The organism is Isoptericola sp. NPDC056618, from assembly GCF_042792715.1.
Taxonomy (GTDB): Bacteria; Actinomycetota; Actinomycetes; order Actinomycetales; family Cellulomonadaceae; genus Isoptericola; species Isoptericola nanjingensis.
Window position 1 is genome coordinate 1 of record NZ_JBHTVZ010000022.1, and the last position, 57,671, is coordinate 57,671.

The window sequence follows — 57,671 nt, forward strand, 5'->3', positions numbered from 1 at the left end:
GGATCAGTTCGGCACGTGACGTTGCCGAACTGATCCACCCGCTGCCGAACAGACCGTGGTCAGCTGGGTGAGCTGCCGGCGGTGCGGTCCTTGAGGGCGCTGCCCTGCTCCTTGGCGAACTCGGTCACGCTGCTCGTGACGTCCGAGACCTTGGCCTGGACGCGCGGGTCGTTCCAGGTCTCCGTCGCCCAGTCCTTGGCCTTGTCGAGCTGCTGCCGGCCCTTCTCGGTGCCGAGCAGGTAGCCGAGCGCCGCGCCGACGACGAATGCCGGTCCTGCCTTCATGTCGCGCCTCCTCATGGTCGTGCGGATGGTGGCCGCTGACGGCCGGGTCGTGGTCGTGCGCACGACCGTAGGCGCGACCGCGGTCGTACGCACCCCGCGACATGCCGCCGCCGGGACCCTGCCGGACCTGCGGGGACGCGCCGTCCCACGACGCCGGGGACCGCCGCGACCCGAAGGAAGGGTTACCTTCCTACACAGCGCCGCCAGAACGTGACTAGAGTGCTCGCAAGAGTTGTGATGGGGTTCACAAATCGACTCCGGCACCGTCGCCGGGGCGCTCGAGGGAGCGAGGTGAGCACGTGCGGTCAGGTCGCGTCGACGACGCCGACGTCATCGTCGTGGGCGCCGGCCCGGCCGGTTCGTCCACAGCCCACTGGTGCGCCGCCGCCGGCCTCGACGTGCTCCTGCTCGACAAGGCCTCCTTCCCCCGCGACAAGGTGTGCGGCGACGGGCTGACGCCTCGCGCCGTCGGCGAGCTGGCCCGCATGGGGCTCGGCACCCGCGAGGACGACGGGTGGATCCGCAACGAGGGCCTGCGCGTCGTGGCCGGCGCCCGGTCGTGGGAGCTGCCCTGGCCGGACCTCGACTCGTTCCCCGGCTACGGCATGGCACGCTCGCGCATGTCGCTCGACCACCGGCTGGCGCAGCACGCGCAGGCGGGCGGCGGCAAGCTGCTCGAGCGGACCAAGGTGACCGGACCGGTCCTCGACGAGCGCGACGGCCGCGTCGTGGGCGTGCGGACGCAGGCCCTCGACGTCCGCGGTCGCGCCGACGGCGCCGAGACCACCTACCGGGCGCCCGTCGTCGTCGCGGCCGACGGCGTCTCCTCGCGCTTCGCGACGGGGCTGGGGGTCGCCCGCCGTGACGACCGCCCGCTCGGCACGGCGGTGCGCACGTACTTCCGCACCGAGGGCACCTCACGGCACGAGGACGCGTGGATGGAGTCGCACCTCGAGCTGTGGGACGGCGCGCCCGGCGCCTCGAACCTCCTGCCGGGCTACGGCTGGATCTTCGCGCTCGGCGACGGCACGGCGAACGTCGGCCTGGGCTCCGTGAGCTCCACGCCCGCGCGGCAGTCCGCGAACGGTCACGACTACAAGGGCATGATGCGGGCCTGGATGCGCAACGCCCCCGCCGAGTGGGGGTTCACCCCCGAGAACCAGGTGGGGCCGGTCCGCGGGGCCGCGCTGCCGATGGGCTTCAACCGCAGCCCGCTCTACCGCGACGGCGCGGTGCTGGTGGGCGACGCGGCCGGGATGGTCAGCCCGTTCAACGGCGAGGGCATCGCCTACGCCCTGCAGGCGGGCCGGGTCGCCGCCGACGCGATCGCCCAGGCGCGCACCCGAGCCACGGACGACGCGCGCGAGCGGACGCTCGCGTCGTACGCCGACCGGATGCGGGCCGACCTGGGCGGCTACTACACGCTGGGCCGCTGGTTCGTGCGGCTCATCGAGCACCCGCAGATCATGCGGATCTGCGTGAAGCACGGGCTGCCGCGGCCGGTGGTCATGCGGTTCGTGCTCAAGCTGCTGTCCGACTGCTACGAGCCGCGCGGCGGTGACTGGGTGGACCGGGTCATCGCGGGGCTCACGAGGGTGGTCCCTGCGGCATGAGCGCACACGAGCACAAGGGAGTGGTCGAGATGCACGAGGTCGAGAAGCGTGCGGCCGTGCGGACGGGGGACCTGCGATGACGAACCCGTACGTGCCGGTCCTCATGCTCATGGGCGTGGCCCTGGTGCTCGCCGTGGGCGGCGTGGCGGCGAGCGCCGTCATCGGGCCCAAGCGCTACAACCGGGCGAAGCTCGACGCCTACGAGTGCGGCATCGAGCCGACGCCGCACGCGGTCGGCGGCGGCCGGCTCCCGGTCAAGTACTACCTGGTGGCGATGACGTTCATCGTCTTCGACATCGAGGTCGTCTTCCTCTACCCGTGGGCGGTGGACTTCGCCGTGCTGGCCGGCTTCGGCCTCGTCGCGATGCTCACGTTCCTCGCCCTCATCACCGTGCCGTTCGTCTACGAGTGGCGGCGCGGCGGCCTCACCTGGGTCTAGGCCCGGGCGCGCGACCAGCACGACCAGCACCACCGCACGACCTGCACCACCCAGCACGACACGGCACTACGGACGGCATCGGCGCCGAGGATCCTCACGCCGATGTTCACGAAGGGGAGGGGTCATGGGCCTGGAAGAGGCTCCGTCGGGCTTCCTGCTGACGACGATCGAGGACCTGGCGGGCTACCTGCGCAAGGCGTCCGTGTGGCCGGTGACGTTCGGACTGGCGTGCTGCGCCATCGAGATGATGGCGGCCGGCGCGTCGCGGTTCGACCTGTCGCGGTTCGGCATGGAGGTCTTCCGGGCGTCGCCGCGGCAGGCGGACCTCATGATCGTCGCGGGCCGGGTGAGCCAGAAGATGGCGCCCGTCGTGCGGCAGGTCTACGACCAGATGAGCGAGCCCAAGTGGGTGCTGTCGATGGGTGTGTGCGCGTCCAGCGGCGGCATGTTCAACAACTACGCGATCGTCCAGGGCGTCGACCACATCGTGCCGGTCGACGTGTACCTGCCCGGCTGCCCCCCGCGCCCGGAGATGCTCATCAACGCGATCCTCGCGCTGCACCAGCACATCCAGGACTCGCCGCTGGGCGTGAACCGCAAGGAGGCGGCCGCGGCCGCCGAGGCGGCGGCGCTCGAGGCCACCCCGACGTTCGAGCTCAAGGGGCTGCTGCGATGAGCGACGGCACGACGGCGGGCGGGTCCGCTGCGGACAGGCCCGTCCCGCAGCCCGAGGAGGTCCTGGGGCCCCGCTCCGGGGAGCTGGTGCCGGGCAGCGAGCAGGCCGGCCGGGGCGGGCGCGGACCGGAGGTCGTCGAGGTGCGGCGCGGCATGTTCGGCGTCCACGGCTCCGGCGACACGTCCGGGTACGGCGGCCTGGTGCAGCCGGTCGCGATGCCCGGCGCCGCGACGCGGCCGTACGGCGGCTGGTTCGACGAGGCCGTGGACGTGCTCGCCGAGGTGCTCGGCGAGCAGGGCGTCGCGTTCGACGTCGCCGTGGAGCGCGTCGTCGTCGACCCGCACACCGACTCGCCGAGCCCGCACGCCGAGCTCACGCTGCACGTGGCGCGCGAGCACCTGCTCGCCGTCTGCCGCGCGCTGCGCGACGACCAGGACCTGCGGTTCGAGCTCAGCCTCGGCGTCTCGGGCGTGCACTACCCCGACGACACGGGCCGCGAGCTGCACGCCGTCTACCACCTCACCTCCGTGACGCACGGCCGCCGCGTGCGGCTCGAGGTGTCGGTGCCCGACGCCGACCCGCACGTCCCCTCCACCACGTCGCTGTACCCGACCAACGACTGGCACGAGCGCGAGACCTGGGACTTCTTCGGGATCGTCTTCGACGACCACCCGGGCCTGGCACGGATCGAGATGCCCGACGACTGGCCGGGCCACCCGCAGCGCAAGGACTACCCGCTCGGCGGCATCCCCGTGGAGTACAAGGGCGCCACCGTGCCGCCGCCGGACACCAGGAGGTCCTACTCATGACCACCGGAACCTTCAGCGCCACCCGGCCGCCGACCGCGGACGAGTTCGACCCGGGCATCCCCGGCTTCGAGGCGTCCGGCGGCGACTGGGACGAGATCGCCCGCGAGGCCGTGGGCGAGGAGCGCATCGTCGTCAACATGGGCCCGCAGCACCCGTCCACGCACGGCGTGCTGCGCCTCATGCTCGAGATCGACGGCGAGACGGTCACCGAGGCCCGCTGCGGCATCGGCTACCTGCACACCGGCATCGAGAAGAACATGGAGTTCCGCACCTGGACGCAGGGCACCACGTTCTGCACCCGGATGGACTACCTGGCGCCGCTCTTCCAGGAGACGGCGTACTGCCTCGCCACCGAGAAGCTGCTCGGCGTCACCGACGACGTGCCGGAGCGGGCGTCGATCATCCGCGTGCTGATGATGGAGCTCAACCGGGTGGCGTCCCACCTCGTCTGCCTGGGCACGGGCGGCAACGAGATGGGCGCGACGACGGTCATGACGATCGGCTTCACCGCCCGCGAGGAGATCCTCCGGCTGTTCGAGGCCGTCACCGGGCTGCGCATGAACCACGCGTACGTGCGGCCGGGCGGCGTCGCGCAGGACGTGCCCGAGGGGTTCGAGGACCAGGTGCGGGCGGCGCTGCCGAAGATCCGCCAGTACCTCGGCCAGCTCGGCGACCTCATGCTGGCGAACCCCATCTTCAAGGCGCGCCTCACCGACGTCGGCGTGCTCAACCTCGCCGGCTGCATGGCGCTGGGCGTCACCGGGCCGGTGCTGCGCTCCACGGGGCTGCCGTACGACGTGCGCAAGGCGTTCCCGTACTCCGGGTACGAGACGTACGACTTCGACGTGCCGACGTCGACCGACGCGGACTGCTACTCCCGCGTGGTGCTGCGCCTGGAGGAGTGCTACCAGTCGCTGCGTATCGTGGAGCAGGCGCTCACCCGGCTCGAGGCGACGTCAGGGGCGCCGGTCATGGTGGCGGACAAGAAGATCGCGTGGCCGGCGCAGCTCGCGATCGGTGCCGACGGGCAGGGCAACTCGCTCGACCACATCCGCCAGATCATGGGCACCTCGATGGAGGCCCTGATCCACCACTTCAAGCTCGTCACCGAGGGGTTCCGGGTGCCGGCCGGGCAGGCGTGGCAGACCGTCGAGCACCCGCGCGGCGAGCTGGGCGTGCACGCGGTGTCCGACGGCGGCACCAAGCCGTACCGGGCGCACTTCCGCGACCCGTCGTTCAACAACCTCCAGGCCGTGTCGGTGATGTGCGAGGGCGGCCAGGTGGCCGACGTCGTCGTCGCCGTCGCGTCCCTGGACCCCGTGCTGGGAGGGGTCGACCGATGACGGCAGAACCCACGAGCGCCCGCTCGGCCACGCGGTACGACGCCGACACGCTCGCGTCGCTGGCCGCCGACGCCGCGGCCGTCAAGGCGCGCTACCCGGACCCGCGCTCCGGCCTGCTGCCGATGCTGCACCTCGTGCAGTCGGTGGACGGCTACGTGAGCCGCGACGGCATCCTGTTCTGCGCCGAGCAGCTCGAGATGACGCCCGCCGAGGTGAGCGCCGTCGCCACCTTCTACACGCAGTACAAGCGGCACCCCAACGGCACCTACACCGTGGGCGTGTGCACCAACACGCTGTGCGCGGTGATGGGCGGCGACGCCATCTTCGACGAGCTGAGCGAGCACCTCGGCGTCGGGCACGACGAGACCACCGAGGACGGCGCGATCACGCTCGAGCGCGTCGAGTGCAACGCCGCCTGCGACTACGCGCCGGTCGTGATGGTCAACTGGGAGTTCTTCGACAACCAGACGCCGGAGTCGGCCACGGACCTCGCCGACCGCCTGCGGGCGGGCGAGCAGGTGGCGCCCACGCGCGGCGCGTCGTCGGTGTGCGGCTTCAAGCAGATGAGCCGCGTGCTCGCAGGGTTCACCGACGGCCGGGCCGACGAGGGCGTGGGCGCGGGGGAGCCGACGCTCGCCGGCCTGCGCCTGGCGCGCGCCGCGGCCGCCGTCGATGGCGGGGAGCCCTCGTCGGCCGAGCCCGCCGAGACCACCGACGGGGGCTCGGCCGGCTCGGCCGCCGAGGTGCCCCCGGAGACCGGGACGGCGCAGTCGAGCGCGGAGCGCGAGCCCACCGCGCCGGGGGACGAGAGCCCCGGCCGCTCGCCGTCGGGCGGCGACGTGAACCCCGAGCCGGAGAAGGGTGGCAGCGATGACTGACCTCATGCCGGTGCTCACGGACACGTGGGACGCCGAGCGGTCGTGGAAGCTGGCGTCGTACGAGGCCGCCGGCGGGTACGCCGGGCTGCGCAAGGCCCTGACGATGGAGCCCGCGGACCTCGTGCAGACGGTCAAGGACTCCGGGCTGCGCGGCCGCGGCGGCGCCGGCTTCCCGACCGGCATGAAGTGGGGCTTCCTGCCCCCGCCGGACGGTGGCCCGCGCTACCTCGTGGTCAACGCGGACGAGTCCGAGCCCGGCACGTGCAAGGACATCCCGCTCATGCTGGCGAGCCCGCAGCACCTGGTGGAGGGCATCGCGATCACCAGCTACGCGATCGGCTGCCACCACGCGTTCGTGTACGTGCGCGGGGAGGTGCTGCACGTGTACCGGCGGCTGATGGCCGCGGTGCAGGAGGCGTACGACGCCGGGTTCCTCGGCAAGGACGTGCTCGGCACCGGCTTCGACCTGGACGTCACCGTGCACGCCGGCGCCGGCGCCTACATCTGCGGCGAGGAGACGGCGCTGCTCGACTCGCTCGAGGGCAAGCGCGGCCAGCCGCGGCTCAAGCCGCCGTTCCCCGCCGTCGCGGGCCTGTACGCGAGGCCCACGGTGGTGAACAACGTCGAGTCCATCGCGTCGGTCCCGGGCATCGTCGCGCGCGGTGCCGACTGGTTCGCCGGCATGGGCACCGCGAAGTCGCAGGGGCACGGCCTGTTCTCCCTGTCCGGGCACGTCACCCGGCCGGGCCAGTACGAGGCGCCGCTCGGGATCACGCTGCGCGAGCTGCTCGACCTGGCCGGCGGGATGCGGGCCGGGCACGAGCTGAAGTTCTGGACGCCGGGCGGGTCGTCGACGCCGCTGTTCACGGCCGACCACCTCGACACCCCGCTCGACTACGAGTCGGTAGGGGCGGCGGGGTCGATGCTCGGCACCCGCGCGCTGCAGCTCTTCGACGACACGACGTGCGTCGTCCGCGCGGTGAGCCGGTGGACCGACTTCTACGCGCACGAGTCGTGCGGCAAGTGCACGCCGTGCCGCGAGGGCACCTACTGGCTCAAGCAGGTGCTGCACCGCATCGAGGCCGGCCAGGGCGAGGAGCGCGACGTCGACCTCCTGCTCGACCTGTGCGACAACATCCTCGGCCGCGCGTTCTGCGCGCTCGGCGACGGCGCGACGTCGCCCGTGACGTCGAGCATCCAGCTCTTCCGCGACGAGTACCAGGCGCACATCGACGGCCACGGGTGCCCCTTCGACCCGAGCGCGAGCGCCCTGTTCCCGTACACCCCCAAGCAGTCGCCGGCGCTCGCCGGGGCGGGAGGTCACTGATGACGGCGACCACGGACAAGTCCACCGCGGCCGCGCCCCCGGTGGAGACGGTCACGCTCACCATCGACGAGGTCGAGGTGACGGTGCCGAAGGGCACGCTGATCATCCGCGCGGCCGAGCAGGTGGGCATCCAGATCCCGCGGTTCTGCGACCACCCGCTGCTCGAGCCCGCGGGCGCGTGCCGGCAGTGCCTGGTCGAGGTCGCGATGCCCGACCGCGAGGGCAACGTGCGGCCCATGCCGAAGCCGCAGGCGTCGTGCACGATGACGGTCACGCCCGGCATGGTCGTCAAGACGCAGCGCACGTCGCCGGTCGCCGACAAGGCGCAGCACGGGGTCATGGAGCTGCTGCTCATGAACCACCCGCTCGACTGCCCGGTGTGCGACAAGGGCGGCGAGTGCCCCCTGCAGAACCAGGCGATGAGCAACGGTCGCGCGGAGACCCGGTTCGAGGACGTCAAGCGCACCTTCCCCAAGCCGATCGCCGTGTCCACGGAGATCCTGCTGGACCGCGAGCGCTGCGTGCTGTGCCAGCGCTGCACCCGGTTCAGCGACGAGATCGCGGGCGACGCGTTCATCGCGCTGCAGGAGCGCGGCGCGCACCAGCAGATCGGCCGGTTCGACGAGACGGTGCTGGACTTCACGCCGCCGCCCGGCGAGCCCGCCGAGGCGACGTTCGGGTCGGCCGCGGCCACGGCCGGCGGTCAGCCGTTCGCGTCGTACTTCTCCGGCAACACCGTGCAGATCTGCCCGGTGGGCGCGCTCACCGGTGCGGCCTACCGGTTCCGCTCCCGGCCCTTCGACCTGGTGTCGACGCCGGGGATCTCCGAGCACGACTCGTGCGGCTCCGCGATCCGCGTCGACCACCGGCGCGGCGTGGTGCTGCGCCGGCTGTCGGGGGAGGACCCGGCGGTCAACGAGGAGTGGATCACCGACAAGGACCGCTTCGCGTTCACGTGGCAGGCGGCGCCCGACCGGCTCACCGTCCCGCTGGTGCGGGACCGGGTGCTCGACGAGCGCGGCGCCGTCGTGTCGCGCGGCGAGCTGCGGCCCGCGTCGTGGGTGGAGGCGCTCGAGCTCGCCGCCGAGGGCCTGGCCGCCGCCCGCGCGGCCGGCGGCGTCGGGGTGCTGCCCGGCGGCCGGCTGACCGTCGAGGACGCGTTCGCCTGGTCGCGCTACGCGCGCACGGTGCTCGGCACCGACGACGTCGACCTGCGGGCCCGCGTGGGCTCGGCGGAGGAGACGGCGTTCCTGGGCCACGCGGTGGCGGGCACCGGCGTCGGCGTGACCTTCGGCGACGTCGAGGCCGCGCCCGCCGTGCTGCTCGCCGGCCTCGAGGCCGAGGAGGAGGCCGGCGTCACCTTCCTGCGGCTGCGCAAGGGGGTGCGCAAGCACGGCACGAAGGTGTGGGCCGTCGCCCCGTTCGCGAGCCGCGGTCTCGCCCGGCTCGACGGCGAGCTGCTGCCCGCCGCGCCCGGCACCGAGGCGGAGTGGCTGGGCATCCTCGCCACCCGCGCCGGCGGCGGGCTCGTGCCCGCCGACTCCGACACCGCCACGCTGGGCGCCGTCGCCGACGGGCTCGCGACGCCCGGCGCGCTGATCCTGGTGGGCGAGCGGCTCGCGTCGGCGCCCGGCGCCTACGGGGCGGTCCTGCGGCTCGCGGAGGCCACCGGCGCACGTGTCGCCTGGATCCCGCGCCGCGCGGGGGAGCGCGGCGGCCTCGAGGCGGGCCTCCTGCCCGGGCTGCTGCCCGGCGGCCGCCCGCTGACCGACCCCGCGGCCCGCGCCGAGGTGGCCGCGGCCTGGGGCGTCGACGCGGACGCGCTGCCGGCCGCGCCGGGGCGCGACGTCGCGGAGATCCTCGACGGGCTCTCCGTCGGGCAGCTCGGCGGCGTCCTCGTCGGCGGGGTGGAGCTCGCCGACCTGCCCGACCCCGCCCACGCCCGGCGCGCGCTCGCGGCCGCAGGCTTTGTGGTCTCGCTCGAGGTCCGTCGCTCGGAGGTCACCGAGCTGGCCGACGTCGTGCTCCCCGTCGCCCCGCCCGTGGAGCGGGCCGGGTCGTACTGGAACTGGGAGGGGCGCGTCCGCGCGTTCGGCCAGGCGCTGGAGTCGTCGGCGCTGCCCGACCACCGCGTGCTCGACGCGCTGGCCGACCAGGCCGGCGTCGCGCTCGGCGCGGCGACCGCGCTCGACGCGCACCGCGCGATCGCGGCGCTGCCGGCCTGGGGCGGGGCGCGCGTGCCGGCACCGGAGGGGGAGCCGGTCGAGCCGCCCGCGGTGCCGACCGGGTCCGCCGTGCTGGCGAGCTGGCACCTGCTGCTCGACGACGGCGCCCTGCAGGACGGCGAGCAGTTCCTCGCCGGCACCGCCAAGCGGCCCGTGGCGCGGATGTCGGCGGCCACGGCGGCCGCCGTCGACGTGTACGACGGCGACCGCGTGACCGTGGCCACCGACCGCGGCGCCGTGACGGTGCCCGTCGCCATCACGGAGATGGTCGACCACGTGGTGTGGCTGCCGCTCGCGTCGCGCGGGTGCCGCGTGCACGACACGCTCGGCGCCGCGCCGGGCGACCTGGTGCGGATCGGCGCGCCGGAGGCGGTCGCCGCCGGCGGGGTCCCGGGCTCGACCGACGAGAAGTCACAGGGAGGGGCCGCATGATCCCCGGCGTCGCGTCCGACTTCAGCAACGACTGGCTGTGGGTGTCGCTGATCAAGGCGGTGCTCATCGTCGTCTTCCTGCTGACCAGCGTGCTCTTCGCGATCTGGTTCGAGCGCAAGGTCGTGGCGCGCATGCAGGTGCGCCCGGGACCCAACTGGCACGGCCCGTTCGGCCTGCTGCAGTCGCTCGCGGACGCGATGAAGCTGCTGCTCAAGGAGGACGTGAACGTCACCCGGGCCGACCGGATCGTGTACCTGCTGGCGCCGATGATCTCGGTGTTCTGCGCGCTGCTGGTGTTCGCCGTCATCCCGTTCGGCCCCGAGGTGACGATCCCGTTCACCGACTACTCGACGCCCGCGCAGCTCACCGACTTCCCCGTCGCGATCCTGTACGTCCTGGCCTGCGCGTCGATGGGCGTCTACGGGATCGTGCTGGGCGGCTGGTCGTCGGGCTCCACCTACCCGCTGCTCGGGTCGGTGCGGTCCACGGCCCAGGTGATCTCGTACGAGCTCGCCATGGGGCTCTCGCTGGTCAGCGTGTTCATCATGGCCGGCTCGATGTCGACCTCCCAGATCGTGGCGTCGCAGACCAGCATCTGGTGGTTCCTGCCCCTGCTGCCCGCGTTCGTCGTCTACGTCATCTCGATGATCGGCGAGACCAACCGGCTCCCGTTCGACCTGCCGGAGGCCGAGGGCGAGCTCGTCTCCGGCTACATGACCGAGTACAGCTCGATGAAGTTCGCCTGGTTCTTCCTGGCGGAGTACATCAACATGCTCAACGTCTCCGCGGTCGCCACCACGCTCTTCCTGGGCGGCTGGCGGGCGCCGTGGCCGCTGTCGGCGATCAACGACGGGATGTTCAACACCGGCTGGTGGCCCGTGCTGTGGTTCCTGGTCAAGCTCTGGCTGGTCATGTTCGTGTTCGTCTGGGTGCGCGGCACGCTGCTGCGGCTGCGCTACGACCAGTTCATGTCGTTCGGCTGGAAGGTGCTCATCCCGGTCGCGCTGGTGTGGGTCGTGGTGCTGAGCGTGTTCCAGTACCTCGGCCTGGCGGGCGTCACCCGCACCCAGCTCATCACCGGCGTCGCCGTCGCGGCGGTGGTCGTCATCGGCCTCCTGTGGCTCTGGCCCGACCGGAAGGCGAAGGCCGCCGACGGCGACGGACCACCGGGGGACGCGCGCCGTCCGGCCGGCGACTTCGACGCCTTCGCCGACGGGTTCCCCGTGCCGCCGCTGCCCGGCCAGGCCCTGCCGCCGTCGCCCCGCGCGCGCCGGCACGTGATGCAGGCCGCCGACGTCCCGGGCGCGTCCGCCGCCCCCGACCCCGCCGTCGACCGATCCGAGGAGACGCGATGACCGACAAGCCGTACGAGCCGCTGCGCCCGTCCAAGGGACCGCTGGGGGAGCTGTTCGCCCCGGTGGCCGGGTTCGGCGTGACGTTCTCGTCGATGTTCCGGCCCACGGTGACGGAGCAGTACCCGCGCAAGAAGACGGCGCCGCAGCGCCGGTACCACGGGCGCCACCAGCTCAACCGCTACGCGGACGGGCTGGAGAAGTGCATCGGCTGCGAGCTGTGCGCGTGGGCGTGCCCCGCCGACGCGATCTACGTGGAGGGCGCGGACAACGCGGAGCTGCCCGACGGCGAGCACATGTCGCCCGGGGAGCGCTACGGCCGCGTCTACCAGATCAACTACCTGCGCTGCATCTTCTGCGGGCTGTGCATCGAGGCGTGCCCCACCCGGGCGCTCACGATGACGAACGACTACGAGCTCGCCGGGCCCGACCGCGCCGGGATGATCTACGAGAAGCAGGACCTGCTCGCCCCGCTCGCGGAGGGGATGCTCGCCGCGCCGCACCCGATGGTCGAGGGGACCACGGACACCGAGTACTACCGCGGCGAGGTCACCGCCCCGACGGCGCAGCAGGTCGACTGGGTGCGCGAGCACCGGCCGGACGACCCGACCCTGGACGCCGCCGCCCGCGTGGCGCACGGGGACGCGCCGCCCCCGACCCCGCGCCGGCACCGGCTGCGCGGCAGCGCCACCAAGGCCGCCGTCGCGACCCGGCAGGCCGCCGAGGGCGGGCACGTCGCGACGCTCCCCAGCCCTGACCTGACGGACGGCCCGCGGTGACGGCGTCGGGCGCGGAGGCCGCGCTGTTCTGGGTGCTCGCGCCGCTCATGGTGCTCGCCGCGCTCGGGCTGCTCTTCGCCCGCAAGGCGGTGCACGCCGCGGTGTGCGTGATGTTCGTGATGGTCGGGCTGGCCATCCTCTACGTGGCGCAGGAGGCGCCGTTCCTCGGCGTCGTGCAGGTGGTCGTCTACACGGGCGCCGTGATGATGCTCTTCCTGTTCGTGCTGATGCTGGTGGGCGTCGACTCCGCCGACTCGCTGACCGAGACCATCAAGGGCCAGCGCTGGCTGGGCGTGCTGCTCGGGCTCGGGCTGGTCGTGGTGCTGCTCGGCGTGATCGCGCAGGCGGCGTTCCCGCCCGCGGTCGGGCTGGCCGCGACCGAGGAGCTCACCAACCCGGTGGCTCTCGCCCGGGTGCTGCTCGGCGACTACGTCCTCGCGATGGAGGTGGTCGGCGTCCTGCTGGTCACCGCCGCGCTGGCCGGCCTGGTGCTCACGCACCGTCGTCGGCTCAGCGTGCGGCCCACCCAGCGCGTCCTCGCGGCCGCGCGCGTGGCCGCACTGCCGCAGGGCAGCACGCTCACGCCGCTGCCCGCGCCCGGCGTCTACGCGCAGAACAACGCCATGGACACGCCGGCGCTCGGCCCCGACGGCGAGCCGCTGCCGCACTCCGTGCCGCGCGTGCTGCGCATCCGCGGGCAGGAGCGGTCGGCCACGGCGGTCCTCGCCGAGGAGGAGACGCTCGTCGGCCGCGACCTGTCGGGCACACGGCTCACCGGGCCGCGCCCTGCGCCGGACGAGCGCGAGATCGACGACGGGTTGTCAGACGTTCGGAGCACCCCGTCGGACCCTGCGTCCGACACGGGCTCCGGCACGGGGGAGGTGCGCTGATGGAGATCACCCACTACCTGGGGCTGGCCGCGATCCTGTTCGCGATCGGCGCGACGACGGTGCTGCTGCGGCGCAACGCCATCGTGGTGTTCATGGGCGTGGAGCTGATGCTCAACGCCACCAACCTCGCGTTCGTGACGTTCGCGCGCATCCACGGCGACGTGACGGGCCAGGTGCTCGCCTTCTTCGTGATGGTGGTCGCCGCGGCCGAGGTCGTGGTGGGGCTCGCGATCATCATCACGATCTTCCGTTCCCGCCGGTCGGCCTCGGTCGACGACGTCAACCTGCTGCACAGCTGAGAGGCGACCTGTGGACACGCAGACGACGATGCAGACTCTCTCCCTCGCCCCCTGGCTGGTCGCGACCCCGATGATCGGCGCCCTCGTGCTGCTGGTCGCCGGCCGGCGCACCGACCGGTGGGGGCACTGGCTGGGCGTGCTGGCCAGCGCGGCGACGTTCGTCGTCGGGCTGGTGATGCTGCTGGACATGCTGGGCACCCCGGCGGACCAGCGGGTGGGCACCCACACCGTGGGCACGTGGATCGACGCGGGGGCCCTGCACGTGGACCTCGGGTTCCAGGTGGACCCGCTGTCGATGACGTTCGTGATGCTCGTGACGTTCGTCGGCACGCTGATCCACGTGTACTCGGTGGCGTACATGGACCACGACGTCGACCGGCGCCGGTTCTTCGGGTACCTCAACCTGTTCGTCGCGGCGATGCTGCTGCTGGTGCTCGCGGACTCCTACCTGCTGCTCTTCGTCGGCTGGGAGGGCGTGGGCCTGGCGTCGTTCCTGCTCATCGGGTTCTGGGACGGCAAGCGGGAGAACGCGGTCGCGGGCAAGAAGGCGTTCGTCATGAACCGCGTCGGCGACATGGGGCTCATCGTCGCGATGATGCTCCTGCTGGCGACCTTCGGTTCGCTGAGCTTCGGCACGGTGCTGCCGGCGGCCGGCGAGGGCGCGACGGCGGCCGGCCAGGGCGTGATGACCGCCATCGGCCTCATGCTCCTGCTGGCGGCGTGCGGCAAGTCGGCGCAGCTGCCCCTGCAGGCGTGGCTCGGGGACGCGATGGCGGGCCCGACGCCGGTGTCCGCGCTGATCCACGCGGCGACGATGGTGACCGCCGGCGTGTACCTGCTGGTGCGCTCCGGCCCGATCCTCGAGGCCGCGCCGGACGCGCAGCTCGTCGTCGCGATCGTCGGCGCGCTGACCCTGCTGTTCGGCGCGATCGTCGGTACCGCCAAGGACGACATCAAGAAGGCCCTCGCGGCGTCGACGATGTCGCAGATCGGCTACATGATGCTCGCCGCCGGCCTGGGGCCGGTCGGGTACGCGTTCGCGATCTTCCACCTGCTCACGCACGGCTTCTTCAAGGCCGGGCTGTTCCTCGGCGCCGGGTCCGTGATGCACGCGATGGACGACGACGTGAACATGCGCCGCTTCGGCGGGCTCGCCCGGCTGCTGCCGGTCACCGCGATCACGATGGGGCTCGGCTGGCTCGCCATCCTGGGCGTGCCGCCGTTCTCCGGGTTCTGGTCGAAGGACAAGATCATCGAGGCCGCGTTCGTCGGCGAGGGCTGGCGGCCGTGGGTGTTCGGCCTGGCCGCGCTGCTGGGCGCCGGGATCACCGCGTACTACATGTCGCGGCTCTTCTTCATGACCTTCGCGGGTCGTCGACGGTGGAGCAGCGACGGCGCGGACGACACGGTGGAGCGGCACCCGCACGAGGCCCCTCGCCTCATGACGTGGCCGATGATCATCCTCGCCGCGGGGTCGGTGTTCCTCGGCGGGATCCTGGCCCTCGGCGACCGGTTCGTCACCTGGCTGGAGCCGGTCACCGGGCACGCGGAGCACCACGAGCCGGTGCTGCCGGTGTGGCTGCTCATGACGCTCACCCTGGTGCTGGTGGTGCTCGGCGCGTTCCTCGCGTTCCGGCAGTACGCGGTCGCGGCGGTGCCGGTCGAGCCGCCGTCGGCGCCGGCCGTCGTGCGGGCGGCGCGGGTCGACCTGTACCAGGACGCCGTCAACGAGTCGCTCGTGATGCGGCCGGGCCAGTACCTCACCCGGGCGCTCGTGTACTCGGACCGCACGGCCGTCGACGGCGGCTGGCTCGGCCTGGCCGGCGGCATCGGGCGCCTCGGCTCCCGGCTGCGGCGGATGCAGAACGGCTACGTGCGGTCGTACGCGGCGACGATGCTCGGCGGCCTCGGCGTCGTCGGGCTGGTCGTGTGGGTCCTGGCGAGCTGATCGGGGTGGCGGGAGCGATGGCGATGACGCCGAAGAAGACGTCGACGACGAAGGACGGGGACGCATGACGATGTCCACAGGGTTCCCCTGGCTCACGGTCCTCATCGTGTGGCCGCTGGTGGCCGCGGCCGCGACGGCCCTCACGGGGGTGGGCAGGGGCCGACCGGCCGCAGGCCCGGTCACCGGGGGCCGGTTCGGGGCCGGTGCCGCCCGCACGGTCGCGCTGGTCGGCGCGCTGGTGGAGGTCCTCCTGCTGGTCGGGGCCTTCGCGGCCTTCGACACCGGCGACGCGGGGACCCATCAGCTCACCGAGACGTACTCCTGGATCCCGCCGATCGGCGCCAGCTACGCCGTCGGCGTCGACGGCGTGGGCCTGCTGCTGGTGGCGCTCTCGGTGGCCCTCGTGCCGCTGGTGATCCTCGCGGCCTGGCGCGAGCAGGGCGGCGACCACGTGCGGCTGCGCCGCTACCTCGCGACCGTGCTGCTGCTCGAGGCGTTCATGGTGACGGTCTTCGTGGCGCGCGACGTGTTCCTTTTCTACGTGGTGTTCGAGGCCATGCTGATCCCCGCCTACTTCCTCATCGGCGGGTTCGGGCAGGGGCCGCAGCGCCGGTACGCGGCGGTGAAGTTCCTGCTGTTCTCGCTGGCCGGCGGCCTGGTCATGCTGGTGGGCGTCATCGCGCTCTACCTGCAGGTGCCGGCCGCGGACCGCGGGCCGCAGACCTTCCTCACCGACAACCTCACGGGGCTGACGCTCGACCCGACGGCCGAGAAGCTCATGTTCTGCGCCTTCTTCCTCGCGTTCGCGATCAAGGCGCCGATGTTCCCCGTGCACTCGTGGCTGCCCGACGTCACGCAGCACGCGACGGCCGGTACCTCGACGCTCCTCATCTGCGTGCTCGACAAGGTCGGCACCTTCGGGATGCTCACCCTGTGCCTGCCGCTGTTCCCCGAGGCGAGCCGCTGGGCGGCGCCGTTCGTCATCGTGCTCGCGGTGATCTCGATCCTGTACGGCGCGATCCTCGCGATCGGCCAGAGCGACCTGCTGCGCCTCATCGGCTACACGTCGGTGTCCCACTTCGGATTCATCATCCTGGGCATCTTCACGTTCACCTCGCTGGGCACCGCGGGCTCCGGCCTGATGATGCTCAACCACGGCATCTCCACCGGGGCGCTGTTCCTCGTCGCCGGGTTCGCGATCGCGCGGCACCCGCGCCAGAGCCAGCTCATCGGAGACTACGGCGGCCTGCGCAAGGTGGCGCCGGTCCTGGGCGGCACGTTCCTCGTGGCAGGACTCTCCGCGGCCGCGCTGCCCGGCCTCGCGACGTTCGTCTCCGAGATCATGGTGTTCCTCGGGTCGTACGCCCGCTGGCCCGCCGCGGTGATCGTCGCCGTGCCCGCCGTCGTCCTCGCCGCCGTGTACGTGCTGCTCACCTACCAGCGCATGTTCACGGGGGAGACGACGCCGGAGCTCGCGTCCGCGCGCGACCTCGACGGCCGTGAGAAGACCGTGGCCGGAGTGCTCGTCGGCGCGCTGCTCGTGCTCGGCCTCGTGCCCGGTCCGCTGCTCGACTACGTGCGCGCGCCCGGGGAGGTCGCCGTCGAGCAGGTCGGTGAGACGGACCCGCCGCCCGTGATCCAGTCGTCGGCCGAGCCCGTCACCGGTGCCGGGGCCGTGCCCACCGAGGGGAGCCTGCTGTGAACGACTTCGTCGCACCGCTCATCGACTGGGCGGCCGTCTCGCCGGTGCTGATCGTGCTGGCGGCGGGAGTGCTCGGCGTGCTGCTGGAGGCGTTCGTGCCCGCGAGGGCGCGCCGCACGACGCAGCTCACGCTCACCCTGGCGGCGCTCGCGGGCTCGCTCGTGGCGGTCGGGCTGCTGTGGGACCGGGTGCAGGAGAACGCGCTCTCCGTGGTCGGCGGGTCGTACCTGCTGACGCCGTTCGGCCTGGGCGTGCAGGCCGTGATCGGCGTGTGCGCGCTGCTGGGCGTGCTCGTCGTCGCGGAGCGCACCACGACCGGCCAGGACGCGTTCGCGCCGGCCGCGGCCGCCGTGCCGGGCACCGCGTACGAGGACGAGACGCGCCGCGCGGGCCTGCAGCAGACCGAGATCTACCCGCTCCTGCTGTTCTCGACCGGCGGCATGCTGCTGTTCCCGGCCACCGACGACCTCATCGTCATGTTCGTCGCGCTCGAGGTGCTGTCGCTGCCGCTGTACGTGCTCTGCGCGACGGCGCGCCGCCGCCGGCTGCTCAGCCAGGAGGCCGCGTTCAAGTACTTCGTGCTGGGCGCCTTCGCGTCCGCGCTGTTCGTCTTCGGCATCGCGCTCGTCTACGGCTTCGCCGGCACCGTGCGGCTGCAGGGCGTGGTCCAGGTGCTCGCGGACCCGTCCGTCTCGCCGCTGGGGTCGATGCCGGCCCTGGTGGTGGTCGGGCTGCTGCTGGTGCTCAGCGGGCTGCTGTTCAAGATCGGCGCCGCGCCGCTGCACGCGTGGACCCCGGACGTGTACCAGGGCGCCCCGACGCCGATCACCGGGTTCATGGCGGCGTGCACCAAGGCCGCCGCGATGGGCGCGCTGGTGCGCGTGCTGTTCACCCTCGCGAACGGCCTGGACCCCGCGACCAGGCACGACGTCGAGGTGGCGCTCTGGGCGGTCGCCATCCTCACGATGCTGATCGGCACCGTCGTCGGCGCCGTGCAGACCGACGTCAAGCGCCTGCTCGCGTACTCCGCGATCGCCCACGCCGGCTTCCTCCTGGTCGGGGTCGTCGGCATGGACGAGGCGGGCTCGCGGGCCGTGCTCTTCTACCTCCTCGCCTACGGGCTCGCGTCCGTCGGCGCGTTCGCGGTCGTGACGCTGGTGCGCGAGCGCACGGTGTCGGGCGACGACACCGGTGACAGGGCGGTCGGGACGGTCCCCGACGACGGCGTGGTGCTGGGCGAGGCCACGCGGCTCGCGCAGTGGGCGGGCCTGGGCCGCAAGGCCCCGTGGCTCACCGCGGCGTTCTCGCTGTTCCTCCTGTCGATGGCGGGGATCCCGCTCACGGCCGGGTTCGTGGCGAAGTTCGGCGTGTTCTCGGCCGCCGTCGAGGCGGGGGCGTGGCCCCTCGCGCTGCTCGGCGTGCTCGCGTCCGCCGTCTCCGTGTTCTTCTACGTCCGCGTCATCGTGCTCATGGTCCTCACCCCGCCGCCCGGTGGGGAGCACGGCACGGCGTCGTCGGGGACGACGGAGAGCGACCAGCAGGGCGGAGGCAGCGGCGGCGGCACCGCCACGGTGACGGGTGCCGCGACCCGCACGCTCGTCTCGCGGACGGTCGTGACGGTGGTCGGCTCGCGCGGCCCCGCGGCGTTCGCGATCGCGGTGTGCGCGGTGGGCGTGCTGCTCCTCGGCATCCTCCCGGCGGGCGCGCTGGACCTGGTCGGCCAGGCGGCGCAGTTCCGTCCCTGACGGCCCGACGCTCGTGCCGGGGTGTCCGACCTGACGCGGCCGAGTGCCGTCTCGGTGCGGTGTTCGGCGCCCCGGCCGGATAGGTTCGGACAGTGACTCGCGCTCCTTCCACCTCGGCCCCCCGGCCCGGGCCCACGCCGCCCCCGGCGCCGCCGGCGATCCCGCTGTCCGACCCGGCGCTCGCCGACCGGCTCGCCGAGCGCATGACGCGGGTGGACGCGGCGCTCGACGACGCCGTGGCCTCGGCGGACGCGCTGGCCGACGACGCGTCGCGGCACCTCGTCGCGGCCGGAGGCAAGCGGTTCCGCCCGCTGCTCACGCTGCTCGCGGGCGAGCTGGGCGACGGGTCGCGCCCGGAGCTCGTGGACGCGGCCGTCGTCGTGGAGCTCACGCAGGTCGCGTCGTTGTACCACGACGACGTCATGGACTCCGCGCCGCTGCGCCGCGGGGCGCCCGCGGCGCACACGGTGTGGGGCAACTCGGTCGCGATCCTGGTGGGCGACCTCCTGTTCGCCCGGGCGTCCGCGCTCGTCGCGGGCCTCGGCCCGGAGGCGGTGGTGCTGCAGTCGCGCACGTTCGAGCGCATGTGCCTCGGCCAGCTGCACGAGACGATGGGGCCGGGGGCCGACGACGACCCGGTGGAGCACTACCTGCAGGTGCTCAGCGACAAGACGGCGTCGCTGCTGGCGACGTCGGCGCGCCTCGGCGCGATGTTCGGCGGCTGCGAGCCCGCCGTCGTCGAGGCCGTGGCGGCGTACGGCGAGAAGGTGGGCGTCGCGTTCCAGCTCGCCGACGACGTGCTCGACATCGCGTCGTCCGGCGACGAGTCCGGCAAGACGCCCGGCACCGACCTGCGCGAGCACGTGCCGACGATGCCGGTGCTGCTGCTGCGCCAACGGGTCGCGCGGGGCGAGGGCTCCGCGGCGGACGCGGCGCTCGTCGCCCGGCTCGACGGCGACCTCGACGGCGACGACGCGCTCGCCGCCGTCGTCGCGGAGCTGCGGGCGCACGACGTGCTCGCCGAGACCCGCTCGCTCGCCGGCCGGTGGGCGCGCGAGGCCGCCGCGGAGCTGGCGCCGCTGCCCGACGGCTCGGTGAAGGAGGCGCTCGCCGACCTCGCCCAGGCGCTGGCCGACCGGACGGCGTGACCAGCTCGGCGATCGGGCCGAGCGACCGGGTGCCGACGGGCTAGGCGGCGGCCAGCCGCGCGAACGACACCGCGAGCGCCGCGCCGGCGAGCAGGTACGGGCCGAAGGCCAGCGCCGTCCCGCGCGACGCCCGCCGGGTGACCATGAGGACGAGCGCCACGCACCCGCCGAGCAGGATCGGGAGCACCGCCGCGGCGACGAGCGCCGGCCAGCCGTACCAGGAGGTGACGAGGCCGAGGAGCACGGCGAGCTTGGCGTCGCCGCGCCCCATCCCCGCGCGGTGGACGAGGTGCAGCAGCAGGTACGCCCCGCCGAGCAGGAGGCCGCCGAGGAGCGCCCGCAGCGCCGCGTCCCACGTCCCGCCGGCGAGCGCCGCGAGGGCGAGCAGCCCGGCGACGACCGCCGTCGCCGGGTAGGTGAGCGCGTCCGGCAGCCGGTGCGTGCGGGCGTCGACCACCCAGAGCGCGGCCCCGGCCACGGCGGCCACGACGAGCGCCGGGGTCGCCCAGCCGGGCCCGCTCGCCCACACCGCCCAGGCCGCCCCGAGGACGGCTCCCCACGTCACCGCGCGGCGATGGGGCGCGACCTCGGCACGGGCACGGTGGAGGATCGGGGGCACCCGCGGATGCTATGCGCCGGCGTCGGGGCGCGGGGGGCGCCGTCCACAGCCCGTGGCGGCCGGCTCAGCCCGGGAGCGCCACGGCGTCGGCCGCGAGGACGAGCTGCGCGACGCACACCACCGCCACGGCCAGGCTCAGCAGGAACGGCGCGCGGCTGTGCGGCCGCACCACCCCCACGGTCCCGGCGAGGGCGGCGAGCACGACCGCGCCGCCGGCGAGCGTCGCCGACGCCGCGGAGGGCGGGCCCGGCGGGCCGAGGAGGATCACCACGCTGCCCGCCGCGAGGACCACGGGTGCCAGCACGCTCGTGCCCCGGCGGCCCAGGCGGTGGGGCAGGCCCCGCACCCCGGTGGCGGCGTCGTCCTCGAGGTCGGGCAGCACGTTGGCGAGGTGGGCGCCGACGCCGAGCAGCGCGGCCGCGCCGACCGTCCAGCCGGCGACGACCCGGCCGTCGCCCGCGGCGGCCACGACGAACGCGGGCAGCAGCCCGAAGCTCACGGCGTAGGGCAGCCACGACAGCGGCGTCGACTTGAGCCGCGCGTTGTACGACCAGGCGCTGCCGACCGCGGCGACGTGCAGCAGCCCCGGCACGAGCCCCGTCGCGAAGGACAGGACGACGCACCCGGCCAGGGCGACGAACGCGGCCGTCCGGAGGGTGCGGGGCGCCACGGCGCCCGTCACCGTCGGCTTGTCCGCGCGCCCGACGCGACGGTCGCGCGCGGCGTCGAGCCAGTCGTTGCTCCACCCCACCGACAGCTGGCCGGCGGCCACGGCCGCCGTGACGAGCAGGGCACGGCCCGCGGTGAGGCCGACGCCGACGGCGAACACCAGGGCCAGCCCCGTGACCACCGCCGCGGGGGCCGGGTGCGTGGAGAGCAGCAGCCCGCGCGCCCGCGCCGCGGCCGTGACCCGCGCCGTCCCCGTCGTGTCGCCGCCCACGGGGGCAACCTACGCCGCGGGGCCCGATCCCGCCGGGCCCCTTCGCAAGCGCCTCGCCAGGCCCCGTCGCGGCGGGAACGACCGGCCCCCGCGCGGGGGAACGGCGGCGGTGCCACGATGCGAAGCATGTCGCGCGTCCTCGCCGTCGCCCCCGTCCTGCCCGGTCCGGCGCACCCGCAGGAGCGGATCGCCGAGATGGTCGCCCCGCTGCTGGCAGACGCAGGGCCGCGCCGCGAGCTGGCCCGCCGCCTGCACGCCGCCGCCGGGGTGCGCACCCGGCACCTCGCGCTCCCGCTCGCCGAGTACGAGCGGCCGTTCGGGTTCGCGGACGCCAACGCCGTGTTCGCCCGCGAGGGGTCGGCGCTGGCCGAGCGGGCGTGCCGGGAGGCGCTCGCGGCCGCGGGCGTGGACCCGGGCGACGTCGACCTGCTGTTCTTCACGTCGGTGACGGGCGTGGGGGCGCCGTCGGTCGACGCCGGGCTGGTGGGCCGCCTGGGCCTGCGGCCCGACGTCCGCCGGGTGCCGTCCTTCGGGCTCGGCTGCGCGGGCGGCGCGGCCGGGCTGGCGCACCTGCACGAGTACCTCGCGGGGCACCCGGACCAGGTGGCGCTGCTGGTCTCCGTCGAGCTGTGCTCGCTCACGCTGCAGCGGGACGACGGCTCGACCGCGAACCTGCTCTCGTCCGGCCTCTTCGGGGACGGGGCGAGCGCCGTGGTCGTCGCGGGCGAGGACGTCGAGCCGCGCGGCCCCCGCTCCGGGCCGCGGGTCGTGGACGCCCGCGGCCGGCTCTACCCCGGCACCGAGCGGCACCTGGGGTGGGAGGTCCGGGACACCGGGTTCGGCATCGTGCTGTCGGCGGAGCTCCCGCAGCTGCTGCGGGCGCACCTCGCGGGGGACGTCAAGGACCTGCTGGCCGCGCACGGCCTGGAGCCGGGCGACGTCGGCACCTGGGTGGTGCACGCGGGCGGGCCGAAGATCGTCGACGCCGTGCGCGACGCCCTCGGCCTGCCCGAGGAGGCGGTGGCCCGCACCCGCGCGACCCTGGCGGCCGAGGGCAACCTGTCGTCGTCGTCCGTGCTCCACGTGCTCGCGGCGACCCTCGACGACGGCGCGCCGCCGCCGGGCGGGTGGGCGGTGCTCATGGCGTTCGGGCCCGGCGTCGCGGTCGAGCTGGTGCTGCTGCGGGCACCCGCGGCGGGGGCGGCATGAGCGCGGCGCTCTACGCCGCCCTCGTGCTCGCGACCGGCCTGGAGCGGCTGGCCGAGCTCGTCGTCTCGGCGCGCCACGCGCGCTGGTCGTTCGCGCGCGGGGGTGTCGAGTCCGGCCGCGGGCACTTCCCGGCGATGGTCGCGCTGCACACGGGCCTGCTCGTGGCGTGCGTGGTGGAGGTCCTCGTCGCCGACCGGCCCTTCCTGCCGTGGCTGGGGTGGCCCATGCTCGCGCTCGTCCTCGCGAGCCAGGGCCTGCGCTGGTGGTGCATCGCGACGCTGGGGGAGCGGTGGAACACCCGCGTGATCGTGGTGCCCGGGCTGCCGCTGGTGCGCCGCGGCCCCTACCGCTGGCTGGCGCACCCCAACTACGTGGCCGTGGTGGTCGAGGGCGTCGCGCTGCCGCTGGTGCACACGGCGTGGGTGACGGCGCTGGCGTTCACCGTCCTGAACGCCTGGTTGCTGCTCGGGTTCCGCATCCCCGCCGAGGAGCGCGCGCTGCGGGCTGCCGAGGTCGGCTGATGCCCGGCCGCCCGCCCGACCCTGCTGTCGACGGCGTCGACGGCGTCGACGTCGAGACGGACGTGCTCGTGGTCGGCGGCGGCCCCGTCGGCCTCGCCGCGGCGATCGAGGCGCGGCGGGCCGGGCTGGGCGTCGTGGTGCTGGAGCCCCGGACGGCGCCGGTCGACAAGGCGTGCGGCGAGGGGCTGATGCCCGGCACGCTCGCCGCCGTGCGCCGTCTCGGGGTCGACCCGCAGGGCTGGCCGCTGCGCGGCATCTCCTACCGCCAGGACGGGGTGGTCGCCGACCACCGGTTCGCGGGCGGGCCCGGCCGGGGTGTGCGCCGGACCGCGCTGCACGCCGCGCTGCACGCGGCCGCGCTCGACGCCGGCGCCGCCGTGCTGCCCCGGCGGGCCGGGACGGTGGCGCAGGGCGCCGGCGGGGTCGAGGCCGCGGGGGTCCGCGGCCGCTGGCTGCTCGCCTGCGACGGGCTGCACTCGCGCGTGCGGCGGGAGGTGGGGCTCGACCTGCGCGACGTCGGCCCCCGCGAGGGTGTCCTCCGCGGCGTCGTGCGCCGGCGCGTCGGCCGCGACCGCCGGCGGCGGTTCGGGCTCCGCCGGCACTTCCGGGTGCCGCCGTGGACGGACCTCGTGGAGGTGCACTGGGCCCCGCGGGTCGAGGCCTACGTCACGCCCGTGGCGCCGGACCTCGTGGGCGTGGCCGTGCTCGGCCCGGCGGGCGCGGACCTCGACGCCGCGCTCGCGACCCTGCCGGAGCTCGCCGACCGGCTGGCGGGCGCCGAGCCGGAGGGTCCGGTGCGGGGCGCCGGGCCGATGCTCGTGCGCAGCCGGGCGCGGACCGCCGGGCGGGTGCGGCTGGTCGGGGACGCGTCCGGGTACGTGGACGCGCTGACGGGCGAGGGGCTGCGGGTCGGGTTCGCGCAGGCGCGCGCCGCCGTCGCGCACCTCGACGACCCGGCCGGGTACGAGCGGGCGTGGTCCCGGGCCACCCGGGACGTGCGATGGCTCACGACCGGGCTCGTGGCGGCGGCGACGTCGCCCCTCCGCCGCGGTGTGGTGCCGGCGGCCGCCCGCGCTCCGGCGCTGTACGGCGCGGTGGTCGAACGGCTGGCCCGTTGACGAAAGCCCGAGGCAACTGTGACCGATCTGCAAGACAACCCGTTCACATGGCGGGACGGTTGTGGCACCCTGGGTAAGGCTGGACCCTGACAGGTGAGGTAAGCCTCACCCGATCGCAGGAGAATCCTCCTAGAATCGAACGCCACGCATACCCGATCCGGAAGGCGTATCCCGCAGTGAGCAGCATCCGACCTCTGCGCGTCGCGATCGTCGGCGCAGGCCCCGCCGGCATCTACGCCGCGGACATCCTGTCGAAGACCGACCTCGACGTGAGCATCGACCTCTTCGAACGCCTGCCCGCCCCGTTCGGCCTCGTGCGGTACGGCGTCGCCCCGGACCACCCGCGCATCAAGCAGATCATCACCGCCCTGCACCGCGTGCTGAGCCGCGGCGACGTCCGCCTGCTGGGCAACGTGGACTACGGCGTCGACCTCAAGCTGGACGACCTGCGCCAGTTCTACGATGCCGTGATCTTCTCCACGGGCGCGATCAAGGACCACGAGCTGCCGGTGCCGGGCATCGACCTCGACGGCTCGTACGGCGCCGCGGACTTCGTGTCCTGGTACGACGGCCACCCCGACGTGCCGCGCACCTGGCCGCTCGAGGCCAAGGAGGTCGCCGTGCTCGGTGCCGGCAACGTCGCCCTCGACGTCGCGCGCATCCTTGCCAAGCACGCGGACGACCTGCTGCCCACCGAGATCCCGGCCAACGTCTACGACATCCTCAAGTCGTCGCCGGTGACGGACGTGCACGTCTTCGCCCGCCGCGGCCCGGCGCAGGTGAAGTTCTCGCCGCTGGAGCTGCGCGAGCTCGGCCACGTGCCGGACGTCGACATCGTCGTCTACCCCGAGGACTACGACTTCGACGAGGGCTCGATGGCCGCCGTCGAGTCGTCCAACCAGACCAAGCAGGTCGTCAAGACGCTCACGGACTGGACCCTCGTCGACCCGTCGACGCAGAAGGCCTCCCGCCGCCTGCACCTGCACTTCCTGCACGCCCCCGCCGAGATCCTCGGCGAGGACGGCAAGGTCGTCGGGCTGCGCACCGAGCGCACCGCGCTGCAGGGCGACGGCACGGTCAAGGGCACGGGCGAGCACCACGACTGGCCGGTCCAGGCCGTCTACCGCGCGGTCGGCTACTTCGGCTCGCCGCTGCCGGAGATCCCCTTCGACGAGCTCAAGGGCGTCATCTCCAACCGCGAGGGCCGCGTCGTCGACCTCGACGGCGACCACCTGCCCGGCGTGTACGCCACCGGCTGGATCAAGCGCGGGCCGGTCGGCCTCATCGGCCACACCAAGTCCGACGCGTCCGAGACGATCCGCCACCTCGTGGAGGACGTCACGGGCGTGGGCGACGGCGGCGACGTCGCGACGGGCGACGTCACCGGCGGACGCACCGCCACCCAGGCGGACCCGCAGGCCGTGCTGGACTTCCTCGCCGACCGCGGCGTGGACGTCGTCGAGTGGGACGACTTCGTCCTGCTCGACGAGCACGAGAAGTCGCTGGGCGAGCCGCACGGCCGCGAGCGCATCAAGGTCGTGCCGCGCGACGAGATGCTCGACATCGCGAAGCGTCGCGCGTCCTCCTGACGCCGAGGTGGTACCGGGCCCCGCGAGCTACCTCGCGGGGTCCTGTGCTACCTCGGCGGGGTGGCGGGAACCGCCCGGCCCCTCGGCGCGTTCACCCCGTGGGATCCTGCCGGCGCGCCGGCGCGGGCAGGGCGCACGGAAGGAGACGGCAGGACACATGGGCCACCAGCACTTCAACGGTCTCAAGACGGCGGCGCTCTTCGGCGTCATGTGGGCCGTGGTCCTCGGCCTGTGGGCCCTGTTCTTCCGCGGCAGCGCGGGCATGCTCGTCGTCTTCGTGGGGATCGGCCTCGTCACGACGTTCGTCGGCTACTGGAACTCCGACAAGATCGCGATCCGGGCGATGCACGCCTACCCGGTGACGGAGCTCGAGGCGCCGGAGATGTACCGCATCGTGCGGGAGCTCTCGACGGAGGCCCGCCAGCCCATGCCGCGCCTGTTCATCTCGCCCACGCAGGCCCCGAACGCGTTCGCGACGGGGCGCAACCCCAAGAACGCGGCGGTGTGCTGCACCGAGGGCATCCTGCGGCTGCTCGACGAGCGGGAGCTGCGCGGCGTGCTCGGGCACGAGCTGATGCACGTGTACAACCGCGACATCCTCACGTCGTCGGTGGCGTCCGCGATGGCCGGCGTCATCACCTCGCTGGCCCAGTTCCTGCTGATCTTCGGCGGCGGCGACCGGCGCGAGGGCGGCAACCCGCTCGCGGCCCTGGCGATGGCGATCCTCGCGCCGTTCGCGGCGATGATGATCCAGATGGCGATCTCCCGGACGCGGGAGTACGACGCGGACGAGGACGGCGCCAAGCTCACGGGCGACCCGATGGCCCTGGCGTCGGCGCTGCGCAAGCTGGAGTCCGGCACGGCGAAGGCGCCCCTGCCGCAGACCCGCGAGCTGCAGAACGTCTCCCACCTCATGCTGGCCAACCCGTTCCGCGGCGCGGGCATGGCGAAGATGTTCTCCACGCACCCGCCGATGGCGGACCGCATCGCCCGCCTGGAGAAGATGGCCGGCGGCACGGGCTTCGGCCCGGGCGGAATCACCCGCTACTGACGGCCCGTGGGGCCGCGCTCGGGGAGCGTGGCCGACGCCGGTCTGCCAGGCTGACCTGCGATGACCTCAGCCCCTCCGGGCGGCCGGGACGACGCGGCCGAGCCCGGGCAGCGTGAGCGCCCGCCGTCGCCGCACCCGGACGCCGGTCACGCGCGCCTGCGGCGCTGGCAGGCGGCGACCGAGTGGCCGCTGACCGCGATCTCCCTGGTGTTCCTCGTCGCGTACGCCATCCCGATCGCGCGCCCGGAGGCCTCGCCGGACGTGCGGGCCGCCTGCTCCTTCGTGCTCGCGGTGACCTGGGCGCTCTTCGTGGTGGACTACGTCGTGCGCGCCCGGCTCGCGCCCCGCCCGTGGCGCTACGTCCGCCGGCACCCGCTCGAGCTCGCCGTGGTCGTGCTGCCCGTCCTGCGCCCGCTGCTGCTGGTGTCCGTGGTGGTGCGCCTCAACCGGGTCAACGCCGTGCGGCTGCGCGGCCGGGTGGTGCGGTTCGCCGCGGCGGGCACCGCCCTCCTGGTGATCGTGGGCGCGCTGACGGTGACGCAGGCCGAGCGCGGCGCGCCGGGAGCCAGCATCGTGAACCTCGGCGACGGGTTCTGGTGGGCGATGGTGACCATCACGACCGTGGGCTACGGCGACCTCACGCCGGTGACCCCGGCGGGCCGCGTCATCGCGGTCTGCCTGATGCTCGGCGGCATCGCGCTGCTGGGCGTCGTGACGGCGACGCTCTCGTCGTGGCTGGTGGAGCGGGTCACCGACACGTCGTCGCCGGACGACCGCCTGGGCACGGCGCGCGGACCGGCGGGGGAGGCGCCCGTCGGCCTGGTCAGCCAGGCGCAGGTGGCCCTGCTCGTCGCGGAGGTGCAGGAGCTGCGCGCCCAGCTCGTCGCCGACCGGCAGCGCGCGCAGGCTCAGGGGGAGAGCGGCTCCGGGGAGTAGCCGTCCACGGGCGGGGACACGTCGAGCGCGGCCTCCAGCGCGGCGGCGACGCCGTCGTCGTCGTTGCCCGGCACGACGGCGTCCGCGCAGGTGAGCACGTCGGGGTGCGCGTTGGCGACGGCGTGCCCGCGGCCTGCCCAGCGCAGCATCGGAAGGTCGTTGGGCATGTCGCCGAAGGCCCACACGTCGCGGGCGTCGACGCCGAGCCGGCGGCACCAACGGGCGAGCGCGACGTCCTTCGTCACGCCGGGCGGCAGCAGCTCGGCCAGCCCGGCGGCGCCGGAGTAGTGCAGCTCGGCGCGACCGTCGACGACGCCGCGCACGCGGTCGAAGAAGGCCTCCTGGGCGTCGTCGCGGACGTCGCCGCGCTGCACGACGCCGAAGCCCTGCGTCGGCGTGCCCGGCCGGACGGCGAGGAGCTTGGCGACGGCGTCGTCCGCGCCGCGCAGCGCGTCCTCGACGGGCACGGCCCGCAGGCCGCGGTCGAGGCCGGGCTCGCCGTCGGGGAACCAGGGGTCGAAGGCCGGACCGTGGACGGTCTCGACGGCGAGGCCCACCCCGGGCACGGCCTCCCGCAGCCCGGCGACGAGCTCCTGCACGACGCCGTCGCCGAAGCCGCAGGCGTCCAGCGCCCGGCCGGACCCCAGGTCCCAGACCGCGGCGCCGCCCAGGGCGATGACCCGGCCGTGGCCGCCGACCAGGTCGGCCAGGTCGGCCAGCCAGCGGGGCGGGCGGGCGGTGACGAAGACGACCTCGACGCCGACGTCCTCCACGGCCCGCAGCGCAGCGCGCGTGCGGGCGGAGACGGTGCCGTCCGAGCGCAGCAGCGTGCCGTCGAGGTCCGTCGCGACGACGCGCGGCAGCCCGCGGCGTGCGCCGCCCGCCCGTGCCGTCACCGGTAGTTGACGAACTGGACCGCGAAGTCCAGGTCCGCGCCCTTGAGGAGCGCGATCACGGCCTGCAGGTCGTCGCGGGACTTGCTCGTCGCGCGCACCTCGTCGCCCGTGATCTGCGTCTTGACGCCCTTGGGGCCCTCCTCGCGGATGAGCTTGGTGACCTTCTTGGCGTTCTCGCCCGCGAGGCCCTCCTTGAGGGAGCCGGCGAGCCGGTAGACCTTGCCGGACGACTGAGGCTCGTTCTCGCCCGTGTCGAGGGCCTTGAGCGAGACGCCGCGCTTGACGAGCTTGGTCTGGAACACGTCGAGGGCGGCGAGCACGCGCTCCGCGGAGTTCGCCTCGAAGACGATGGTGTCCTGACCGCTCCACGCGATGGACGCGCCCACCCCCTTGAAGTCGTACCGCTGGGCGATCTCCTTGGCGGCCTGGTTGAGGGCGTTGTCCACCTCCTGGCGGTCCACCTTGCTGACGATGTCGAACGACGAGTCGGCCACGACTGCTCCTTGGTGCTCTGGTCTTGCTCAGATCGGCGTGCGATCTGGACGCGACGTATCAGACGGCTGGGTTCGCCCACTACCGTAGTGCGGCGATGCATGGGGAGGCCTACCCATCGAGACGACCGGTGTCATGTCGGGCGTCTTCGGTAGGGTTCGCCGAGGTATGCATCAAGCCGGTTCCCAGGCAACTTCCCCAGATGGGTCAGACCGGTCCTCCGCCCGCGGCGCGACGGTAGCGCGCGGGCTGTCGCACCAGCCGCTGTCCGCACCTGCCCGAAGTCGGAGAGGAACCGAACCGCATGAGCGTCGTCTCACGCGCCGTGGAGCACCGTCGGTCCATCGCCTCTGCCGGGGTCGTCGCGCTGTTCGGCGCGGGGCTCGCCGGTTTCGCGCTCTGGTACGACGGCGAGGCGACGGTGGACGTCGACCTCAACGACTCCGGCGTGTGGGTGACGAACGCCGCCGACGGCGAGGTCGGCCGGTTCAACTACCAGGCCCAGGCGCTCGACGGCACGCTGTACGCCAACGCGACGGGCTTCGACGTCCAGCAGGACGCGCAGCGGGTGCTCCTGTCGAGCACGGGGGACTCCTCGGCCAGCCCCATCGACCCGGCGCAGCTCGCCCTGACCAGCACGATGAAGCTGCCCGGGGGCGCACAGGTCGCGTCGGGCGGCGCCACCACCGCGATCTACGACGACGAGTCGGGCACCGTGTGGGTGCTCCCGTTCGACGGCTCGGGGTCCTTCGACCCCGAGAAGTCCGAGCCCGCGCTCGAGAAGGTGGGCCAGGGCGCTCGGCTCGAGGTGAGCACGGGCGGCACGGTCGTCGTGGCGTCGCCCGCCGACCAGAAGCTGTGGACGATCCCGACCAGCGCGCGCGGCACGGCCGAGGACCCCGAGGAGGAACGGCTCTCGGTGCAGCCGGGGTCCGACGTGCAGGTGACCACCGTGGGCGAGGAGCCCGTGGTGCTCGACCGCTCGACGGGCAAGGTCGTGCTGCCGGGGGGCGACGCCGTGGAGGTCGACGGCGGCGCCGAGGCCCAGCTGCAGCAGCCGTCGCCCGACTCGGACATCGTGCTGCTCGCGACCTCGCGCGGGCTGGTCTCCCAGCCGCTCGACGGCGGGACGCCGACGAGGCGGACCGCGAACGGCACCCCCGCGCGGCCCGTCCAGCTGGGCGAGTGCGCCTACGGCGCGTGGTCCGTGTCCGGGCAGGTGGTGCGGGACTGCCCCGGGACCGACGACGACCAGGACGTCGTCCTGGAGGGGCTCTCCGCCGACAGCAACCTCGTCTACCGCGTGAACCGCGACGTCATCGTGCTCAACGACGTGGCCCGCGGCACGCTGTGGATGGCGGCGGACGAGTTCCAGAAGGTCGACGACTGGGACCTGACGATCCCGGAGAACGACGAGGGCGAGAAGACCGAGTCCGAGGAGACGACGCCGGAGCAGGTCGACCAGTTCGTCGCCGACCGCGACAAGAAGAACCGGCCCCCGCAGGCGAAGGACGACTCGTTCGGCGTCCGGCCCGGCCGCACCACGGTGCTCAACGTGCTCGGCAACGACGTCGACCCCGACGGCGACGTCATGACCGTCCGGGTCGACGGCGAGCCGACCGGTGACGCCGAGGTGGACCGGGTGCTCGACGGCGCTGCGCTGCAGGCCGACGTGCCCGCGGACGCGACGGGGAGCACCACGCTCACGTACGAGGTCGACGACGGCCGGGACGGGTCCGACACCGCGAAGGTCACGCTCACGGTGGTGCCGGACTCCGAGAACGACGCTCCCACCCAGACGGGCGAGCCGGTGCTGCGGGTCGGCCAGGACGGCACCGGCAGCATCAAGGTGCTGCCGTACTTCCGCGACCCCGACGGCGACGACCTCTTCCTCTCCCACGCCAGCACGGGCGACCCGAAGGACGAGGTGCGCTCCCGCCCGGACGGGACGATCGAGTTCCGCGACGGCGGGGCGGCCACCGGCCGCAAGATCGTCGACGTCACGGTCTCCGACTCCCGCGGCAAGCCGGTGGAGGGCACGCTGATCGTCGAGGTCGTGGCGACGAACGAGCCGCCGGTGGCGGTGCAGGACCACGTCACGGTGCTCGCCGGCCAGCCGGTCACCGTGCGGCCGCTCGAGAACGACACCGACCCGAACGGCGACCCCCTCCGGCTCGTGCACGTGGCCGAGAAGAAGGGGCTGTCGATCGCGAACAACCTCAACGCGGGGATGTTCACGGTCCAGGGCGACGAGCCCGGGTCGTTCGACGTGACCTACCAGGTGAGCGACGGGCCCAACTCGACGATGGGGCTGGTCCGGGTGGACGTCGTCGCGCCGCCGGAGGACGAGGCCCCGCCGGTGGTGGTCTCCGACCAGGTGCTGCTGCCGTCGGACGGGTCCGCGCTGCTGGACGTGCTGGCCAACGACACCGACCCGGCGGGCGGCGTGCTCGTCGTGCAGTCGGTCACCGTGCCGGACGACTCGCCCGTCGACGTGGCGGTGCTCAACCACGACGTCCTCAAGATCATGGAGAAGCAGCGGCTCGACGAGCCGGTGACCTTCGACTACACCATCGCGAACGGCAGCGGGTCCTCGACCGGCCAGGTGCGCGTGGTGCCCATCCCGGCCCCGGACACCCTGCGGCCGCCGGACGCGGGCGCCGACGAGGCGATCGTCCACACGGGCGACGTCGTCACCGTCCCGGTGCTGGACAACGACACCCACCCCGACGGGCTGGACGTCGAGCTGAACGACGAGCTGCAGGAGGAGCCCGAGGCGGAGCTCGGCGAGGCGTTCGTCTCCGAGGACACCGTGCGGTTCAAGGCGGGCTCCGAGGCGGGCACGGCCCACCTCGTCTACGAGGTCCGCGACAGCAACGGGCAGAAGGACTCGGCGCAGGTCACCGTCACGATCAAGGACGACGCGGAGAACACCGCCCCGCAGGTGCCCGACACCGAGACGCGGGTGCTCAGCGGCAAGACGGTGCGCATCCCGCTCGCGCTCGACGGCACCGACCCCGACGGCGACCAGGTCACGCTGAGCTCGATCGCCGGCGCCCCGGAGCAGGGCACGGCGACGATCGTGGACGGCTTCGTGGACTACACGGCGGCCGAGGGTGCAGCGGGCTTCGACTCCTTCACGTACCAGGTGACCGACACCCGCGGGGCGGTGAGCCAGGGCACCGTGCGCGTGGGCATCGCCGCGCCGCCGGAGACGAACCAGCCCCCGCAGGCCGTGGACGACGAGACCACGGTGCGGCCGGGCCGGACCGTGGCCGTGCGGGCGCTGGAGAACGACAACGACCCCGACGGCGACGAGATCGGCCTCGTCAAGGACGGCTTCGACGGGCTGCCGGACGGGCTGACGCCGAAGGCGGTCGAGGACGACATCGTCCTCGAGGCCCCCGCCGACGAGGGCGCGACGGCCTTCTACTACACGGTCCAGGACGCCTTCAAGGCGCGCTCCACCGGGTCGGTCACGGTGACGGTGGACGCCGACGCACCGCTGCTCCGGCCGGTCGCGAAGGACGACGTGGTGACGGCGGAGCAGGTCCGGGACGCGTCGACGGTCACGGTGGACGTGCTCGGCAACGACGTCGACCCCGACGGCGTGGCGTCCGACCTCGAGGTCTCCGTCGACCAGGGCGCGAGCGGGGTGACCGTCCGGGAGGACGGCCAGGTGCAGGTGGCACTGACGCCGCGGGCGCAGGTGATCACCTACACCGTCACGGACGTGGACGGGCTGCAGGCCAAGGCCTTCGTGCGGGTGCCGGGCGACCAGTCGCGGCCCTACGTGAAGCCGGGCTCGACCCCGCTGCAGGCGGTCAGCGGTGAGCCGCTGACCGTCGAGCTGGGCAAGCTCGTCGTGGTGCGGGACGGCCGGGAGCCCCGGATCACGGAGGAGTCGACGGTCGAGGCCACCGAGGGGGCCGCGGTCGTGCAGGACGCCGACACGATCGAGTTCACGTCGAGCGAGGACTTCGCCGGGTCGGCGTCGGTGAGCTTCGAGGTGACGGACGGCGACGGGCCCGACGACGAGGAGGGCAACAAGGCGGTGCTCACGCTGCCGATCGACGTGGTGCCCTCGACGAACCAGCCGCCGAAGGTGGTCGGCTCGCCGACCCTCGAGGTCGCGGCGGGCGAGGACAGCACCGTCGACCTGTCGCGGTACGTCAAGGATCCGGACAAGGACACGCTGACCTTCGACGTCGAGAGCCCGAAGGGCGTCACGACGTCCGTGTCGGGCGGCACCGTGACCGCGCAGGTCGAGCCGTCGGTGCCGAAGGGCACGAAGCAGGACGTCGCGTTCACCGTGTCCGACGGCAAGAACCCGCCCGTCAGCGGCAACCTCGAGGTCGCGGTGGTGGGCTCCACCCGCCCGCTCGTGCAGACGACGCCGGACAAGGTGCCCGACGCGCACCAGGGGGAGCCGGTGACGATCCCGGTGCTCGAGAACGACACCAACCCGTTCCCGGGCGAGGACCTGACCGTCGTGGGCGCGTACGGCGAGACCGGCTCGGGCAAGGTGTCGTACGACGACCGGAACATGATCATCACGCCGGACGAGAACTTCCACGGCGTGCTCACCGCGCGCTACACGGTCCAGGACGCCACGAAGGACCCCGACCGCCAGGTCGACGGCACCGTGACCCTGACCGTCCTCGGCCGGCCGGAGCCGCCGCGCGCGCCCAAGGTCGAGGAGGTGCGCTCCGGCACGGTCGTGCTGAGCTGGGAGCAGCCGAACAACAACGGCGCGGACATCACCGGCTACACGCTGCACGCCTCCGACGGCAAGACCCAGGAGTGCACCACCACGACCTGCACCTTCGACGGGCTGACCAACGACCTGGAGTACACGTTCACGGTCACGGCGACGAACGAGGTGGGCGACTCGGACGAGTCGGCGGCGTCGAAGAGCGCCCGGCCGGACGAGAAGCCGGACGCGCCGGCGGCCCCGACGCTGGAGTTCGGCGACGAGCAGCTCACGGTCACGTGGACCAACAAGGACTACAGCGACCGGTCCGCGATCACGTGCGTCAACCTGGAGATCAGCCCCGCGCCGGCCGACGGCAGGATCCAGAAGCCGTGCGTCGAGGGGACCTCGACGGTGTGGGAGGGGCTGACCAACGGCACCGCGTACACGGTGCGGGTGCAGGCGCTGAACAAGGCCCCGGACCCGTCCGACTGGGGCGAGGCCTCCTCCCCGGAGACCCCCGCCGGCCCGCCGGCGGCACCGGCGCCCCCGACGGCGAGCCGGGTGGACACCGCGGTGGGCGGGCAGACCACGGTGAGCTGGGAGCAGCCCGACACCAACGGTGCCCCGATCGAGAAGTACTACCTCGACATCTACGAGGGGGGGACGAAGAGCCGCACCGTCGAGGTGAGCGGCGGTTCCCGGTCGCAGGTCGTCGAGGGCCTCAAGACATCCGCGACCTACACGTTCAAGGTACGGGCGCAGAACAAGGCGGCGATCTCCGAGGCCAGCCCGGCGTCCAACGCGGTCGTGCCCTACGGCACGCCGACGGTCCCGGGGAACGTGCAGGCCGCGCTCGGGTCGAACACGAGCGGGCGGGCGGACGTGAGCTGGAGCGCCGCGGCCGAGTTCCGCGGGCCGAAGCCGTACTACCAGGTGCGGGCCAACGGCTCCGGCGCGCGGAACGTCGGCAACGTGACCTCGTACACGTACGACGGGCTGTCCAACGGCACCGCGTACACGTTCGAGGTGCAGGCCTGCAACGAGTACACCTGCTCCGCCTGGTCGGGGAAGTCGGGCTCCGTGACCCCCTTCACCACGCCGGGCACCCCGCGGGTGAGCTGGAGCGGGACCAAGAACGGCTCGGGGCGCGTGGACGACGGGTCGTTCTCGATCAACGCGCCGAGCAGCAACGGCGGGCGCGCCGTCGACAAGATCGAGTACAAGCTCACCGGCAGCGCGTCCGACAGCGGCACCAAGACCTCGTGGCCGGCGTCCGTCGGGGTGCCGACGGGCTACAGCAAGAGCTACACGCTGCAGGCCCGCGCCCACAACGAGGCCGGGTGGGGCGCCTGGGAATCGGTCACCGGGCGGACGGACGCGCCCCCGCAGCCTCGCGCCACGGTGTCCAAGGGCAGCCGGACCGGGGTCCAGGACGGCTGCTCGTCCGGCAACTGCAACTACTTCAAGGTCACGGCCAAGGACTTCGACGCGGGAACCCACCGCATCGAGTGCTGGTCGGGCAACAACCCCGACTCGAACGCGGGCTGGCACAACATCATCATGTCCGGCTCCAAGGTGTGGACCACGCCCGGCGGCCCCGGCTTCGACAGGAAGCTGGGGGCTGACACCACGATCCAGCTCGACTGCTACTACGGCTACGACGGCACCCAGGTCGCCGTGGTGATCGACGGCGAGCGATACGCCGCGACCACCTGGTGACCCCGTCCAGCCGGACCACGACTCCCCGAGACAACGAGCACGAAGGAACACCGAGATGACGATGACCCCCGAGCAGGCGACCTGGTTTGCCCAGACGTTCGAGCGCCTCGTCGGCAACGTGGGGCAGGCGGTCCTGGGCAAGGCGCCCGTGGTGCGCCTCGCGCTGACCTGCATGCTGGCGGAGGGCCACCTCCTGCTGGAGGACGCCCCCGGCACCGGCAAGACGGCGATGGCGCGCGCCATCGCGGCGTCCGTGCAGGGCTCCCACAACCGCATCCAGTTCACGCCGGACCTGCTGCCGTCCGACGTCACCGGCGTGACGATCTACGACCAGCGCACGCACGAGTTCGACTTCCGCCCGGGCCCGATCTTCGCGTCCATCGTGCTGGCCGACGAGATCAACCGTGCCTCGCCGAAGACGCAGTCGGCGCTGCTGGAGGTCATGGAGGAGGGCCGGGTCACCGTGGACGGCACCACGCACGACGTGGGCCGCCCGTTCATGGTGATCGCCACGCAGAACCCGATCGAGCAGGCCGGCACGTACCGCCTGCCCGAGGCGCAGCTCGACCGCTTCCTCATGAAGACGTCGGTGGGCTACCCGGACCACGCGTCCACGGTGGAGATCCTGTCCGGCGCGTCGGTGCGCGACCGCAGCCAGGCGCTGCAGCCGATCATCACGACGCAGGCCGTCACGGAGATGGCGACGCTCGGCTCGTCGGTGCACACCGACTCCGCGGTGCTCGAGTACGTGAGCCGCCTCGCGGAGGAGACCCGCAACGCGCCCGAGGCCCGGATCGGCGTGTCCGTCCGTGGCGCGCTCGCCCTGGTGCGGTGCTGCAAGGTGTGGGCGGCCGCGCACGGCCGCAACTACGTGCTGCCGGACGACGTCAAGCAGCTCGCGCAGCCCGTCTGGGCCCACCGCTTCGTGCTGGACCCGGAGGCCGAGTTCACCGGCGCCCGCGCGGAGGTCGTCCTCGCGCGCATCCTCGCCGACGTCGCCGCGCCGCAGGAGCGCGCCGCGGTATGACCTCGACATCGACCCCGGCGTCCCCGGCCCCCGCGGCCGCACGGGACACCGCCGGGAACCGGCTCGGACGCGGGTGGGTGCGCGCGTCCTCGGCCGTCGGCGCGCGCTGGGCGGCCCTCGTGCGGGCGTGCGCCCCGGTGACGCAGGCGTTCTCGACCTTCGGCGTGGCCGTGCTGATCGTGTGCGTGGGCGCGTGGGTGGCCGGGCTCGCCCTGGGCTGGCTCGAGGTGCTCGTGGGTGCGGTCGTGCTCACGGTGACCCTCGTGGCGGCCATCGGCTTCGTCCTGGGGCGCCTGCGGTACGAGGTCTCGCTCACGCTCACGCAGTCGCGCGTGACCGTCGGGGACCCGGCCGTGGGGCGCCTCGACGTGCGCAACGGCGCGGCGCGGCCGATCCTGCCGTCCGTGATGGAGCTGCCCGTGGGCCGCGGGACCGCCGCGTTCCCGGTGCCGCGGCTGCGCGGCGGCGGCACGCACGAGGAGATCTTCCGCATCCCGACCCGACGTCGGGGCGTCATCACGGTCGGCCCGGTGAAGTCGGTGCGCGCCGACCCGATCGGGCTGCTGCGCCGCGAGGTGACGTGGACGGACGAGCAGGAGCTGTTCGTGCACCCGCAGGTGAAGAACCTGGCCGGGTCGTCGACGGGCTACCTGCGCGACCTCGAGGGTCGTGTCACGACCGACATCACCGACTCCGACGTGTCGTTCCACGCCCTGCGCGAGTACGTCGCGGGCGACGACCTGCGGCACATCCACTGGAAGACCACGGCCCGCACGGGCACGCTCATGGTGCGCCAGTTCGAGGAGACGCGGCGCTCGCACCTCGCGGTGCTGCTCTCCACGCGGGCCGAGGACTACGCGAGCGAGGACGAGTTCGAGCTCGCGGTGTCGGTGTGCGCCTCCCTCGGCCTGCAGGCCATCAAGGAGGACCGCGGGGTCACCGTGCTCGTGCAGTCCGGCAGCCTGCGCGGCGACCACCACACCCGGCTGCTCGACGACCTGTCCCGCGTGGAGCTCGAGCCGTCGCGCCGCGCGCTCGTCGACCTCGCCCGCGCCGCGGGGAGCTCCGCCGCCGACGCGTCCGTGATCGCGTTCGTGCTCGGCAGCCGGGTGACCCCGACGGAGCTGCGGTCCGCGTCCGCCCGCCTGCCCGCGGGCGTGAACGTCATGGCGATCCAGTGCGTGCCGGGGGCGAACCTGTCGCGGCACACCATCGCGGAGGTCGGCGTCCTGACCCTCGGACGGCTGGGCGACCTGCCGATCGCGCTGAAGAAGATGAGCGAGACATGAACGACGAGACCACACGCGGCGGGCGCCGGGCCTGGTCCGGGGAGGGCGCGGGCGACGACTCGCTGCGCACCGGCACCGGGCTCGGCCGCGGGACGACCCGCCGCAAGGAGGCGTCGCGCCCGCGCGCGACGTCGCCGCTCGCCCTGGTCGACCTGGCCGCGCTGGTGGTGCTGCTCGCGGCCGTCGCCGTCGGCTTCGGGCCGGTGTGGGGGTCGGCGGGCTACGTGCTGCCCGCCGCCGGGGGCGCCGTCGTCGGCCTGGCGGTCGCCTGGCTCGGCGCCTGGCGCCGGTTCCCGGCCGTGCTGGTGCTGGCCGTCGCGGTGGTCGCGTACCTGCTGTTCGGCGCGGTCCTCGCGCTGCCGCAGGACGCGATCGGCGGGGTGCTGCCGAGCCTGCAGACCCTCCAGGACCTCCTGATCGGCGCGGTCGAGGGCTGGAAGCAGTTCATCACCACGGTGCCGCCGATGAGCTCGTTCCCCGAGCTCGCGGTCGTGCCCTATCTGCTGATGCTGCTCGTGGCGCTCACCGCCGGCACGATCGCCTGGCGCGCCCGGCACGCGGTCTGGGCGATGGTCCCGGTGCTGGCCGGGTTCGTCGGCGTCATCCTGCTCGGCACGCTCGACGCGGCGCTGCCGGTGGCCCAGGGCATCACGATCGCCCTCGTCGGCCTGCTGTGGGGCGGCGTCCGGGCGATGGAGGCGCGGGTCGGGACCCACTCGATCAGCACCGAGCAGAGCGAGGAGGCCACCCGCCGCCTGCGCTGGTACCGGGTGCGCACGGGCGCCGCCATCCTCGGCGTCGCGGCCGTGACCGCGGCCTTCGCGGCGCCGGCGATCATGCCGGCCCAGCCGCGGTCGGTGCTGCGCGAGACGATCGTGCCGCCGCTCGACCTGCACCAGTACGCGAGCCCGCTCGTCGGCTTCCGCCACATCGTGAAGGAGCAGCGGGAGGACGAGCTGTTCACGGTGAGCGACCTGCCCGAGGACGGTCGCGTGCGCCTGGCCGCGCTCGACCGCTACGACGGGGTGGTCTACGACGCCTCCGGGACCGGCGGCGACACCGGCGTGTACAGCCGCGTCGGCACGACCATCGCGACCGCCCAGGAGGGCACGCCGCAGCGCGTCGACGTGACCGTGACGGGGTACGACGGGGTGTGGGTGCCGCAGTTCGGCGCGCTCACGGGCCTCACCTGGACGTCCGCGAACGCGCGCGCCCAGGACGAGGGCTCCTACTACAACTCGACCACCGGCACGGTGCTCACGACCGCGGGCGTGCGCCCCGGCGACACCTACAGCCTGGACACGATCGCCACGGAGGAGCCGTCCGAGGACGCGCTCAAGAAGGCGACGATCGTGGGCGCCGAGCTGCCCGAGACGGATCCGTCGTCCCTGCCGCCGGGGCTGCCCGCGAAGGCGGTGCAGTTCGCGGGGGAGGAGACGGACCCGGCCACGAAGCTGTTCCTCATCCGCGACGCCCTCGCGGCGTCCGGCGTCCTGTCCAGCGGGCTCGAGGGCCAGTACCCGTCGCGCCCCGGCCACTCCGCGGAGCGGATCGACACGCTGGTGCAGCAGGAGAAGATGGTGGGCGACGACGAGCAGTTCGCCGTCGCGCTCGCCCTCATGGCGCGGCAGGCCGGCATCCCGGCGCGCGTCGTCATGGGCTTCTACCCCGGCAAGGACAGCAACTACACGGCCGGCGAGCCCTGGACCGTGCTGGGCAGCGACGTGCACGCCTGGGTCGAGGTGCCGACCGCGGAGTACGGGTGGGCCGCGATCGAGGCCGTGCCGGAGCAGAAGCCGCAGATCCAGCCGGAGCCCAAGTCGGAGCAGGTGCCCAAGCCGCCGGTGCTCCAGGAGCCGGAGCCGCCGGAGGAGCCCGAGCGGGTCGAGGCCGGCACGGTCGAGGACGACGAGGAGGAGGCCGAGAACGAGGCCTTCGACTGGCGCCTCGTGGGCCTGGTCGTGCTGATCGTCGGGATCCCGCTGCTGCTGATCGGCGGCCCGATCGTCGCGATCCTCGCGTACAAGGCGCGTCGTCGGGCCCGACGACGCACGGCCGACGACGCCGCCGCCCGGATCAGCGGCGGCTGGCACGAGGTCGTGGACGTCGCCACCGACCTGGGCAGCACCGTCCCCCCGTCGGCCACCCGCCGGGAGAGCGCGTACCTGATCGCCGAGCAGTACCGGGCGCCCGGTACGCTCGCTCTCGCCCACCGCGCGGACGCAGGCGTCTTCGGGGAGGGCGAGCCCAGTGCCACGGAGGCGGACGACTTCTGGCGCGAGGTGGACGAGCTCGTCGCGGGGGTGCGGTCCGGTGTCGATCGGCGCCGCCGGCTCTTCGGGGCCCTGTCCCTGCGGTCGCTGCGTGCTCGCGCGACGTGGCGGCCGGGGCGGGCGCTCGGTCGGTTCGCGCGGGACGTCGGCGCCAAGGTCTCCGGGGTCGGTTCGAGGATCGTCTCCAGGGACGGCTCCAGGAGCAAGGAGAAGAGATGAGTGACGTGCAGTGCGCCGGCTGCGGGTCCACGCAGCGGGCGGGCGCGCCGTTCTGCGCCGTGTGCGGGCGCGAGTTCCCGCGCACGGGCAGGCCGGTCGGGGCGCCCGCGGGCCCGCCGCGGGGCGCGTTCGACGCCGCGGCCGGCGTCGCCGGCCCGGGGGGTCCCGCGTCCCTGGTGCACACCGGCACCACGGAGCCCGAGATGATGACGGCCACCCAGGTGCCCGCGTACCTGGGGTCCTCGACGGCCGAGCCGGAGGCCGCGCCCGTGTACGCGCACGTGGGTCGCCGCATCGTCGCGTTCCTGCTCGACGGCGTCGTGGCGGGGGTGCTCTTCGGGATCGTGTACGGCATCGGGTTCTCGACGATCGACCTGCCGTCGGGCGTCATCAGCTCGTCCGACCCGCGGTTCGCGGCGCTCGCCACCCAGATCCTCACCGTGGCGGGCCTCGCCTCCGCGGCGGCGGGCCTGTACTGGCTCGCCATGCTGATCTGGGAGGGCCTGACCGGCAAGACGCTCGGCAACCTGGTCATGGGCATCCGCACACAGGGCGTCGACGGCGGCATGCCGATCGGGGTGGGCCGCGCGCTCCTGCGCTACCTGGTCGTCGCCGCCTGCGGCCTCGTGCCGTTCTTCGGCACGATCCTCGTGCAGCTCAGCCCGCTGTGGGACGGCGGCGGCCGCCGCCAGGGCTGGCACGACAAGGCCGGGAAGGCCGTCGTCGTGGACGCGCGCGCCATGCAGCGTGCCGCGGCCCCGCGCACCGCCAGCTTCGCCCCGGCCTCCGGGGGCCCAGTGGCGGGCCCCGCCGCCCCGCCGTCGGCGCCGTCCGCCGTCCCGCTGGGGGCGGTGGCAGCGCCGCCGACGCCGACGCAGCAGCCGGCGCCGCCGCAGCAGGCGCAGCAGCCGGTGAACCAGCCGCCGTACCTGCCGGCGAACCAGCCGCCGTACCAGGCCCCCGCCGGCCCGCCGGCCGGCGTGCCGGACCCGTACGCGGCGCCGGCTCACCAGCCGCTGGCCGGTCCGGCGTCGGGTGCGGGCGGGCTCATCACCGGGGTTCCGGGGTCGCCCGCCCAGCCGCCGGCGTCGTCGGGGCCGCAGCAGGCGATGCCCGACCCGCAGCAGCTCCAGCAGCAGTTCCAGCAGCCGGTCCCGCAGCCTCAGCAGCCCGCCGCGCCCGAGGTGTCGGAGCACACGAGCTTCGAGACGCGCATGCAGTCGCGGGCGCAGCGTCAGGAGCTGCGCCCGGCGCCCGTCGTGGGCGTCGTGCTCGAGCTCGAGTCGGGCGACCGGCACACCGTCGACGGGCCGGCTCGGGTCGGCCGCAACCCGGAGGCGTCGGCGGGCGAGACCGTCACGCTCGTGCGCATCGACGACCCGACCCGTTCGGTGTCGAAGAACCACGCCGACCTGGACGTGGACTCCGCCGGCCTGTGGATCAACGACCGGGGGTCCACGAACGGGACCGTCATCTCCGTCGCCGGCCTGCCGCCGCGCGTGGCCGAGCCCGGCGCGCGCGTCCGGGTGCCCATGGGGGCCACGATCCACGTGGGCGACCGTCGCATCGTCGTCCACCCGGGGAACCCCGCATGACCGACGACGACGCGCTCGTCCTGTCCTGGGGCAGCTCGTCGCACGTGGGGCGCCGGCGCAAGGTCAACGAGGACGGGTACCTGGCCGGCGCGGGCGTGTTCCTGGTGGCGGACGGGATGGGCGGTCACGACGCCGGCGAGGTCGCCAGCGCCGTCGCGCTCGACACGCTGAGCCCGCTGCAGGACGAGCCGCGGGTGGACGCCGACCGGGTGGCGGAGCTCGTCGCCCTGGCGCAGTCGCGGGTGCGGGCGATCGACACCGGCCCCTCGGGGCGCGGTGCGGGCACGACGCTCACCGGCGCGCTGGTCTCCGAGCAGGACGACGTCCCCTACTGGCTGTTCGTGAACGTGGGCGACTCGCGCACCTATCTGATGTCGAGCGGCGTGCTGGACCAGGTCAGCGTGGACCATTCCGAGGTGCAGGAGCTGGTGGACGCGGGGATGCTCACGGTGCAGGAGGCGCGACTGCACCCGCGCCGCAACGTCGTGACGCGGGCGCTGGGCGCGGACTCCACGCCCACGCCCGACTTCCGGTACGTCCCGGTCGCCGCCGGCGACCGGGTGCTGGTGTGCTCCGACGGCCTGACCGTCGAGCTCACCGACGAGCGGATCGCCCGGGTGCTCCTGGAGCACCCGGACCCGCAGCGGGCGGCGAGCCGGCTCGTGGACGAGGCTGTCGCGGCGGGAGGCCGCGACAACATCACGGTCGTGGTGGTCGACGTCACCCACGCGGTGGACGACGACGAGACCGCGACCAGCCCGCGGGGCGGGCAGGTGCTGGACGACGAGGACACGATCCCCACGCCCGAGGGCGCGTGGGGCCGGGCCTCGATGACCGGGGGGCAGGAGGTCGACGCATGATGACGGTGGGATACGTCGAGGGCACGGCGCAGGCGGTGGTACGGGGGGACACCGTGCTGCTGCTGCCGCAGCCCGTGGAGCCGGAAGTGGTCACGCGGCTCTGGGAGGCGCTCGAGGCGCCCGAGCAGGGCGGGGTCGTGTCCGTGGTCGGGGCGCTGACGGACGTCGCGGGGAGCCTCACCGCGGTGCCGCCCTTCGCGGTGGTGACGCTCGACGCCCGCGCGCGCGAGGCACGTGTCGCCGTGCGCGGGACGTCCGCCGCGGTGCGGGTGCGCGCGGCGGGCGGCGACGTGGAGGTGTCCGGCGTCGGCGTGCTCATGTGGGCCGAGCGCGTGGTGGAGGACGTGGCCGCGGTCGAGCTGGCGCTGGACCCCGGCCCTGCCGTGGACGGCCCGGTCTGGCCGCTGCAGGGCGGGGTGGTCCGCGCGGCGCTCCTGCGTCGGACGCTGGACGGCAGCGACGTCGCCGGCGTGACGCCGGCCTCGACGTCGGCCGTTCCTGCACCGGTCGAGCCGGCAACGGTCGAGCCGGCACCGGTCGTTCCGGCCCCGGTCGAGCCGCTCGCCGCGCTCGGGGGCGGCGACCCGGACGCCTGGCCACTGCCGGGCCAGTCGAAGCTGCGCGCCCCGGCGCCGCCGGCGGTCGTCGCGGTCCCTTCGCAGGAGACGTTGATCGGGGGCGCCGACGGCCTCCCGCTGCCGATCGCGACGGTCTCGGCGCCCGACGTCGGCGGGGCCGGTGACGCGTCGGACGCCGCCGGCCAGGACGGGCCCGTCGACGGGGCGCCGGACGCCGGCGACGAGACGCCCGCGCCGACGGACCAGGAGCAGGGCGAGCCGCACGCGGACACCGTGCTCGGCGGCGACGGGGACGACTACGACCACCTGTTCGGCGACACCGTGTTCCGCAGCGTCGAGGACGCGGCGGTGCGGCTCGCGGGCGACGAGGAGGGCGAGGACGACGCGGAGGCGTCGCCCGGGCCCGCGGCGGTCCCGGAGCCTCCGGCACCGGAGGCGCCCGCTCCGGAGGCGCCTGCTCCGGCGGGCCCGCCCGCGCCCCCGGCGTCGTCGGACGGCGGGCTGATCGCGTCGGTCCCGTTCGGCCCCGGCGTCCCCGGCACCCCGGCGGCCGCGTCCCGTGCCGCCTCCGTGCCGGCGGAGCCCCTGGCCGGGCCGCCCCCGGCACCCGCCGGGCCCGTCGACGACCACGACGGCAACACGATCATGACCTCGGACCTGGCCGCGCTGCGCGAGGCCGCGGGCACCGCGCTGCCGCAGTTCGGCGCACCCGCGGCCCCCGGGGCCCGGGAGGTCCTGGCGCTGGAGTGCCCGCAGGGCCACCCCAACCCGCCGACCCGGCAACAGTGCCGCACCTGCGGCGTCGCGCTGGACGGCGACCCGGCGCTCGCGCCGCGGCCGCCGCTGGGCCGGGTCCGGATCGGGTCGGAGGACGGCGCGCCGGCGGGGGAGGACCAGGTGGTGGAGCTCGACCGCGACGTCGTGGTCGGGCGCCGCCCCCGGTCCAGCACGACGTCGGCGGACCGCATGCCCCGGATGGTCACGGTCCCGAGCCCGCAGAAGGACATCTCCCGGTCGCACGTCCAGGTGACGCTCGAGGAGTGGCACGTGCTCGTGGAGGACCTCGCCACCACCAACGGCACCGTCCTGCTGCGCCCGGGGCAGAAGCCCCGGCGCCTCCACCCGAACCAGAAGGAGATCGTCGTCGACGGCGACGTGCTGGAGCTCGGGGACGGCATCACGCTCGCGTTCGAAGGGATCTGGTGACTCCTCGATGAGCAGCAAGCGGGCACCCTCCGCCCCGCCGGAGATCCCGGGCTACACCTATCGCAAGGTCATCGGCACCGGCGGCTTCTCCGACGTCTTCCTCTACGAGCAGCACCGGCCGCGCCGCCAGGTGGCGGTCAAGGTGCTGCTCAAGGAGTGGTCGAACGACACCCAGCGCGCGGCGTTCGACGCCGAGGCCGACCTGATGGCGACCCTGGGGAACCACCCGTCGATCGTCACGATGTACGAGGCGGGGGTCGCCCCCGACGGGCGGCCCTACCTCGCGCTCGAGTACTGCTCGCGCCCGAACCTCGGCGCGCGCTACCGCGCGGAGCGCATGTCGGTGCCGGAGGCGATGCGCACGACGATCCAGATCGCGGGCGCGGTCGAGACGGCGCACCGCCTCGGCATCCTGCACCGTGACATCAAGCCGGCGAACATCCTGGTCACCCAGTTCGGGCACCCGGCGCTCACCGACTTCGGCATCTCCTCCACCGTCGACTCGGCGTCCGTCGCGGAGGGCATGTCCATCCCGTGGTCGCCGCCCGAGTCGTTCGGCGACCCGCCGGTCAGCGGCATCGCGACGGACGTGTGGGCCCTGGGCGCCACCTGCTACACCCTGCTCGCGGGTCGGACGCCGTTCGAGGTGCCGGGCGGGTCCAACTCGTCGGCCGACCTCATGGGCCGCATCGCGACCACCCCCCTGGCGGAGATCGGGCGCGGCGACGTCCCCGAGTCGCTGGAACGGGTGCTGCGCATCGCGATGGCGAAGCGGCCGGGGTCGCGGTACCCGACGGCGCTCGCGTTCGCGCGCGCGGTGCAGCAGGTGCAGGTCGAGCTGGCGCGCGACATGACTCCGATCGACCTCCTCGACGAGGCCGGGTCGGTGCTCGAGGACGAGGACGAGGCCGAGGGCACCCGGATGAACCGGGTCCGGGCGATCGACCCGGAGCAGCGCAGCACGCCGCCGGGGCCCGCCGTGGCGTCCGTGCCCTTCGCGCCGGTCCAGGCGCCGCCGTACCCGACGGCCGCGCCGGCCGCTCCCCAGGGCACGTCCCTGGCCACGGAGTCCGCGTGGTCGGCACCGGCCACCGCGTCGCCCTCCCTGGGGCGGGTGCCGACGGTGGACGCGGCGGGCCAGCTGCCCGACGCGTCGGTGGACGAGACGGTCTTCCGCACGGAGCGTCCGGCGGCGACCGCGACCGACGACGACAGTGCCGCCGAGGCGCCCGCCGCGTCGCGCTGGGCGTGGCTGCTCGTCGCCGTCGGGTCGGTCCTCGTCCTCGGTGTCGGCGGTCTGATCTGGTGGCTGAACCGCGACGCCGGGACCGAGCCCGCCGTGGCCGACCCGGGGACAACGCAGACCGCGGCGCCCGCCGACCCGCTCGGCGGCTACGTGCCGCCGGTGCAGGACCTGCAGGCCGTGGTCGAGGGCGACGAGGTCGTCGTGACCTGGGAGCCCCCGCGCGAGGCGGAGGACGGCGACGAGTTCGGCTGGAAGCAGCTCTCGCTCACCTCGGAGTCGCAGTACACGACGACGGAGAAGACGTCGGCCAGCGTCCCGGCGGACCGCAGCAAGGACGTGTGCGTGCAGGTCGTGGTGATCCGGGACGGCAGCAGCCTGTCGCAGACGGAGCAGACCTGCGTCACGGCCGGTGCCGACGCGAGCGAGGGGGCGACGGGCTGATGGGCGAGCTGGCGATCGAGTTCTGCGGCGAGTGGTTCCGGCCCTCGCCCGAGGTGCCGTTCGACATCGGTCGCGAGGGCGACCTGGCGATCGACGACAACCTGTACCTGCACCGCCGCTTCCTCCGCGTCACCTGCGACGACGACATCTGGTGGCTCACCAACGCGGGGTCGAACATCGCCGCCACCGTGAGCGACGTCCGGGGCGGCGTGCAGTCCTGGCTGCCGCCCGGTCACCGCCTGCCGATCGTGCTGCCGCACACGGCGATCGTCTTCACCGCCGGCCCCACGACGTACGAGCTCACCGTCTCCCTCAGCGACGCGCCGTACTACGAGGTGCACCCGGAGGACCCGGGCAGCGGCGACACGACGATCGGCGCGGTGCAGTTCACCGTGAGCCAGCGCCAGCTCATCGTCGCGCTCGCGGAGCCCATGCTCCGGCGCGAGGGCACGGGCCTCAGCGAGATCCCGTCCAGCGTCGACGCGGCGCGGCGGCTCGGCTGGGCCACCACGCGCTTCAACCGCAAGCTCGACAACGTCTGCGACAAGCTCGACCGGATCGGGGTCAAGGGGCTGCGCGGCGGCCCCGGGGGCGCGGCGACCAACCGCCGGGCGCGCCTCGTCGAGCACGCCGTGACCTCCCGCCTGGTCACCGCCGACGACCTCCACCTCCTCGACCAGAAGGACGACGCCTGACGTGCGCATCAAGCTCACCCTGCACCGGTCGGACGACTCGTCCGTCGACGTGGCGGTCACGGCGGACGCCACCGCCAGCGTCCGTGACGTCGCCGAGGCGCTGTACTCCGGCGACCCCGGTCGCCGCGGCGCGGCCGCCCCGGAGAACCTGACGCTCCAGGTCGTCGGCGACGGCACGGCCCAGCACACCGTGACGGCCGGGAGGGTGCTCACGCCGACCAGCGACCTGGTGCAGGCGGGTCTGCGGTCCGGCTCCGGGGTGTCGATCGTGCGGCTCTCCGACCAGTTCGTGCACGCCGGGCAGGACCGCGGGGCGGCCGTCGCCGTCCTGCGCGTCCTCGAGGGCCCGGACTCCGGGCGCGAGTTCCACCTGCCCGTGGGCACCTCCTACCTCGGCCGCGACCGGGGCATGGACATCCGGCTGCAGGACGCCCAGGTCTCCAAGCGGCACGCGCGGATCATCGTGGGGGAGCAGCTCGAGATCCACGACCTCGACTCCGCGAACGGGCTCGAGATGGGCGGCAAGCGGATGACCCGCTCCGTCCTCACGTCGTCCGACACCGTGACCGTGGGCCAGAGCGTCGTGTCGGTGGTGTCCCTGCACCGTTCGACGAGCCTCCCGCCCACCAGCCCCGTGGTGGAGTTCAACCGCTCGCCCCGCGTCGTCGCGCGGTTCGGCGAGCGCAAGATCACGGCGCCCAAGCCCCCGAAGCCGGTGCCTCCGGGCCGGCTCCCGTGGATCCCCATGATGGCGCCCGCCCTCATGGGCCTGGTGATGTTCGCGTTCTTCAACAACCCGCGGATGCTCGTGTTCATGTTCATGAGCCCGCTGATCATGCTGGGCGTCTACTACGACCGGCGGATCGCGCGGAAGAAGGACTTCGAGCGGGCGTCGGAGCTGTTCGAGGAGGCCGTCACCGCCACGCAGGAGCGGATCGCCCGGACGCACGCCGTCGAGCGGGCGGTGCGCCTGGCCGAGGTCCCGTCCCTCGCGGAGTCGCTCGACGCGGTGCGCCGCCTCGGCGGGCTGATGTGGACCCACCGGCCCGAGCACCGTGGCTTCCTCACCCTGCGCCTCGGCATCGGGGCGGCGCCGTCGCGCACCGAGTTCACCGAGCCGCGGGAGAACGAGGCGATCCCGGAGCACTGGGAGAAGGTGCTCGAGCTGCAGTCGCGCTGCGCGGTGATCGACGACGTGCCCGCCGTCGCCGCGCTGCGCTACGGCGGCAACGTCGGCCTGGCGGGGCCTGCCGGCATGGTCGAGTCCGTGGCGCGCGCCGCGCTGCTGCAGATGGTGGCGCTGCACTCGCCGTCGGAGGTCGTGCTCACGGCCCTGACGTCCCACCGCTCGCGCGAGGACTGGGAATGGCTCCAGTGGGTGCCGCACACCGGCTCGCCGCACAGCCCGCTGGGGACCTCGGACCACCTGGCCGCCGACCCGGGCCGCGGCCTCGCCCTGCTGACCCGCCTCGAGGAGCTCATCGAGGCCCGCGGGATCAGCCTGGACGGGCCGCCGCCGCTGGAGACGGAGCGGGACCCCGAGAAGGACCGCGGCGAGGCCGCGCCCAAGCCGGTGCTCCCGGCCGTGGTGGTGCTCGTCGAGGACGACACGCCGCTCGAGCGGTCGCGGCTCGTGCGGCTCGCGGAGCGCGGCCCCAAGGCGAACGTGCACGTCGTGTGGGTGGCCCCCACGGTGGAGCAGCTCCCCGCCGCGTGCCGGACGTTCGTGCTCCTCGACGCCCAGGAGGGCGCCGGCTCCGGCATGACGGGCGAGGTGCACTACGGCCGCCTCGCGTTCCCCGTGCGCTGCGAGGCGGCGGACCTGGCCACGGCGGCCGAGGTGGCCCGCATCCTGTCCCCGGTGGTCGACGTCGGCGCGCCCGTGGACGACGAGTCCGATCTGCCCCGCTCGGTGTCCTACCTGGCGCTCGCGGGCACGGACCTCGGCTCCGACGCGGCCGGCGTCGTCGAGCGGTGGCGCGAGAACCTCTCTCTCACGCCGCGCGACGGCTCGCCGCCGGTGCGCCGCAAGACGCCGACCAACCTGCGCGCGCTCATCGGGCACAACGGCGTCGAGCAGTTCTACCTGGACCTGCGCACCCAGGGCCCGCACGCCCTGGTCGGCGGCACCACCGGCGCCGGCAAGTCCGAGTTCCTGCAGTCGTGGGTGCTGGGCATGGCCGCGGCGCACAGCCCCGACCGCGTCACGTTCCTGTTCGTGGACTACAAGGGCGGCGCGGCGTTCGCCGACTGCGTCCACCTGCCGCACACGGTGGGCCTGGTCACCGACCTGTCGCCGCATCTCGTGCGGCGGGCGCTGTCGTCGCTGCGGGCGGAGCTGCACTACCGCGAGCACCTGCTGAACCGGAAGAAGGCCAAGGACCTCGCGTCCCTGGAGCGCACGGGCGACCCGGAGGCGCCGCCGAGCCTCATCATCGTGGTGGACGAGTTCGCGGCGCTGGTGGGCGAGGTCCCCGAGTTCGTGGACGGCGTCGTCGACGTCGCCCAGCGCGGCCGGTCCCTCGGCCTCCACCTCATCCTCGCGACGCAGCGCCCCGCGGGCGTCATCAAGGACAACCTGCGCGCCAACACCAACCTGCGCATCGCCCTGCGGATGGCCGACGAGTCGGACTCCAAGGACGTGCTGGGCGACAAGATGGCGGCGCACTTCCCGCCGTCGATCCCCGGTCGCGGCGCGGCCAAGACCGGCCCCGGCCGGCTCACGACCTTCCAGACCGGCTACGCCGGCGGCTGGACGAAGGACGAGCCGGAGCCGTCCCAGATCGACGTCGAGGAGATGGACTTCGGCACGGGACGGCGCTGGGAGATGCCGACGGTCGCCCGGTCGGACGACGACGGGGACCCGGGGCCGAACGACATCGCGCGCATGGTGGCGACGATCCGCCACGCGGCGACGAGCGCGGGCGTGCCCGCGCCCCGCAAGCCGTGGCTCGAGGAGCTGGCCGCCACCTACGACCTGGCCCTGCTGCCCAACCCGCGCACGGACTCGCGGCTGCTGCTCGGCGTGCGGGACGACCCGCACGGGCAGGCCCAGCCGACCGTGCACTACGAGCCGGACGTCGACGGCAACCTCGCCGTGTACGGCACGGGCGGCACCGGCAAGAGCACCACGCTGCGCACCATTGCGGTGACCGCCGGGCTCACGGCCCGCGGCGGCCCGGTCCAGGTGTACGGCATCGACTGCGGCTCGGGCGGCCTGTCGATGCTGGAGAGCCTGCCGCACGTCGGCGCGGTGATCTCGGGCGACGACGAGGAGCGGGTGTCCCGCCTCATGCGGCGGCTCACCGAGCTGCTGGACGAGCGCTCCGCGCGGTACGCGGAGGTGCGGGCGAGCACGATCGACGAGTACCGACGCATCGCGAACCGCCCGGACGAGCCCCGCATCATCGTGCTGGTCGACGGCATCCAGTCGTTCCGGGACAGCTACGAGATCTTCGCGGGGCGGGGGTTCTCGGTCTACGGCGCGTTCTCCCAGCTGGCGACCGACGGCCGCCCCGTGGGCATCCACCTGGTGATGTCGGGAGACCGGGCCGTGGCGGTCCCGCCGGCGCTCGCCTCGACCGTGCAGAAGCGGATCGTGCACCGCATGGCGCGCGAGGACGACTACATGATGCTCAACGTCCCGAAGGACGTGCTGACGCCCGCCTCGGCGCCGGGCCGCGCGATCATGCACGGCCAGGAGGCGCAGATCGCGGTGCTCGGCGGAGACCCGAACGGCGCCGTGCAGTCGCGCGAGCTGGCGAAGCTCGAGCAGACCATGCGGCGCATGGGCACGGTGCAGGCCCCGGGCGTGGCACGGCTGCCCGACAACTTCGCGCTGGACACGCTGCCGGTGCGCACGGGCGAGCTCGCGACGATCGGTCTGCGCGACCTCGACATCGCGCCGGTCGGCCTGCCGATGCGCTCGCCGTTCATGCTGGCCGGTCCGCCCGGGTCGGGGCGCACGACGGCGTTCGTCACGCTCGCGACGGCGCTGCGGCGCCGGGGCGGCACCCGCCTGGTGTACCTGTCGTCGCGGCGCACGAGCCTGGGCGCCCTGGACCTGTGGGACCAGCAGGCGGCCAACCCGGAGGACGTCGTCGAGCTCGTCAAGGAGCTCACGGAGGTGCTCGACTCGGAGCGGGTCGCGCCCGGCGGGCTCGCGGTGATGATCGAGAACTACACCGAGCTCACGGGCACCCCCGCGGAGAAGCCGCTCGAGGCGTTCGTGAAGCTCGCGGTGCGCAAGGAGCACTTCGTCCTCGGCGAGTCGGAGTCGTCCACCTGGTCGAAGGCGTTCACGCTGGCCGGCCCGTTCAAGTCGGGGCGCAACGGCATCCTGCTGACGCCCGGCGACACGGACGGCGACACCCTGATGAACACGCCGCTCGGGCGCATGCGGCGCAAGGACTTCCCGCCCGGCCGCGGGTTCCTCATCACGGCGGGTCGCGCCGTCAAGATCCACGTGGCCCTGCCGGGCTGACGGGAGCAGGGCGATGGGGAGGTCTCCCCATGTCCCGACGTCGCGGGCTCTGGTTGAGTGAGCGGCGTCGAAACGTGAAGAGGTTGTCCGTAGGGGGCAGCCATGAGTGAAGGAGCATCACATGGTCGCAGAGGGTGGCAACGTCTTCGGTCTTGACGTCGAGGCAGTCCGGAGCCTGGCGAACGTTCTGCGGGAGCAGGCGGAGCAGGTGCGCACGACGGTGACCACGATCACGTCGCAGATGGGTCAGACGGAGTGGAACGGTCCGGACGCGGTGCAGTTCCAGGAGGAGTGGGACGGGACGCACTCGGCGAAGCTGAACGAGATCGCGTCGGCGCTGGACGGGTACGCCACGACGGCGGACAACAACGCGTCGCAGCAGGAGGACACCTCGAACTCGTACTGAGTTCGGGTGCGTCCCCGTCGCGGGGACGTGCGAGGGGTGCGGCACCACGGACGTGGCGCCGCACCCCTCGTGGTCCGTCGGCGGGCGTGCTGGAGCGACGCCCCGGGTGCGGCTCGCGTGGGCGGACGTCGTCGGCGGCGCCGTGGTCATGGGTCTCCCGGGCGTCGTCGGGCTCGTCATGGCTGGCTGCGCGAGGGCACCTGACCGCGGACGCCGGCGGGGGAGCGTCGTCGCTCCCTGACCGCTTCCTGGACGGACGTATCGAGCCGCATGGGTAGCGCTCCCCATTCCCGGATGCCCCGGGCTCTGGTTGAGTCAGCGGCGTCGAAACGTGAAGAGGTTGTCCGTAGGGGGCAGCCATGAGTGAAGGAGCATGACATGGTCGCAGAGGGTGGCAACGTCTTCGGTCTTGACGTCGAGGCAGTCCGGAGCCTGGCGAACGTTCTGCGGGAGCAGGCGGAGCAGGTGCGCACGACGGTGACCACGATCACGTCGCAGATGGGTCAGACGGAGTGGAACGGTCCGGACGCGGTGCAGTTCCAGGAGGAGTGGGACGGGACGCACTCGGCGAAGCTGAACGAGATCGCGTCGGCGCTGGACGGGTACGCCACGACGGCGGACAACAACGCGTCGCAGCAGGAGGACACCTCGAACTCGTACTGAGTTCGGGTGGGGTCCCCGTCGCGGGGACGAACGAGGGGTGCGGCACCACGGCAGCGGTGCCGTACCCCTCGAACGCTGGGTCGGTCGAGTGGTGCGGATCCCGGACGGACGTCCGGTGGGGTGTTGAGGAGGAGCTGTGGGCGAAGGGATGTACGGCGCCGATATCGAGGCGCTGCGTCTGCTCGCGGACAAGATCGCAGAGGGCGGCACCACGCTGGAGGGCGTCATCACCGCCGTCGAGGGTGCGATGCCCGGTCCGGAGGGCTGGGACGGGCCCGACGCAGAGGGCTTCCGCTCGGAGTGGGGCGACACGCACGTCGTGCTCCTGCGCGACACGGCGAACCTGCTGAGCGACGTCGCGACGAGGGCGCGCGAGAACGCGGACGAGCAGGACACGACGTCGAACGACTACACGGGCTTCGGCGGGGCCACGGGCAGCGGCACCGGGAACGCCGGCGGTGGCGGTGGTGGTGGCGGTGGCGGCGGGGTCGGCGACGAGGAAGAGGAGGGCGGGGAGAACCCGCTGTCCTCGCCCGGGGCCGACCCGACGCGGACGCCGACCGATACCACCGACCCGAACTACAACTGGACCGACGGGTACGAGGGCGGGCAGCACCGTGGTCCCTCGTACGAGTCCGAGGTCCAGATCCGGACGGGCGAGAACGGCACCGACGGCACCGGCACCGGCGACGGCACCGGCAACGGCAACGGCAACAGCGACCTGACCAGCTCGGAGAAGGGGAACGTCGGCGAGACGCTCCTCGAGGGGGAGACGGGCGGCTTCGTCGGGTACGAGGCGGGCGCCGAGGGCGAGTTCGGCTCCGAGGACGGCTTCCACGGCTCGGGCGAGGCGGGTGTCGCCGCCGGCGCCGGGTACGACGCGTCCGGTGAGGTGAGCGTCTCGGAGAACGGCCTCGTCGCGGAGGGTTCGGTCGGGGCCAGCGCCGGCGTGAGCGCGAACGCGAGCGGCCAGGTCGGCGTCGGGGGGCACCTGACCGCCGAGGGCTCGGCCGACGCGCTCGTCGGCGCGCGTGCCGAGGCCACCGGCGGGGTGTCCGTGGGCCCGCACGGCCTGGGCGCCAGCGTCGGCGTCGACGCCTTCGCGGGCGCCGAGGCGGGCGTGGACGGCTCCGTGAACATCGCGGGCGCGCAGGTGGGCGCCGGCGCGGAGGTCTACGCGGGCGTCGGTGTGACCGCCAACGCGGACGTCAACGTCGGCTGGGACAGCGTGGGCGTCGACCTGGAGCTGGGTGCGGCGCTCGGCGTCGGTGCCGGCTTCGACGTCTCGTTCGACTGGTCGCCGTCCGAGACGGTCGACGCGATCGGTGACCTCGGTGGTGACTTCGTCGACGGGATCACCGGTGGATGGTGGTGACCCGGAATGGCTGCGACTGATTGGATGAGGACATGAGCACAGTCACCTACCCGAGCGAGACGTTCCCGGGTTTCCCGGAGATCTCGATGGACTGCCCGGAGGGCTGGGTGCCGCACCCGGTGCCGGCCGCACAGCTCGCCATCGTGCAGCAGCGACCGGACGGGGAGTTCCGCCCCAACGTCGTGGTGGTGATGCAGCGGCTCAGCGGTGACCAGACGATCGAGGAGGTCATCCAGCAGGCTGTCGAGCGGCTGGAGGCGACCCCCGGGTACGAGGAGGTCGGCCGTATCCGCACGACGCTCGCCGGAGCGCCCGCGGCCCGGATCGAGGGCGCGTGGTCGACGGAGGAGACCGGCACGGTCGCGCAGGCCCTGCGGATCGCCGTCATCGAGCACGACGGCGTCCGGGACGTCGTCGAGGTCACGGGGACGTGCGCGGGCTCGCAGGCCACGGAGGTCTGGCAGACCGTCCGGGCCATCCAGGACAGCGTCGAGCTGGTCACCCGATGACGGCCGGGGACCAGGGAGTCCAGCGCTTCGCGGTGGTCAGCCGCGTCGTCGTGCTCGTCGTCGGCATCGCCCTCCTGGCGTTCGGCGCCCTCGCGCTCGCCTCCGGCAGCACGGTGCTCGGCATCGCGCTGATCGTGGTGGCGGCGCTGCTCGTCATCGCCCGAGGGGTCTGGACCGCGGTGCGCGGCACGCGCGCCGTGGAGGCCGGTCGGGAGAAGGCCCAGGTGCCGGCCGCCCCGGTCGTGGCGCCGGGCGCGGCGTCGCCCGTCGACCGGGTCGTGGCCGACCTGGTCGGGATGAACAGCGACGGCCTGCCCTACCGCATCGACGCGACGCGGTCGGGGGACGACGTCCAGGTCGAGGTCCGCTGGAAGTCCGAGGAGCTCCGCTGGAAGACGCTCTTCGTCCGCGGGCGGGTAGCGTACGCGTGGCGCATGGAGCTGACGCTCGACCCGGCGAAGGCGCACTACAAGTTCACCGAGTACTCCGGGACGGCGTCGACCAGCGCGGGCTTCGGCCCCGGCGGCGTCTACGCCCGCGGCGACTGGAACTGGAAGCGGGGAAAGACGGCGTTCCAGACGTCGGCCTCGTTCCGCGAGGGCGCCGACGGCCAGATCGTCGTCGCGGACGCCAGCGGGGCACGGTCCTCCTGGGAGGGCGCGACGATCATCCGCCCCGCCGACGCCAAGAAGCCGGTCTTCACCGTGCTGCGCCACCACGGCTGGCGTCCCCGGGTCGACTGGGCCGGCTCGCGCATGTTCGAGAAGTAGCCCCACCCATCGAAGGACACCTATGAAGCAGATCCGCACCCGACGTCGCGCGCGCCTCGCGCTCGCGGCCCTGATCGTCGCGCCGGCCCTGGCCGCGTGCTCGTTCTCGGCCGGCGACCTCGAGCCCGTGGGGGGCGACGCCGAGGCGTCACAGCCTGCCGAGGAGTCGGCGGAGCCGTCCGAGCCCGCTCCCGAGGAGACGGCGGCCGCCGAGCTCACGACGATCCACGCCGAGCACATCGCGGCGCGCGTCCCGGCCGACTGGCAGCAGGTCGGTGACGCGGACGGCTGGTCCTACGTGCACCAGAAGGCGAACGACGCGGGCGGCGTCGCCGGTCGGGTCGGCTTCATGCCCGGCGGTTCCGAGATGACCGCCCAGGAGTCGGTCGACTGGTACATCAGCCAGGTCGAGGGCAAGGGCGTGACGGACGAGAACTACGCGCCCGTGACGACGCTCCGCGACGAGCCGGAGCGCGCGAACACCTCGTACACCTACTCGTCCGGCGGCGAGACGTACACCTCGGTGGTGTGGGGTCTCGTGGACGGCAACGGCATCCCGTCGCTCGTCCAGCTGTCCGGCACCCAGGACATCATGACGGAGGACTTCGTCACCGGGTTCGACCAGTCGCTCAACCTCAACGGCGACTGGGAGGGCAAGGCCGGCTGACCGGCTCCCGACCGCGCGCAGGGGCGGTGCGACCTCAGGGTCGCACCGCCCCTGCGGCGTCCCGGGTGGCGAGGCGCGCGGCGCGGGCCTGCCGGGTGCCGTCGGCCGTGAGGATGACCAGCGCCACCCACACGAGCACGAACCCGGCCCAGCGGGTGGGCGGCATGTGCTCGTCGAAGACCAGCAGGCCCAGCAGGAACTGCAGCACCGGGGTCAGGTACTGCAGCATCCCGACCACGGACAGCGGGAGCCGGCGCGCGGCGGCCGAGAAGAGCAGCAGGGGCAGCCCGGTGATGACGCCGCACGCGGCGAGCAGGAGCGCATGCCCCACGCCCTCCGTCGTGAACGTGCCGACGCCCGTGGCGCCGAGCACCACGAGGTACGCCAGGGCGAACGGGGTCGCCACGGCCGTCTCCGCGGCAAGCCCGGGCAGCGCGCCGACGTCGCGCCCCACCCGGTTCTTCACCAGGGAGTAGAGCCCGAAGGCGCCCGCGAGGACGAGCGCGATCCACGGCAGGCCGCCGACCCCGGTGGAGATCACCACGACGGCCGCGGCGCCGAACCCGAGCGCCACCCACTGGGCCGCCCGCAGGCGCTCGCGCAGCACGAGCACGCCGAGGAGCACGGTCAGCAGCGGGTTGATGAAGTACCCGAGGGCGGCGTCCAGCACGTGGCCGGAGAGTACCGCGTACACGTACGTGGTCCAGTTCGCGATGATCAGCACGGACGCGACGGCGAGCGCGCCCATGACGCGCCCGTTGCGCAGGACGGCGACGAACGACCCGAACGTGCGCGTGACGAGCAGGAGCACCACGCAGAACACGAGGCTCCACACGACGCGGTGGGCGATGATCTCGACGGGGCCGGCGGGCTCGAGCAGCGGGAAGAACAGGGGCATGGCGCCCCAGAGGACGAACGCCGAGAGGCCGAGCGGCAGCCCCCAGCGGTCGGGGGAGGAGGGGGACGTCACCGCCTCAATGTAGGGCCCGGGGGACCGTGCGGGCGGTCGTGACGCGGGCCACGGCGAGACGATTTCCGCCGGGACCCTCCGGGGCGTTATGGTTCTACCCGCGAGCTCGTCCGCGAGCCCGCACGGCAGGTTGCCCGAGCGGCCAAAGGGATCTGACTGTAAATCAGACGGCTCAGCCTTCGGGGGTTCGAATCCCTCACCTGCCACCGCGACGGACGAGGCGCCCCCCTCGGGAGGCGCCTCGTCCGACGTCTGGAGGGGCCCGCACGGCCCCGGTGCACGATGTGATCGAGCGGGTGTCCCGCGGATTTCATCAGGTGCCGAGAGCCGTGTAGAGTCTTCTCCGCTGCCCCGATAGCTCAGTCGGCAGAGCGTCTCCATGGTAAGGAGAAGGTCAAGGGTTCGATTCCCTTTCGGGGCTCTGTGATGTGACGCGGGACCGTCGTCTTCGTCTGAGGACGCATGGTCCTGCGTTCCGTCACGCGCGGCGGGGTAGCTCAGCTGGTCAGAGCGCACGACTCATAATCGTGAGGTCGCGGGTTCGAGCCCCGCCCTCGCTACCGACATCATCACGGTTCGACGGCCGGCGTCGGACCGGCCTGTTCCTTGATTCACGTGGCGCCTTCCGGGGGCGCGAGAGGTGACACACCATGGCTGCCAAGAGCGCGGACGTCCGCCCGAAGATCACGCTCGCCTGCGTGGACTGCAAGGAGCGGAACTACAT

At 73.7% G+C, this 57,671-nt stretch carries 45 protein-coding genes and 3 tRNA genes (1 of these 48 running past the window's edge); 42 read left to right on the plus strand and 6 right to left on the minus strand.

Features of this window, described 5'->3' with window-relative positions; all coding sequences use genetic code 11:
• Positions 1-59 precede the first annotated feature (59 nt).
• Positions 60-284: a YtxH domain-containing protein gene (locus ACFQ8T_RS19300; protein WP_430548100.1), complete on the minus strand. Its 225-nt coding sequence runs from the start codon at positions 282-284 to the stop codon at positions 60-62.
• Positions 285-583: 299 nt separating this feature from the next.
• On the opposite strand from ACFQ8T_RS19300, the gene ACFQ8T_RS19305 reads away from it, so the two are divergent.
• From ACFQ8T_RS19305 to ACFQ8T_RS19380, 16 genes are all read left to right on the plus strand, one after another.
• Positions 584-1,897 carry a geranylgeranyl reductase family protein gene (locus ACFQ8T_RS19305; RefSeq protein ID WP_430548101.1) on the plus strand — a complete coding sequence of 438 codons (1,314 nt, stop codon included), beginning with the start codon at positions 584-586 and terminating at the stop codon, positions 1,895-1,897.
• A gap of 76 nt (positions 1,898-1,973) precedes the next feature.
• Positions 1,974-2,336 carry an NADH-quinone oxidoreductase subunit A gene (locus tag ACFQ8T_RS19310; protein WP_429735904.1) on the plus strand — a complete coding sequence of 121 codons (363 nt, stop codon included), beginning with the start codon at positions 1,974-1,976 and terminating at the stop codon, positions 2,334-2,336.
• Positions 2,337-2,460: 124 nt separating this feature from the next.
• Complete coding sequence (locus ACFQ8T_RS19315; protein WP_429735902.1) at positions 2,461-3,012, plus strand: NuoB/complex I 20 kDa subunit family protein; 552 nt, start codon at positions 2,461-2,463, stop codon at positions 3,010-3,012.
• Positions 3,009-3,821, plus strand: coding sequence for an NADH-quinone oxidoreductase subunit C (locus ACFQ8T_RS19320; RefSeq protein ID WP_430548102.1), 813 nt, complete (start codon positions 3,009-3,011; stop codon positions 3,819-3,821). Before ACFQ8T_RS19315 ends, ACFQ8T_RS19320 begins: the two co-directional genes overlap by 4 nt.
• Positions 3,818-5,164 (plus strand): NADH-quinone oxidoreductase subunit D, encoded by a 1,347-nt coding sequence (locus ACFQ8T_RS19325; protein ID WP_430548103.1) that lies wholly within the window; start codon positions 3,818-3,820, stop codon positions 5,162-5,164. The genes ACFQ8T_RS19320 and ACFQ8T_RS19325 overlap by 4 nt, the downstream gene beginning before the upstream one ends.
• The gene (nuoE, locus tag ACFQ8T_RS19330; RefSeq protein WP_430548104.1) at positions 5,161-6,042 is read left to right on the plus strand and encodes an NADH-quinone oxidoreductase subunit NuoE; all 882 of its coding nucleotides are present in this window, start codon (positions 5,161-5,163) and stop codon (positions 6,040-6,042) included. Before ACFQ8T_RS19325 ends, nuoE begins: the two co-directional genes overlap by 4 nt.
• Positions 6,035-7,369 (plus strand): NADH-quinone oxidoreductase subunit NuoF, encoded by a 1,335-nt coding sequence (gene nuoF, locus ACFQ8T_RS19335; protein WP_430548105.1) that lies wholly within the window; start codon positions 6,035-6,037, stop codon positions 7,367-7,369. Before nuoE ends, nuoF begins: the two co-directional genes overlap by 8 nt.
• Positions 7,369-10,026, plus strand: a complete 2,658-nt coding sequence (locus tag ACFQ8T_RS19340) for an NADH-quinone oxidoreductase subunit G (protein WP_430548106.1) — start codon at positions 7,369-7,371, stop codon at positions 10,024-10,026. Before nuoF ends, ACFQ8T_RS19340 begins: the two co-directional genes overlap by 1 nt.
• A complete protein-coding gene (gene nuoH, locus ACFQ8T_RS19345; protein ID WP_430548107.1) occupies positions 10,023-11,381 on the plus strand; it encodes an NADH-quinone oxidoreductase subunit NuoH in 1,359 nt (452 codons plus the stop codon). Before ACFQ8T_RS19340 ends, nuoH begins: the two co-directional genes overlap by 4 nt.
• Positions 11,378-12,157 (plus strand): NADH-quinone oxidoreductase subunit NuoI, encoded by a 780-nt coding sequence (gene nuoI, locus ACFQ8T_RS19350; protein ID WP_430548108.1) that lies wholly within the window; start codon positions 11,378-11,380, stop codon positions 12,155-12,157. Before nuoH ends, nuoI begins: the two co-directional genes overlap by 4 nt.
• 47 nt (positions 12,158-12,204) lie before the next feature.
• Positions 12,205-13,047 carry an NADH-quinone oxidoreductase subunit J gene (locus ACFQ8T_RS19355; protein WP_430548149.1) on the plus strand — a complete coding sequence of 281 codons (843 nt, stop codon included), beginning with the start codon at positions 12,205-12,207 and terminating at the stop codon, positions 13,045-13,047.
• Positions 13,047-13,346, plus strand: coding sequence for an NADH-quinone oxidoreductase subunit NuoK (gene nuoK / locus ACFQ8T_RS19360; protein WP_429735884.1), 300 nt, complete (start codon positions 13,047-13,049; stop codon positions 13,344-13,346). Before ACFQ8T_RS19355 ends, nuoK begins: the two co-directional genes overlap by 1 nt.
• A gap of 28 nt (positions 13,347-13,374) precedes the next feature.
• Positions 13,375-15,294 carry an NADH-quinone oxidoreductase subunit L gene (gene nuoL / locus ACFQ8T_RS19365; protein ID WP_430548109.1) on the plus strand — a complete coding sequence of 640 codons (1,920 nt, stop codon included), beginning with the start codon at positions 13,375-13,377 and terminating at the stop codon, positions 15,292-15,294.
• Between the two features lie 70 nt (positions 15,295-15,364).
• On the plus strand, positions 15,365-16,996 hold the full coding sequence (locus ACFQ8T_RS19370; RefSeq protein ID WP_430548150.1) for an NADH-quinone oxidoreductase subunit M: 1,632 nt from the start codon (positions 15,365-15,367) through the stop codon (positions 16,994-16,996).
• The gene (gene nuoN / locus ACFQ8T_RS19375; protein WP_430548110.1) at positions 16,993-18,741 is read left to right on the plus strand and encodes an NADH-quinone oxidoreductase subunit NuoN; all 1,749 of its coding nucleotides are present in this window, start codon (positions 16,993-16,995) and stop codon (positions 18,739-18,741) included. Before ACFQ8T_RS19370 ends, nuoN begins: the two co-directional genes overlap by 4 nt.
• A 92-nt stretch (positions 18,742-18,833) precedes the next feature.
• Entirely contained in the window at positions 18,834-19,889 is a 1,056-nt protein-coding gene (locus tag ACFQ8T_RS19380) for a polyprenyl synthetase family protein (RefSeq protein ID WP_430548111.1), read from the plus strand.
• 40 nt (positions 19,890-19,929) lie between these two features.
• On the opposite strand, the gene ACFQ8T_RS19385 is transcribed toward ACFQ8T_RS19380, so the two are convergent.
• Together ACFQ8T_RS19385 and ACFQ8T_RS19390 are read right to left on the minus strand one after the other, a co-directional pair.
• On the minus strand, positions 19,930-20,508 hold the full coding sequence (locus ACFQ8T_RS19385; protein WP_430548112.1) for a prepilin peptidase: 579 nt from the start codon (positions 20,506-20,508) through the stop codon (positions 19,930-19,932).
• Positions 20,509-20,572: 64 nt separating this feature from the next.
• Entirely contained in the window at positions 20,573-21,448 is an 876-nt protein-coding gene (locus tag ACFQ8T_RS19390) for a UbiA family prenyltransferase (protein WP_430548113.1), read from the minus strand.
• Positions 21,449-21,574: 126 nt separating this feature from the next.
• Between ACFQ8T_RS19390 and ACFQ8T_RS19395 the strand changes: the two genes are divergently transcribed.
• The 6 genes from ACFQ8T_RS19395 to ACFQ8T_RS19420 all read left to right on the plus strand — a co-directional run bounded on the left by ACFQ8T_RS19395 (position 21,575) and on the right by ACFQ8T_RS19420 (position 27,872).
• On the plus strand, positions 21,575-22,657 hold the full coding sequence (locus ACFQ8T_RS19395) for a type III polyketide synthase (protein ID WP_430548114.1): 1,083 nt from the start codon (positions 21,575-21,577) through the stop codon (positions 22,655-22,657).
• Complete coding sequence (locus tag ACFQ8T_RS19400) at positions 22,654-23,178, plus strand: isoprenylcysteine carboxyl methyltransferase family protein (protein WP_429764893.1); 525 nt, start codon at positions 22,654-22,656, stop codon at positions 23,176-23,178. The genes ACFQ8T_RS19395 and ACFQ8T_RS19400 overlap by 4 nt, the downstream gene beginning before the upstream one ends.
• Entirely contained in the window at positions 23,178-24,296 is a 1,119-nt protein-coding gene (locus ACFQ8T_RS19405) for an NAD(P)/FAD-dependent oxidoreductase (RefSeq protein WP_430548115.1), read from the plus strand. Before ACFQ8T_RS19400 ends, ACFQ8T_RS19405 begins: the two co-directional genes overlap by 1 nt.
• 176 nt (positions 24,297-24,472) lie before the next feature.
• Positions 24,473-25,885, plus strand: a complete 1,413-nt coding sequence (locus ACFQ8T_RS19410; RefSeq protein WP_430548116.1) for an FAD-dependent oxidoreductase — start codon at positions 24,473-24,475, stop codon at positions 25,883-25,885.
• Between the two features lie 157 nt (positions 25,886-26,042).
• On the plus strand, positions 26,043-26,936 hold the full coding sequence (gene htpX, locus ACFQ8T_RS19415) for a zinc metalloprotease HtpX (RefSeq protein WP_429764854.1): 894 nt from the start codon (positions 26,043-26,045) through the stop codon (positions 26,934-26,936).
• A gap of 60 nt (positions 26,937-26,996) precedes the next feature.
• Positions 26,997-27,872: a potassium channel family protein gene (locus ACFQ8T_RS19420; RefSeq protein ID WP_430548117.1), complete on the plus strand. Its 876-nt coding sequence runs from the start codon at positions 26,997-26,999 to the stop codon at positions 27,870-27,872.
• Here ACFQ8T_RS19420 and ACFQ8T_RS19425 read toward each other — a convergent pair.
• Positions 27,845-28,768: an HAD family hydrolase gene (locus ACFQ8T_RS19425; RefSeq protein ID WP_430548118.1), complete on the minus strand. Its 924-nt coding sequence runs from the start codon at positions 28,766-28,768 to the stop codon at positions 27,845-27,847. The two genes, ACFQ8T_RS19420 and ACFQ8T_RS19425, sit on opposite strands and share 28 nt — an antisense overlap.
• The gene (locus ACFQ8T_RS19430; protein WP_429764848.1) at positions 28,765-29,262 is read right to left on the minus strand and encodes a YajQ family cyclic di-GMP-binding protein; all 498 of its coding nucleotides are present in this window, start codon (positions 29,260-29,262) and stop codon (positions 28,765-28,767) included. The genes ACFQ8T_RS19425 and ACFQ8T_RS19430 overlap by 4 nt, the downstream gene beginning before the upstream one ends.
• A 302-nt stretch (positions 29,263-29,564) precedes the next feature.
• Here ACFQ8T_RS19430 and ACFQ8T_RS19435 point away from each other — a divergent pair, with 302 nt between their 5' ends.
• The 16 genes from ACFQ8T_RS19435 to ACFQ8T_RS19510 all read left to right on the plus strand — a co-directional run bounded on the left by ACFQ8T_RS19435 (position 29,565) and on the right by ACFQ8T_RS19510 (position 55,977).
• Entirely contained in the window at positions 29,565-35,675 is a 6,111-nt protein-coding gene (locus ACFQ8T_RS19435) for an Ig-like domain-containing protein (protein ID WP_430548119.1), read from the plus strand.
• A gap of 55 nt (positions 35,676-35,730) precedes the next feature.
• On the plus strand, positions 35,731-36,702 hold the full coding sequence (locus ACFQ8T_RS19440; RefSeq protein ID WP_430548120.1) for an AAA family ATPase: 972 nt from the start codon (positions 35,731-35,733) through the stop codon (positions 36,700-36,702).
• Positions 36,699-37,991, plus strand: a complete 1,293-nt coding sequence (locus ACFQ8T_RS19445; protein ID WP_430548121.1) for a DUF58 domain-containing protein — start codon at positions 36,699-36,701, stop codon at positions 37,989-37,991. Before ACFQ8T_RS19440 ends, ACFQ8T_RS19445 begins: the two co-directional genes overlap by 4 nt.
• Positions 37,988-40,483: a transglutaminase family protein gene (locus ACFQ8T_RS19450; protein ID WP_430548122.1), complete on the plus strand. Its 2,496-nt coding sequence runs from the start codon at positions 37,988-37,990 to the stop codon at positions 40,481-40,483. Before ACFQ8T_RS19445 ends, ACFQ8T_RS19450 begins: the two co-directional genes overlap by 4 nt.
• A complete protein-coding gene (locus tag ACFQ8T_RS19455) occupies positions 40,480-42,078 on the plus strand; it encodes an RDD family protein (protein ID WP_430548123.1) in 1,599 nt (532 codons plus the stop codon). Before ACFQ8T_RS19450 ends, ACFQ8T_RS19455 begins: the two co-directional genes overlap by 4 nt.
• Positions 42,075-42,938 (plus strand): PP2C family protein-serine/threonine phosphatase, encoded by an 864-nt coding sequence (locus ACFQ8T_RS19460; protein WP_430548124.1) that lies wholly within the window; start codon positions 42,075-42,077, stop codon positions 42,936-42,938. The genes ACFQ8T_RS19455 and ACFQ8T_RS19460 overlap by 4 nt, the downstream gene beginning before the upstream one ends.
• Positions 42,935-44,722, plus strand: a complete 1,788-nt coding sequence (locus ACFQ8T_RS19465) for an FHA domain-containing protein (protein ID WP_430548125.1) — start codon at positions 42,935-42,937, stop codon at positions 44,720-44,722. Before ACFQ8T_RS19460 ends, ACFQ8T_RS19465 begins: the two co-directional genes overlap by 4 nt.
• A 7-nt stretch (positions 44,723-44,729) precedes the next feature.
• On the plus strand, positions 44,730-46,409 hold the full coding sequence (locus tag ACFQ8T_RS19470; protein WP_430548126.1) for a serine/threonine protein kinase: 1,680 nt from the start codon (positions 44,730-44,732) through the stop codon (positions 46,407-46,409).
• The gene (locus tag ACFQ8T_RS19475) at positions 46,409-47,104 is read left to right on the plus strand and encodes a hypothetical protein (RefSeq protein ID WP_430548127.1); all 696 of its coding nucleotides are present in this window, start codon (positions 46,409-46,411) and stop codon (positions 47,102-47,104) included. The genes ACFQ8T_RS19470 and ACFQ8T_RS19475 overlap by 1 nt, the downstream gene beginning before the upstream one ends.
• Position 47,105: 1 nt before the next feature.
• Positions 47,106-51,587 (plus strand): FtsK/SpoIIIE domain-containing protein, encoded by a 4,482-nt coding sequence (locus ACFQ8T_RS19480; protein ID WP_430548128.1) that lies wholly within the window; start codon positions 47,106-47,108, stop codon positions 51,585-51,587.
• A gap of 121 nt (positions 51,588-51,708) precedes the next feature.
• On the plus strand, positions 51,709-51,993 hold the full coding sequence (locus ACFQ8T_RS19485) for a WXG100 family type VII secretion target (protein ID WP_430548129.1): 285 nt from the start codon (positions 51,709-51,711) through the stop codon (positions 51,991-51,993).
• Between the two features lie 378 nt (positions 51,994-52,371).
• Entirely contained in the window at positions 52,372-52,656 is a 285-nt protein-coding gene (locus tag ACFQ8T_RS19490) for a WXG100 family type VII secretion target (protein WP_430548129.1), read from the plus strand.
• Between the two features lie 136 nt (positions 52,657-52,792).
• Positions 52,793-54,031 carry a hypothetical protein gene (locus ACFQ8T_RS19495; protein ID WP_430548130.1) on the plus strand — a complete coding sequence of 413 codons (1,239 nt, stop codon included), beginning with the start codon at positions 52,793-52,795 and terminating at the stop codon, positions 54,029-54,031.
• Positions 54,032-54,063: 32 nt separating this feature from the next.
• Positions 54,064-54,540 carry an LpqN/LpqT family lipoprotein gene (locus ACFQ8T_RS19500; protein ID WP_430548131.1) on the plus strand — a complete coding sequence of 159 codons (477 nt, stop codon included), beginning with the start codon at positions 54,064-54,066 and terminating at the stop codon, positions 54,538-54,540.
• The gene (locus ACFQ8T_RS19505) at positions 54,537-55,310 is read left to right on the plus strand and encodes a hypothetical protein (protein ID WP_430548132.1); all 774 of its coding nucleotides are present in this window, start codon (positions 54,537-54,539) and stop codon (positions 55,308-55,310) included. The genes ACFQ8T_RS19500 and ACFQ8T_RS19505 overlap by 4 nt, the downstream gene beginning before the upstream one ends.
• A gap of 22 nt (positions 55,311-55,332) precedes the next feature.
• Entirely contained in the window at positions 55,333-55,977 is a 645-nt protein-coding gene (locus ACFQ8T_RS19510) for a hypothetical protein (RefSeq protein ID WP_430548133.1), read from the plus strand.
• Positions 55,978-56,011: 34 nt separating this feature from the next.
• Here ACFQ8T_RS19510 and rarD read toward each other — a convergent pair whose 3' ends face one another.
• Complete coding sequence (rarD, locus tag ACFQ8T_RS19515) at positions 56,012-56,947, minus strand: EamA family transporter RarD (RefSeq protein ID WP_430548134.1); 936 nt, start codon at positions 56,945-56,947, stop codon at positions 56,012-56,014.
• A 124-nt stretch (positions 56,948-57,071) separates the two neighbouring features.
• On the opposite strand from rarD, the gene ACFQ8T_RS19520 reads away from it, so the two are divergent.
• The 4 genes from ACFQ8T_RS19520 to rpmG all read left to right on the plus strand — a co-directional run.
• A tRNA-Tyr gene (locus tag ACFQ8T_RS19520) sits at positions 57,072-57,153 on the plus strand.
• A 142-nt stretch (positions 57,154-57,295) separates the two neighbouring features.
• A tRNA-Thr gene (locus tag ACFQ8T_RS19525) sits at positions 57,296-57,368 on the plus strand.
• A 65-nt stretch (positions 57,369-57,433) separates the two neighbouring features.
• Positions 57,434-57,507: transfer RNA gene (locus tag ACFQ8T_RS19530), tRNA-Met, on the plus strand.
• A gap of 90 nt (positions 57,508-57,597) precedes the next feature.
• On the plus strand, positions 57,598-57,671 hold the 5' end (the start) of the coding sequence (rpmG, locus tag ACFQ8T_RS19535) for a 50S ribosomal protein L33 (RefSeq protein ID WP_079572326.1). 97 nt of this gene lie beyond the right edge of the window; 74 of the gene's 171 nt are visible here — the first part of the coding sequence; its start codon is at positions 57,598-57,600; its stop codon lies off the right edge, out of view.

Coding starts and splice junctions, on each gene's coding strand:
- ACFQ8T_RS19300 (WP_430548100.1), bottom strand. CDS start 284: ATGAAGGCAGGACCGGCATTCGTCGTCGGCGCGGCGCTCGGCTACCTG.
- ACFQ8T_RS19310 (WP_429735904.1), top strand. CDS start 1,974: ATGACGAACCCGTACGTGCCGGTCCTCATGCTCATGGGCGTGGCCCTG.
- ACFQ8T_RS19315 (WP_429735902.1), top strand. CDS start 2,461: ATGGGCCTGGAAGAGGCTCCGTCGGGCTTCCTGCTGACGACGATCGAG.
- ACFQ8T_RS19320 (WP_430548102.1), top strand. CDS start 3,009: ATGAGCGACGGCACGACGGCGGGCGGGTCCGCTGCGGACAGGCCCGTC.
- ACFQ8T_RS19325 (WP_430548103.1), top strand. CDS start 3,818: ATGACCACCGGAACCTTCAGCGCCACCCGGCCGCCGACCGCGGACGAG.
- nuoE (WP_430548104.1), top strand. CDS start 5,161: ATGACGGCAGAACCCACGAGCGCCCGCTCGGCCACGCGGTACGACGCC.
- nuoF (WP_430548105.1), top strand. CDS start 6,035: ATGACTGACCTCATGCCGGTGCTCACGGACACGTGGGACGCCGAGCGG.
- ACFQ8T_RS19340 (WP_430548106.1), top strand. CDS start 7,369: ATGACGGCGACCACGGACAAGTCCACCGCGGCCGCGCCCCCGGTGGAG.
- nuoH (WP_430548107.1), top strand. CDS start 10,023: ATGATCCCCGGCGTCGCGTCCGACTTCAGCAACGACTGGCTGTGGGTG.
- nuoI (WP_430548108.1), top strand. CDS start 11,378: ATGACCGACAAGCCGTACGAGCCGCTGCGCCCGTCCAAGGGACCGCTG.
- ACFQ8T_RS19355 (WP_430548149.1), top strand. CDS start 12,205: ATGGTGCTCGCCGCGCTCGGGCTGCTCTTCGCCCGCAAGGCGGTGCAC.
- nuoK (WP_429735884.1), top strand. CDS start 13,047: ATGGAGATCACCCACTACCTGGGGCTGGCCGCGATCCTGTTCGCGATC.
- nuoL (WP_430548109.1), top strand. CDS start 13,375: ATGCAGACTCTCTCCCTCGCCCCCTGGCTGGTCGCGACCCCGATGATC.
- ACFQ8T_RS19370 (WP_430548150.1), top strand. CDS start 15,365: ATGTCCACAGGGTTCCCCTGGCTCACGGTCCTCATCGTGTGGCCGCTG.
- ACFQ8T_RS19395 (WP_430548114.1), top strand. CDS start 21,575: ATGTCGCGCGTCCTCGCCGTCGCCCCCGTCCTGCCCGGTCCGGCGCAC.
- ACFQ8T_RS19400 (WP_429764893.1), top strand. CDS start 22,654: ATGAGCGCGGCGCTCTACGCCGCCCTCGTGCTCGCGACCGGCCTGGAG.
- ACFQ8T_RS19405 (WP_430548115.1), top strand. CDS start 23,178: ATGCCCGGCCGCCCGCCCGACCCTGCTGTCGACGGCGTCGACGGCGTC.
- htpX (WP_429764854.1), top strand. CDS start 26,043: ATGGGCCACCAGCACTTCAACGGTCTCAAGACGGCGGCGCTCTTCGGC.
- ACFQ8T_RS19420 (WP_430548117.1), top strand. CDS start 26,997: ATGACCTCAGCCCCTCCGGGCGGCCGGGACGACGCGGCCGAGCCCGGG.
- ACFQ8T_RS19435 (WP_430548119.1), top strand. CDS start 29,565: ATGAGCGTCGTCTCACGCGCCGTGGAGCACCGTCGGTCCATCGCCTCT.
- ACFQ8T_RS19440 (WP_430548120.1), top strand. CDS start 35,731: ATGACGATGACCCCCGAGCAGGCGACCTGGTTTGCCCAGACGTTCGAG.
- ACFQ8T_RS19445 (WP_430548121.1), top strand. CDS start 36,699: ATGACCTCGACATCGACCCCGGCGTCCCCGGCCCCCGCGGCCGCACGG.
- ACFQ8T_RS19450 (WP_430548122.1), top strand. CDS start 37,988: ATGAACGACGAGACCACACGCGGCGGGCGCCGGGCCTGGTCCGGGGAG.
- ACFQ8T_RS19455 (WP_430548123.1), top strand. CDS start 40,480: ATGAGTGACGTGCAGTGCGCCGGCTGCGGGTCCACGCAGCGGGCGGGC.
- ACFQ8T_RS19460 (WP_430548124.1), top strand. CDS start 42,075: ATGACCGACGACGACGCGCTCGTCCTGTCCTGGGGCAGCTCGTCGCAC.
- ACFQ8T_RS19465 (WP_430548125.1), top strand. CDS start 42,935: ATGATGACGGTGGGATACGTCGAGGGCACGGCGCAGGCGGTGGTACGG.
- ACFQ8T_RS19470 (WP_430548126.1), top strand. CDS start 44,730: ATGAGCAGCAAGCGGGCACCCTCCGCCCCGCCGGAGATCCCGGGCTAC.
- ACFQ8T_RS19475 (WP_430548127.1), top strand. CDS start 46,409: ATGGGCGAGCTGGCGATCGAGTTCTGCGGCGAGTGGTTCCGGCCCTCG.
- ACFQ8T_RS19485 (WP_430548129.1), top strand. CDS start 51,709: ATGGTCGCAGAGGGTGGCAACGTCTTCGGTCTTGACGTCGAGGCAGTC.
- ACFQ8T_RS19490 (WP_430548129.1), top strand. CDS start 52,372: ATGGTCGCAGAGGGTGGCAACGTCTTCGGTCTTGACGTCGAGGCAGTC.
- ACFQ8T_RS19500 (WP_430548131.1), top strand. CDS start 54,064: ATGAGCACAGTCACCTACCCGAGCGAGACGTTCCCGGGTTTCCCGGAG.
- ACFQ8T_RS19505 (WP_430548132.1), top strand. CDS start 54,537: ATGACGGCCGGGGACCAGGGAGTCCAGCGCTTCGCGGTGGTCAGCCGC.
- ACFQ8T_RS19510 (WP_430548133.1), top strand. CDS start 55,333: ATGAAGCAGATCCGCACCCGACGTCGCGCGCGCCTCGCGCTCGCGGCC.